Source organism: Streptomyces sp. NPDC087906 (genome assembly GCF_055584925.1).
In genome coordinates, this window is record NZ_JBVJLC010000003.1 from 802,054 (window position 1) to 859,343 (window position 57,290).

Here is a 57,290-nt window from a genome sequence, read left to right on the forward strand (position 1 = left end):
TCTGCCACGGCTGCCTCGACCTCAGTCGCAGTCGCGGCAGATCGGCTGACCGTTCTTTTCCCTCGACAACTGGGACCGGTGATGCACCAGGAAGCAGCTCATGCAGGTGAACTCGTCGGCCTGCCTGGGCAGCACCCGGACGGACAGCTCCTCGTTGGAGAGATCCGCGCCGGGCAGCTCAAGGCCTTCCGCCTGCTCGAACTCGTCGACGTCAACCGCTGACGTCGACTTGTCGTTCCGACGGGCCTTCAGTTCCTCAAGGCTGTCCTGATCGACGTCGTCATCGGTCTTGCGTGGGGTGTCGTAGTCCGTTGCCATGTCGCTCTCCCCCTCTGGGTTTCTGTGGTGTCTCCAGCGCACGTAACGCGTGAGAGGCCGGACTTGTGCCCGACCTGAGGCGGAGATTTTGCCTCACATCAAGGTCTGTTACTCAATCGACACCCAACCGCACCCCTCACGAGTGATCGGCTTCAGGTGGCGAAGGGGACCGTACACGGTCCGAATGTCGTACTTCACGGGCGCCACCCCGTGTACTTCCCGTAATCCTGACCTCTGGAAACCCGGACTTTACTGGCTTTCCGGCGGTGGCTTGATCACGGAGCGTAGATAGGCGTGAAATCGACCGTGCGATCGATCACACATGGACACAACAGGAAAGTGTCCAGAAAATTCCGCGCAAAGCGAACAAAGGTGGCCCAGGTCCGTCATCATCCCGCCCGGCTTCAGACGGGCAGCGTGACGCGCATCACGAGCCCGCCGCCCTCCCGGGGTTCCGCGATGATACGGCCGCCGTGCGCCCTGGCGACGGAGCGCGCGATCGACAGGCCGAGACCCACCCCCTTGTCACTGCCGGTGCGCTCGGTGCGCAGCCGCCGGAACGGCTCGAAAAGATTGTCGATCTCGTACGCGGGAACGACGGGACCCGTGTTCGAGACCAGCAGGATCGCCTGACCCTGCTGCAGCTCCGTGCCGACCTCCACCCAGCCGCCCTCCGCGATGTTGTAACGGACGGCGTTCTGTACGAGGTTCAGCGCGATCCGCTCCAGCAGCACGCCGTTGCCCTGCACCACGGCCGGCACACAGGCGGTGCGGATCTCCACCCCCTTCTGCTCGGCCTCGGCGAGCGCCTGGTCCACGGCCCGGGTGGCGACCTCGGCCAGATCCACCGGTTTCCGGTCGACGAGCTGGTTGTCGCTGCGGGCGAGCAGCAGCAGCCCCTCGACCAGTTGCTCGCTGCGCTCGTTGGTGGCCAGCAGGGTCTTGCCGAGCTGCTGGAGTTCGGCCGGCGCACCCGGGTCGGAGAGATGGACCTCCAGCAGCGTGCGGTTGATCGCCAGCGGCGTGCGCAGCTCGTGCGAGGCGTTGGCGACGAACCGCTGCTGCGCGGTGAAGGCGCGCTCCAGCCGCTCCAGCATCTCGTCGAAGGTGTCGGCCAGCTCCTTCAGCTCGTCGTCGGGGCCGTCCAGCTCGATCCGGCGCGCCAGGTCGGAGCCGACCACCCGGCGGGCGGTACGGGTGATCCGGCCGAGCGGCGAGAGCACCCGGCCCGCCATCGCGTAGCCGAAGGCGAAGGCGATGATGCTGAGCCCGACCAGGGCGAAGAGCGAGCGGGTCAGCAGGTCCTCCAGCGCCTGCTGGCGCTGGTGGTTGACGCAACTGTTCATCAGCGAGTTGAACGTGTCCGGATCGGCGTTGGCGGGGAAGTTGCAGACCTGGCTGCTGACCCTGCCCGAGACGATCTTGAACGGCAGCTCGCTGCCCACGTGCAGCGCCTGCGCCGCCAGCATGTAGATGATCGACAGCAGCAGGATGCCGGCGATCAGGAACATGCCGCCGTAGAGCAGCGTCAGCCGTATCCGGATGGTCGGGCGGACCCAGGGGAGCAACTGCTCCTGGCGTCTGGGGTCCCAGGTCGGTTTCGGTGGCGTCGCGGGCGGCGCCGGGGTGGCGGCCATCGGCATCAGATCCGGTAACCGGAGCCGGGCACGGTCACGATCACCGGGGGCTCACCGAGCTTGCGGCGCAGCGTCATCACCGTGACCCGCACGACATTGGTGAACGGGTCGGTGTTCTCGTCCCAGGCCTTCTCCAGGAGCTGCTCGGCCGAGACCACCGTGCCCTCGCTGCGCATCAGGACGTCCAGCACGGCGAACTCCTTCGGCGCGAGCTGGATCTCCTTGCCGTCCCTGAAGACCTCGCGGCGGTTGGGGTCGAGCTTGATCCCGGACCGTTCGAGCACGGGCGGCAGGGGCACGGTCGTACGGCGGCCGAGCGCGCGTACCCGGGCGGTCAGCTCGGTGAAGGCGAAGGGCTTGGGGAGGTAGTCGTCGGCGCCCAGCTCAAGGCCCTCGACCCGGTCGCTGACATCGCCGGAGGCGGTGAGCATCAGCACCCGGGTGGGCAGCCCCAGCTCGACGATCCTGCGGCACACGTCGTCACCGTGGACCAGCGGAAGGTCGCGGTCGAGCACCACCACGTCGTAGTCGTTGACGCCGATCCGCTCCAGGGCGGCCGAGCCGTCGTACACGACGTCGACGGCCATGGCCTCCCGGCGCAGTCCGGTGGCCACCGCATCGGCGAGCAGTTGCTCGTCCTCGACGACGAGTACGCGCACGTCGTTGTTTCCTTCCTCGAAGCCCTCTGTACCGGGCCGTACCAGGCCGCGTCCACGGCTTGTGCTGCTCCATCCTGCCCGGTACGGCCATAAACCGGCGGTAAGACGATGCCGGACGACCAGGCACAACCGGGAATAGACAGGATTATTCGAGAAGTTGAGGTTTCTGCCTGGCCAGGGCTGGGGATGACGAGTTCACACCTGAGATCGCGCCCTGTACGTGGCATGTCATAGCCCGATCTGTCCCCCAGAGACAGATGGGCGCGAAATCGAACCGCCGTCGGCACACCCCCGTGCCACTGAACCGATGACGTCGGCACACCCCCGTGCCACTGACCCACGACGAGGGGGCGCAATGGACGCATTCACCGCAGGGCTGCTGCAGCGTATAAGGGCCACGCAGACAGACCTCACACGAGCCCGTGAGACGGGCGACGACTTCCTCGCGGACGTCGAGCAGGAAGAGCTGGAGGATCTGCGGCGCCTCGCCGCGGAACACGGTGTCGAGGTCGGCGCGCCGAGCGTCTGACCCCGTACACGTCCTGATCCATACGTTCGGCCCGCGCCGGTACGCGCGGGTCCCCGAGGTTCACGCAGGCAGTTCAGACAGGTGAGGGCCGCGGCGCCGAGGGGATGGCGCCGGGGCCCTTCCGTGTGCGGGCGTCCGGGTCGGTGCGTACACGGTTCGGTGCGTGCGCGGGTCAGTCGTGCCAGGCGCCGTACTCCTCCAGCAGCGTCTGGAGGGGCCCGAAGACACCGGGGGAAGCGGCCACCGTCAGATCGCGGTCGGGCCGCGCGCCCGGCCGGCCGCCGGTCAGTGCCCCCGCCTCCCTGGCGATCAGCTCGCCCGCCGCCAGGTCCCAGGGGAAGAGCCCGCGCTCGAAGTAGCCGTCCAGCCGGCCCGCCGCCACGTCGCAGAGGTCGACGGCGGCCGAGCCGCCCCGCCTGATGTCCCGCACCTGCGGGATCAGCCGCTGGGCGACGGCGGCCTGGTGGGTGCGGACGGTGGTGACGTAGTTGAAGCCGGTGGACACCAGTGCCTGGTCGAGCGAGGGCGACGGGCGGCAGGTGGCGGTCCGGCCGTTGACGAGGGCGCCGCCGCCCCGTACCGCCTGGAAGGTCTCCCGGCGCAGCGGGATCTCCACCACCCCGACCAGCGTCTCGCCGCCGCGTTCGGCGGCGATGGACACGGACCAGGTCGGCAGGCCGTAGAGATAGTTGACGGTGCCGTCCAGCGGGTCGATCACCCAGCGGACGCCGCTGGTGCCGGCCGAGCTGGCGCCCTCCTCGCCGAGGAAGCCGTCGTCCGGGCGGTGCTCGGAGAGGTACGTCGTGATCAGCTTCTCCGCCGCGATGTCCATCTCGGTGACGACGTCGATGGGGCTCGACTTCGTGGCGGCGACGGTGAGGTCGTCGGGGCGGCCGTCCCGCAGCAGCGCGCCGGCCCGCCGCGCGGCTTCCAGCGCGAGGGCGAGCAGTTCGGCGCTCAGGGCGTCGTCGGGCAGGGCGTCGTCGGGCAGGGGATCGCGGGGCCGGGAGTCGTCGGTCACAGGGGCTCCTTCAGGCGTACGGGCTGTCGGCGCCCGCGGCGGCGGGCCTGGGGGTGCGGGCCGGGCAGCAGCCGGCCGGGCAGAGGTCGTGGCTCGCGCCGAGGGCGCCCAGCGCGCAGCGCTCGGGGTCGCGGCCCCGCTCGGTCGCCGCCCGCTCCAGGAGGAGATCGCGTACGGCGGCGGCGAAGCGCGGGTCGGCGCCGACCGTCGCCGAGCGGCGGACGGGCAGGCCGAGTTCGGCGGCCTTGGCCGTGGCCTCGGTGTCCAGGTCGTACAGGACCTCCATGTGGTCCGAGACGAAGCCGATGGGGGCCATCACGACGGCGGGGACGCCTTCGCCGTGCAGCTTCTCCAGGTGGTCGCAGATGTCGGGTTCCAGCCACGGGATGTGCGGGGCGCCGCTGCGGGACTGGTAGACGAGCTGCCAGGGGTGGTCGACGCCGGTCTCCTCGCGCACGGTGTCGGCGATCAGCCGGGCGACGTCGAGGTGTTCGGCGACGTAGGCGCCGCCGTCGCCGTGCGCGGCGGCGGGCCCCGACGTGTCGGCCGACGCCTCCGGGATGGAGTGGGTGGTGAAGGCGAGGTGCGCGCCGGCCCGTACGTCCTCCGGCAGGTCGGCGAGCGAGGCGAGCACGCCCTCGATCATGGGGCGCACGAAGCCGGGGTGGTTGAAGTAGTGCCGCAGCTTGTCGACGCGCGGCAGCTCAAGCCCCTCGTCGGCGAGGGTGGCCAGCGCGTCGGCGAGGTTCTCGCGGTACTGGCGGCAGCCCGAGTAGGAGGCGTAGGCGCTGGTGGCGAGGACGGCGATCCGGCGCCGGCCGTCGGCGACCATCTCCCGCAGGGTGTCGGTCAGGTACGGCGCCCAGTTGCGGTTGCCCCAGTAGACCGGCAGCTCGATGCCGTGCTCGGCGAGGTCGGCGCGCAGCGCGGCCAGCAGGGTGCGGTTCTGCTCGTTGATCGGGCTGACCCCGCCGAACAGGAAGTAGTGCTTCCCGACCTCTTTGAGCCGCTCCTCGGGGATGTCGCGGCCGTGGGTCACGTTCCGCAGGAACGGAACGACGTCGTCCGGTCCTTCGGGGCCGCCGAAGGACAGCAGGAGCAGGGCGTCGTAGGGGGAAGTCACAGGCTCTTCGGGCATGTTTCGATCCTGCCATCCGCCCTGGCGGCTCGGACAACCGCCGCACTCGTAACCTGTATGAACCTCGTTCATTCCTTACCGGAGCGTTCCCTTGCCCAGTCCGTACCAAGCGATCTTCACCACTCCCGGCACCAAGGGATTCAGCGCGGCCGGCCTGCTCGGCAGGATGCCGCTGTCCATGATGGGCATCGGCGTCGTCACGATGATCTCGCAGCTCACCGGCAGGTACGGCCTCGCCGGCGCGCTCTCGGCGACGCTGGCGATGTCGTCGGCGGCGCTCGGCCCGCAGATCTCCCGGCTGGTCGACCGGCACGGCCAGCGGCGGGTGCTGCGGCCCGCCGCCCTGGTCGCCGTGGCCGCCGTCGCCGGGCTGCTGGTCTGCGCCCAGCAGGAGGCGCCGGAGTGGACGCTGTTCGTCTTCGCGGCGGGCGCGGGCAGCGTGCCGAGCGTGGGCTCGATGGTGCGGGCGCGCTGGGCCGAGATCTACCGGGACTCACCGCGCGAGCTGCACACCGCGTACTCGTGGGAGTCGACCGTCGACGAGATGTGCTTCATCGTCGGCCCGATCGTCTCCATCGGCCTGTCGACGGCGTGGTTCCCCGAGGCGGGTCCGCTGCTCGCCGCCTGCTTCCTGGCGGCCGGCGTCCTGTGGCTGACGGCGCAGCGCGCCACCGAGCCGGTACCGCGCCCGCGCGACGAGCACACCGGACGTTCGGCGCTGCGCTCCCCCGGGCTGCGGGTGCTGGTGACGACCTTCCTGGCGACCGGGGCGATCTTCGGCGCGATCGACGTGGTGACGGTCGCCTTCGCCGAGGAGCAGGGCCACAAGTCGTGGGCGAGCCTCGTGCTGGCCGTGTACGCGCTCGGTTCCTGCCTCGCGGGGGCGGTGTTCGGGCTGCTGCACTTCACCGGATCCGCGTCGCGGAGATGGCTGGTGGGTGTCTGTGCGATGGCCGTGAGTATGATCCCTCTCCAACTGGCCGGGAGCCTGCCGTTCCTGGCCGTGACGCTCTTCGTCTCGGGGCTCCTGATCGCACCGACGATGGTCACCACGATGGCCCTCGTCGCGGCGCACGTACCGCGTACCGAACTGACCGAGGGAATGACCTGGACCAGTACCGGGCTCTCGGTCGGGGTGGCGCTCGGCTCGTCGGCCGGCGGCTGGGTGGTCGACGCGGCGGGGGCCGAGGCGGGGTACGCGGTACCCGCCGCCGCAGGGGCGCTCGCGGCTCTGGTGGCGGTCCTGGGGGCCCGTCGGCTGCGCGTGCCGGCGGCCGTACGGCCGGAAACTGTGCGACGAGGGAGCGGGGCCGATGAGCTGGAGCCGGTCGACGAGGACGGCGACCACGACGCGGGGCGGAGCGTGGCGTAACTGGGCGGGGAACGTCACGGCCAGGCCCGCCCGCACGGTCTCCCCCGGGTCCGTCGACGAGCTGGCGGCGGTCATCCGCGGGGCGGCCGAGGACGGGCTCAAGGTCAAGGCCGTCGGCACGGGCCACTCGTTCACCGCGGCGGCGGCGACCGACGGCGTGCTCGTACGGCCCGATCTGCTGACCGGCATCCGCTCGGTCGACCGCGAGGCGGGGACCGTCACCGTCGAGGCCGGCACGCCCATGAAGCGGATGAACGCCGGGCTGGCCCGCGCGGGCCTGTCGCTGACGAACATGGGCGACATCATGGAGCAGACCGTCGCGGGGGCGACCTCCACCGGGACGCACGGCACCGGCCGCGACTCGGCGTCGACAGCCGCCCAGATCCGCGCGCTGGAACTCGTCACCGCCGACGGCTCGCTGCTGCGCTGCTCCGCCGACGAGAACCCGGAGGTCTTCGCCGCCGCCCGGATCGGGCTCGGGGCGCTCGGGGTGGTGACCGCGATCACCTTCGCCGTGGAGCCGGTCTTCCTGCTGACGGCCCGTGAGGAGCCGATGAGCTTCGACCGGGTGACCGCCGAGTTCGACGAGCACGTGACCGAGAACGAGCACTTCGAGTTCTACTGGTTCCCGCACACCGGCAACTGCAACACCAAGCGCAACAACCGCAGCGCGGGCCCCGCGGCGCCGCCCGGCCGGGTCAGCGGCTGGATCGAGGACGAATTCCTCTCCAACGGCGTCTTCCAGGCCGCGTGTTCGCTGGGCCGGGCCGTGCCGGTGACCATCCCCGCCATCGCGAAGGTCTCCAGCCGGGCGCTGTCGGCCCGTACGTATACGGACATTCCTTACAAGGTCTTCACCTCACCGCGCCGGGTGCGGTTCGTGGAGATGGAGTACGCGCTGCCGCGCGCCGCTGCGGCCGACGCGCTGCGCGAAGTCAAGGCGATGATCGAGAGTTCACCGCTGCGGGTGAGTTTTCCGGTGGAGGTGCGGACCGCGCCCGCCGACGACATCGCGCTGTCGACGGCCTCGGGCCGGGAGAGCGTCTACATCGCCGTGCATCTCTACCGCGGCACCCCGCACCAGGCGTACTTCACCGCGGTGGAGCAGATCATGACGGCGCACGAGGGCCGGCCGCACTGGGGGAAGATCCACACCCGGGACGCGGAGTATCTGGCGGGGGTGTACCCGCGCTTCGCCGAGTTCACGGCGCTGCGCGACCGGCTCGACCCGGACCGGCTGTTCGCCAACGACTATCTGCGCCGGGTGCTCGGCGACTGATCCCGCCGGGCACTGGCTGATCTCGCCGAGCTACTGACCTCGCTGAGCTACTGACCTCACTGAGCTACTGACCTCACTGAGCCGAGGTGCCCGGACCGGTGTCCGAGGTGGCCGCGCCGCCCTCGCCCTGCGAAGGCGTCGGGGCGGGTGCCGTAGGGGTGGGCGCGCTGTCGGAGGGCGTGGGCTGCGGGGTGCCGGGGCTGTGCGAAGGACCGGTCTGCTGCCCGCCGTCCCCGCTGCTGGGGGTGTCTCCGGGGGACGGGGTGACCTGGGTGGTCCCGCCGTCGCCGGGCGTGCCGCTGCCGTCCTGGCCCGGGTCCTGTGATTGCTGGGTGTCGCCGGGCTGGTGGGACGGCTCGGACGGTTGCCCGCCGCCGTGTCCCCCGCCGCCGCCTCCGACGACCGAGCCGACGGTCGTGCCCTTGCCGCCGCTGAGGTCCTGCCCCGAGGCCAGCTCGAAGCCGGTGATACCGATCATCGCCACCAGGAAGACCACGGCCGCGGCGATGACCGGGCGCTTCCAGCCCCGCACCCGGGTGCCGTGCGTGGTGGTCTCGCCGAACTCCCCGTCCGGCGCCTCGGCGAGGGTGACGGGACCTGAGCCCGCGTCCCGCGCCGGGACCTGACGGCCCTTCGGCTTCGCCTGGACCGTCACCACGCGTATCTGCTCGCCGGTACGCCGGAACACATGCTGGAAGACGGAGGCCCCGCACGTCGCGATCACGCTGACCACGCCCGCGCCGATGATCGTGCCGTACACGCCGAGCTGCGAGGCGAGCACCGCCGCCGCGATGGCGGCCACCGCACTGCCCGCGACCTGCGGAAGGCTGAGGTCGAGCCGCCGCCCCCCGCGCTCCGACCCGTCACCCGCGCCCGGCGTCGCCGCGCCGTCCTGCCTCTGATTCATCTCCAGCCCCTGCTTGCCCATCTGCCCCACCCTGCATCAGGAAGGGACAATGGGGCGAAGTGAAACGTTCCGATTCTGCGGATTGTGTGAAGCGCAACACCGGGCCATGGCCAGAGGTACGGCTCAACTCCCGTGGTCACGGAGAACTTGGGCGGCGCGTCAGCCCACCCGGATGGCCCGAATGGAGTACTGTGGCGAGCCCTGGGGCCGGACTCCCTCGCGGGTGTCCGGGACCTCCGGAAGGGGGCCGAAGTGGCACTCGATCCGGCGGGGCCGTTGCGCCGCACGGACGCCTGCTGCACAGAGTGACCGGTCCGTCACTCTGCGTCGCAAACAGGTAACCGTGCCATAACGGCGATCCAGGACCCCTGCCCGACACGCCGGGCAACACGGCAAGGTTGTGGCAGGCTGCACCCGGGCAGGCCACACTCGACTAGCGGAAGCAGCGACGCACGTGACGTCGGCAGGCACCACCCGGGAGGTTCCCATGCCCGAACTGCGTGTCGTGGCCGTCTCGAACGACGGCACACGACTGGTGCTCAAGGCTGCCGACAGCACGGAATACACGCTGCCGATCGACGAGCGGCTGCGGGCAGCCGTACGGAACGACCGCGCCCGGCTCGGGCAGATCGAGATCGAGGTGGAGAGCCACCTCAGGCCCCGTGACATCCAGGCGCGGATACGGGCCGGAGCATCGGCCGAAGAGGTCGCCCAGTTCGCCGGCATCCCCGTCGACCGGGTCAGGCGCTTCGAAGGCCCCGTGCTGGCCGAGCGCGCCTTCATGGCCGAACGCGCCAGGAAGACGGCTGTCCGGCGCCCCGGCGAGAACGCGGGACCCCAGCTCGGTGAGGCGGTCCAGGAGCGGCTCACCCTGCGCGGCGCCGAGAAGGAGACCGTCCAGTGGGACTCCTGGCGGCGGGACGACGGCACCTGGGAGGTGCTGCTGGTCTACCGCGTCGCCGGTGAACCCCACTCGGCGAGCTGGACGTACGACCCGCCCAGGCGGCTCGTCCAGGCCGTCGACGACGAGGCGCGCGCGCTGATCGGCGATCCCGACGACACGCTGGCGGCCCCGAGCCAGGAGCCGAGCTTCCCGTTCGTGCCCCGGATCGCCCGGCTGCCGCGCGACCGGCCGCTCGACCGCGCTCTCGACCGGGCCATGGAGCGCCCCGGCCTACCGGCGGAGCCCGACGAGACCAGCGAGCGCGATTCGCTGACCAGCCTGCTGGAGGCGGTGCCGAGCTTCCGGGGCGACATGGTCGTACCGGAGCGGCCCGCGCCGCCCGAGCCGCCCGCCGCCGAGCCCGTGCAGGAGCCGGGGGCCGAGGAGCCGCCGGCGCCCGCGGCCTCGGCCGGTGCGGGGTCCGCGTACGCGGACGTGCTGATGCCGCGCTCGGTGTCCGGTCACCGCGACCGGCTCACCGGTACGACGGACCGGCAGGCCGAGGCGGACGGTGTCCGGCCCGGCAGGCGTGCGGCGGTGCCGAGCTGGGACGAGATCGTCTTCGGCACGCGCCGCAAGAAGCAGGAGTAGCGCGCTTCGTCCGACGAGACGGCGTGGTGGCCCGTACGCACTTCGGTGCGTACGGGCCGCTGTGCTGTCCGCCGCGCTTCGGTTTACGAGGGGTCAGGGCCGGTGGCGACCGGGCGGGCGGTGTCCGCCGACCACTCGGACCAGGAGCCCGCGTACAGCGCCGCCGGGATGCCGGCGATCTCCAGCGCCAGCACCTCCTGGGCGGCCGATACGCCCGAGCCGCAGTAGACCCCGACCTCGGTGCCGGGGGTGGCGCCCAGTGCCGCGAACCGGCTCACAAGATCAGCAGTCGGGAGGAAGGTGCCATTTTCGGCCAGATTCTCGCTCGTGGGAGCGGAGTGCGCGCCTGGCACATGGCCGGCCACCGGATCGATCGGCTCGATCTCGCCCCGGTAGCGCTCGGCGGCCCGCGCGTCGAACAGGAGCCCCCGCCGGGCGAGCGCGGCCGCGCCGTCCGCGTCGAGCACCGGCAGCCCGCCGGGCGCCGGGCGGAAATCGCCCTCCTCGGGCTTCGGGATCTCGGTGGACAGCGGCCCGGTCCAGCTCGCGAGACCGCCGTCCAGTACGCGGACGTCCTGGTGTCCCGCCCAGCGCAGCAGCCACCAGGCGCGCGCCGCCGACCAGCCCTGGGCTCCGTCGTAGACGACCACGGCCGAATCGGCGGACACACCGGCGCGGCGCATCACGGCCCCGAAGGCGGCCGCGTCGGGGAGCGGATGGCGGCCCGCCGCCCCCGGCTCACCTGCCAGTTCCGTGTCGAGATCGACGTATACGGCGCCGGGCAGATGCCCCGCCTCATACGCGGGGCGGCCGGGCGGCCCGCCCAGCGTGTAGCGGATGTCCAGGATGACGGGCGGCCGGGGGCCCGCCGACTCGCTCGCGAGTTCACTCGCGGTGATGATGGCTGTCATACCGCCATCCTCGCGCACCCCGTGACGGGGGTGTAACACCGCTAAAACGCGCGGTAAACACCGAATCCAGATCACGCCAAAAGCGGTGGAGTCGGGAAGCGCGGCGGGCCGGGTGGTGCGAGCATCTGCTGGGGAGTGCCCCCGCGATCCGGACGGGATTTCGCGGACACGCCCCGGGACGCACCCCGCGAGTCCCCGCCGGGTACACGAGGAGAGTCGATGACCGAGGCAGCGATCCGGCGCACTCCAGGCACGCCCTGCTGGGTCAGTCTGATGGTGCACGGCTTGGCCGCGACCAAGGAGTTCTACGGCGCGCTGTTCGGCTGGGAGTTCCAGGAGGGCCCGGGGCAGCTCGGCCCCTATGTGCGCGGGACGCTCGACGGTCAGGTGGTCGCCGGGATCGGCGAGCTGCCGCCCGACCGGCATCTGCCGATCGCCTGGACGACGTATCTGGCGACGGACGACGCCGACTCGACGGCCGAGACCATCAGGAGCTGCGGCGGCACGGTCGGCGTGGGCCCGCTGGACGCGGGCAAGGCGGGCCGGCTGGCCATCGCCTCGGACCCGGCGGGCGCGGTCTTCGGGATCTGGCAGGCGTGGGCGCACACCGGGACGGCGGTCGCGCAGGCCCATGGCACGCCCGCCTGGAACGAACTGCTGACCCGTGAGACGTCCTCGGTCGCCAAGTTCTACCAGGCGGTCTTCGGCTACGACGCCGAGGCGGTCGTCTCCGCCGACTTCGACTACCTGACGCTGCGGCTGGCAGGACGCCCGGTCGCCTCGCTGCACGGCCTGGGCAACTCCCTCCCGCGCGAGCTGGGTTCGCACTGGATGGCGTACTTCGAGGTCGAGGACACGGACGCGGCGGCGCGACTCGTGACGGACCTCGGCGGCCACGTGATCCAGCCGCCGCACGAGGAGGAAACGGGCCGAGCGGCCAAGGTCGCGGACCCGGAGGGCGCGGTCTTCACGATCGTCACATCGAACGCCCGCTGAGCGTTGGCCGCGCTGGGCGGCTCGTGCCCGGTGTGACCCTGGCTACCGGCTCGTCGCCCGTGGACCACGCGACCCGGCCGACCCGGGTACGGATCGGCCGCGCCGAAACCCGGCCACGGCGGACGGCCGTCGCGAGTCCGCCCGGCAGGCCGCGTTGCTCGGGCATCACGGCAGAACCGTGAGCCTTGACGCGAGACCGGCCGCCGGCTCGTCGCCCGTGGCTCGGCGGCGCAACCGGCCGGCGTGATGCTCTCCGCCGCGTGTTCGGCGTATGCCCGGGTAGGCGCGTGCCGCAGCCATGGCGCGGGCTCCGGCTCCGGACCTGCCGTCAAGGCCCGCTGGGCCGGGGCTGAACGGCAGCGGGAAGCCTGGGTGCTCCATTCGCGGACTCCCCCCGCCGGTCTCGGTCGTGACAGGGCGTCAGTTGTGCCGGGGCGCCGCCGCGCGGGCTGCCAGTGCCAGGGTGCGGCGGGCGCCTGCTACTACCGCTGCGTCTACGAAACGGCCGTCGGGGAGGGCCAGGGCTCCCCCGTCGGTCTCGGCCGCGGCGACCATTTCCCTGGCCGCCGCCACCTCGGCGGCTGTTGGCAGGTAGGCCCGCTCGATCACCGGCAACTGCCGTGGGTGGATGGCCGTTCGGCCGAGGAAACCGAGCGCGCGGCCCCGGGCGCAGGACTCGGCCAGTCCGGCCAGGTCCTTGACGTCGGGGTAGACGGATTGCGCCGGTGGGGCCAGGCCCGCCGCGCGGGCTGCCACGACGACCCGGGCGCGCGGCCAGGCGAGGGCGTTCTCGTCGCTCATGCCGAGGTCGGCCCGCAGGTCGGCCTCGCCGAGCGCGATCCCCCGTACCGCAGGATCGGCGGTGGCGACGGCGAAGGCGTTCTCGATGCCGAGCGCCGATTCCAGCAGCGGGTAGAGCGCGGGGACGGCGAACGCGTGGCCCGCGTCGCCGTCCGGCCGCGCGCGTAGCTGCCGTACGACATCGGCGATGTCGGCGGGGATCGCGACCTTCGGCAGCCGCAGCCCGCCGAGTCCCGGCAGCGACCCCAGCGCCGCCAGGTCGGCCGCCGCGTGCTGCCCGCCGATCGCGTTGATCCGCACGTGCACGGCGGCGGGCCCTGGCGCGGGCTGCGCCAGCAGCTCGGCGGTGGCGGCCCTGGCGTACTCCTTGCGGTCGGGGGCGACCGCGTCCTCCAGGTCGACCAGCACCACATCGGCGCCGGAGCGCAGCGCCTTGGCCACCACGTCGGGCCGGTCGCCCGGCGCGTACAGCCAGGTCAGTACGGTGTCCATGGCGCCCGGCGCGCGGGGCGCCGTGACGGATCCCGCGCTCACAGCGCGCCGCCCTTCCGCAGGTCAGCGATCTCGTCGCCGCTCAGGCCCAGTTCGGCCAGGATCTCGGTGGTGTCGGCGCCGTGCGGACGGCCCGCCCACTTGACGGCGCCGGGTGTCGCGGAGAGCCGGAAGAGGACGTTCTGCATCTGCACCGGGCCCAACTCCTCGTCCTCGACGCGGACGATGGAGCCGAGCGCGCGGTACTGCGGATCGGCCATCACGTCCCGCACGTCGTAGATCGGCGCGACCGCGGCCTGCGCCTTCTCGAAGACCGCGACCACCTCGTCGGCGTCGTGCCGGGCGATCCAGCCGCCGACCGCTTCGTCCAGGACGTCGGCGTGCTGGGCCCGGCCCGCGCCGGTCGCGAACCACGGCTCGTCGATGAACTCGGGGTGGCCGACGAGCCGTACGACCCGTTCGGCGATGGACTGGGCGGAGGTCGAGACGGCCAGCCACTTGCCGTCGGCGGTCCGATAGGTGTTGCGCGGGGCGTTGTTGGCGGACCGGTTGCCCGTCCTCGGCTGCACGTAGCCGAGTTGGTCGTGCCACAGGATCTGCGGGCCGAGCATGGCCAGCATCGGCTCGATGATCGCCATGTCCACGACCTGGCCCTCGCCGGTGCGGTCGCGGCCGGCGAGCGCGGTCATCACCGCGTACGAAGTCGCCAGCGCGGCGACGGAGTCGGCGAGGCCGAAGGGCGGCAGGGTGGGCGGGCCGTCCGGTTCGCCGGTGACGGCGGCGAAGCCGCTCATGGCCTCGGCGAGGGTGCCGAATCCCGGGCGGGTGGAGTACGGGCCGAACTGGCCGAAGCCGGTGACCCTGGCCAGCACCAACCGGGGGTTCACGGCGGACAGTTCCTCCCAGCCGAGCCCCCATTTCTCCAGGGTGCCGGGGCGGAAGTTCTCGATGATCACATCGGCGTCCGCCGCCAGTTTGAGCAGCACGTCCCGGCCGCCGGGGGTGGACAGGTTGAGCGTCAGATTGCGCTTGTTGCGGCCGAGGTGCTTCCACCACAGGCCGACGCCGTCCTTGCTGGGGCCGTGGCCGCGGGACGGGTCGGGCTTCAGCGGATGCTCGATCTTGGTCACCTGCGCGCCGAAGTCACCGAGCATGGTGGCGGCGAGCGGACCGGCGAACAGCGTCGCCATGTCCAGCACGCGCAGCCCGTCGAGCGGGCCGGGGTGCCGGGGCGCCGAGTGGTCGTCGTCCGGGGGCTGTTGCTGCATGGCGTGCCTGGGCCTTTCGGGTCGGCGGAAGTGGGTCAGGGTGCGGTGGCGGCCAGCGCCTCGATGCGTGCGCGCTCGGGCATGGAGGACGAGGCGCCCTGCTCGGCCACCGACAGCGCGGAGGCGGCCGAGGCCCAGGCCAGCGCCCGCGCCATGGGGACGCCTTCGCCGAGGGCGACGGACAGCGCGCCGACGAAGGTGTCACCGGCGGCCGTGGTGTCGACGGCGCGGGTCTTGCGCGCGGGGACGAGCAGCGGCTCGCCGCCGCGGCTCGCGTACAGGCTGCCCCGCGCGCCGAGCGTGATCACGGCCTCGGGGACCGATTCGAGGAGGACCGGCGCGGCTGCCCACGCGTCGTCCTGCCCGGTGAGGGTGGCGGCTTCGTGTTCGTTGGGGACCAGCAGATCGGTGACGGCGAGGAGTTCGGGGGGCAGCGGCTGCGCGGGGGCGGGCGTCAGGATCGTCCGTACGCCGTGCCGGCGCGCGGCGCGCGCACCGGCCAGCACGGCCTCCATGGGCAGTTCGAGCTGGAGCAGCAGCGCTCCGGCGTCGGCGATGACGTCCTCGTCGCCCTCGGCGAGCGCGGTGACGGTGCCGTTGGCGCCGGGAACGACGACGATCGCGTTCTCGCCGGCGTCGTCCACGACGATGTGCGCCGTGCCGCTCGGGCCCGGCACGGTGCGCAGCGCGCCGGTCGCCACACCGGCTTCCGCCAGGGTGGCGCGCAGCCGGCTGCCGAAGTCGTCGTCCCCGACGGCGCCGATCATGGACACGGAGCCGCCGGCGCGGGCCGCGGCGACGGCCTGGTTGGCGCCCTTGCCACCGGGGACGGTGGTGAAGGACCGGCCGGTGACGGTCTCGCCGCGTGCCGGGGCCGTGCTGGTGTAGGCGACCAGATCCATGTTCGTACTGCCGAGGACGGCGATCCTCGCTGCGGTGGCTGCGGTCATGGCGTGGTGTCCTCCTGGACGCCGGTGGCCAACGCGGCGGTGCGCCGGGCCAGTTCGTCGAAACCGATCCCGTCGAGGCCACCGACCGTGGTGGCGAGGCGGTTCTTGAGGGGGGCGGTCCAGCGCTCGGGGAGCGCTGCCGGGCTCCCCGCGAGCAGCCCGGCGATCGAGCCCGCCGTGGCGCCGTTGGAGTCGGTGTCCCAACCGCCGGAGACGACCCGGCAGATGGAGCCGGTGAAGTCGCCTTCGGCGTGGGCGAGGGCGGCGGCGAGCAGGGCCGCGTTGGGCAGCACATGGACCCAGTGGTGGTGGCCGTACTCGCCGTGCAGGTGGTCCACGACCGAGGCGAACGCCCCGATGGTGCCGGTCGGTTCGGCCCGCGCCGCCGCGATGCCGAACCGTACGGCCCGGGCCAGCCGGGAGCGCTCGGGTACGACGGCGAGCCCGGCCCGCAGGCAGCCGTGCACGTCGCCGCCACCTGCCGACGCCTCGGCGATTGCCGCCGCGGCGAACATCTCGCCGTACACACCGTTGGCGGTGTGCGTCAGGACGGCGTCGCGCCAGGCCGCTTCGGCGGCTGCGCGCGGGTCGCCGGGGTGGGTCCAGCCGAAGATGTCGGCGCGGATGAGGGCGCCGATCCACTCGCGGAAGGGGTTGCGCAGGTGTCCGGTGGCGGGCGGCTCGACGCCGTCGAGCAGATTGCGGTACGCGACGCGCTCGGCCGTGAAGGTGCGGCCCGCCGGGAGTTCGGCGAGCCACAGTTCCGCCACGTCCTCCGTACGGAAGCCGTGGCCGTGCGACTCCAGCAACAGCAGGCCGAGCAGCGGGTAGTTGAGGTCGTCGTCCTCGGGCATGCCGTCGATGTTCTCGGCCAGCGAGGTGGGCCTGCTGCGGCGGTTCCACGGCCATCGGGCCGCGACCTCGGGGCCGAGGCCGCGCTCGGTGAACCAGGTGTCCAGCGGCCAGTTGCCGGTGGAGCGCGCGATCTCCCGGATACCGGCGAGCGGCAGCTTCTCGACGGGCTTGCCGAGCAGGCAGCCGGCGGCGCGGCCCAGCCAGCCGGCCTCAAGTCGCTGCGTCAGTCCCGCTACGGCGGGCCGGGCGGCCGGGGCGTGCGGCGCGGCGGCCCGGATCTCCGCCAGGCCGGTGGGCTCGTCGGCGGCCGAAGGCGGCTGGATCAGGGCCAGTTCGTCGAGGAGTTGCCCGGCGAGCGCGCGCAGCGCGGGATCGGCGGGGCCCGGGGACGCCCCGGCCAGCTCGGGCGCCGGGTGGCCGCCGGCGGCAAGCCAACGCCGCTCGACGTCCGCCGCGTCCCTGCCGTCCTCGCGTGCCTGGCGCAGTTCGTGGCCCACCAGGTCCTCGGGCTGCACCCAGGTCAGCCGGATGCCGGTCATGACACGTCCGCGAGGGCGGCGAAGGCGGTCTCGTGCTCCCGCCTGCGGATGACGTCGCGGTCGAACACCTCGCGGGTGACGACGGCCAGTTCGTCGGCGGGGGTGGTCAGGTCGAGCTTGCTGGCCCGTGCCACCTCCTCGCTCCATTCGGCGGGGACGCCCGCGGCGCCGCCGAGGACTCCCGCTATGGCGCCGCCCATGGTGGCGATGGAGTCGCAGTCGCGGCCGTAGTTGACCGCGCCGAGCACGGTGCGGCGGAAGTCGCCGCCGCCGACCAGCAACATGCCGAGGGCGACGGGCAGTTCCTCGATGGAGTGCAGCCGGGAGGGCCTGCGGGCGCCGAGCGAGGGCTGCCGGTACTCGGGTCCTACGGTGTCGAACGGCGCGACGGCCTCCCGCAGCGGTGCCAGCGCTGACTCGAAGTCGTCGTGCTTCACGGCCACTTCGCACACCGCTTCGATCGCGGCGCGGGTGCCGTCCTTGGCGAGCGCCAGCGCGTCGTCCACGACCGAGCGCGGGGTGGCGCCGGGCCGGAAGGCGGCGGCCACGGCGGCGGCGAAGACGCCCGCCGCCTCGCGTCCGTACGACGACTGGTGCGGGGCCGCCACCTCCAGCGCCTCGGTGTAGGCGCCGGCCGGATTGGCCGCGTTGACGACGCCGACCGGCGCCATGTACATCGCCGCACCGCAGTTGACGATGTTGCCGGTGCCCGCCTCGCGCGGGTCGACATGGCCGTAGTGCAGCCGCGCCACGATCCACTTCTCGGCGAGGAAGATCCGCTGGAGCGGCAGCGCCTCGGCCTCCAGCTCCGGGATCCAGCGGGGGGTGCCGATCAGGTCGGGCACCAGATGGTCGGCGACGCTGTACGCGTCGAGGTGGTCGCGCACCGTGCCGTAGACCCGGACCAGCGCGTGCGTCATCAACGTGTCGTCGGTGACGTACCCGTCGCCCTTGTGGTAGGGCGCGATGGGCCTGGCGGTGCGCCAGTTCTCGTAGAAGGGGCCGACGATGCCGCGCACCCGGCCGCCGTGCCGTTCGGTGATCTGCTCGGGGCTCCAGCCCTCGACGGGGCCGCCGAGCGCGTCGCCGACGGCGGCGCCGACCAGGCAGCCGGTGACGCGGTCCTCCAGGGTCAGCTTCATGACAGACGGGATCCTTCCGGGACGGTGGGTTCGATACGGGCGAGCCGGCCGGCCAGGTCGACCAGATCGGTGCCTGCCTGGCGCGGCAGGGCGCAGCCGGCCAGGGTGCGGCACGCGTCGCGCCAGGCGGGCGGCAGGGCTTCGGCCCCTTGGACGGCGCCGGCGAGCGCCCCGGCGAGGGCGGGCGCCGAGTCGGCGACCCGGGACAGGCAGGCGGCGGCGGGTACGGCCTCGCCGAGCGAGCCGCCGGCCGCCAGCACGAGCGCGAGCGCGACGGGTACGGTCTCGGCCGCGGCGATGCCGTAGCTGTAGACGTGGTCGATGATCTGGTGTTCCAGCACGGGGACCAGCGCGAACGCGTGTCCCGGGCCGCCCGGCGCGCCTTCGGAAGCGGCCTGGACGAGTGCGACGGCCTGCCGTGCGTTGCGGCCGATCTCGGACTCGGCCGGCAGTTCGGCCAGGGCGGCGCCGACGCAGTCGGTGACCGGGGCGCCGGTCAGGGCCAGCGAGACGGCCGCCGCCATGGCGCGCGCGCCGAGGACGCCGTCGCCGTCCTGGGTGTAGCGGGCGTCGTACTCGGCGAGGTCGGCGGCGGCTGCCGGGTCGCCGGGGTGGACGACGGCGAGGACACAGGCCCGGCCGCAGGCCGCGTCGTCGAAGAAGTGCGGGTTGTCGTGGCCGGTGGCGGGCGGGCGCAGCCCTGCGGCGAGATTGCCGAGCCCGGCCCGTACGGAGATCCGGGCCCGGAGCGGTATCACGGCGGACTCCACCTCGGGGGCCATCGCCGCTGCCGCCGAGATCTCGGCGGCCAGCGAGATCCAGGCGAGGTCGACGGCGGCGCGCACCCTGCGGTCGTTGGTCAGGTCGCTGAGCAGCCCGCCGTGCGAGGAGATGATCGCCTCGGCGGTGAAGGCCGCCCATTCGGCGTCGTCGGACGGGCCGAGCCGCAGCGGCTCCGGCGGCTGGTTGAGCGCGATCGGCACGGGCAGGGTGGTGGTGGCGTTCTGCTCGGCGAACGTGTCGAGTTCGCGGGTGAGCCGGCGGGTCCACTCGGGCATCCGGGCCGCGCGGTGGCGGGCGGCGGGCCAGCCGGCCGCGTCGCCCGCCGCGAGGCCGAGCAGCAGCCCCTCGACCCGGCGCGGCGCGCCCGCCCCGCCGGTGCCCGCGTCCCCCTCGGCCTCCTCCGGTGCGGATTCCTGGTGCTTCAGTTCGGTGCGCGCTGTCACTGTGCGGCCCGTCCTTCCTGGTCAGGTGCGAGGAGATCCGCGATGTCGAGTACGTGGTAGCCGGCCATGGCGGGCAGGCAGCTACCGCGTACCGGCTTGATCACCGACGACCAGTGCTCGGGGATCGCCCCGTATCCGCCGAGCGCGCCGGCCAGGGCCCCGGCGAGGGCTGCTGTGGTGTCGGCGTCGCGGCCCATGTTGACCGCGGTCAGTACGGAGCGGGTGAAGTCGCCGTCGGCCAGGGCGAAGGCGCCGAAGGCGAGCCCGACCGCCTCGGGGGCGAGGTCGGTCCAGGGGTAGCCGCCGATGACGACGGCGGCCCGCAGGGCTCGCTCGCTCTCCAGGACGCTCAGCGAGCGGTCGAGCCGCACCCGGCGCGCGGTGGTCACGGCGCGCCGCAGCGATCTGGCGGTCCAGGAGTCCTCGGGAATGACGGAGAGCGCCGCGGTGATCACCTCGCCGCAGCCGCAGCCCGTCATGGCGGCAGCGACACCGGCCGCCGCCGCCTGGCCGCCGTAGATGCCCTCCCCGTCGTGGCTGATCGTGCCGTCGATGGCGACCAGCCGGGCGGCCTCGCCGGGGCGGCCGGCGGCGAACACCCCGAACGGCGCGGCGCGCATGGCCAGTCCGTCGCTCCAGGCGTGCCGGTGCTGGGCGCTGATCGGCGCCGCGAGTCCGCGCCTGAGGTTCTCCAGGGTGCCGCGCTCGCTGAACCCGGCGCCCCTGAAGGGGCCTTCGTCGCGGTCGGCGATCCACAGGTGCCAGGCGGTCTCGACGTCGGCGGTGGTCAGCGCCGCGCCGTGCTCGGCGAGCAGCAGCCCGGAGAGGATCGCGTACTCCGTGTCGTCCGTGCCCGCCGGGTCGTCGGTGACGAAGTCCTCGATCCGGCCCCAGCGCTGTCTGATCTGGGACGGCTTCATGTTCTCCGCCGGGGCTCCGAGCGCGTCCCCGACGGCGAGGCCGGTCAGTGCCCCCCGCGCGCGGTCACGTGGGGTGTCCGCCGCCGGCCGGGGCCTGGCGGCTCCGGGGGGCGGGGGCACCGGCGGAGCGCCGGACTCGGACGGTGGGGCGGGTAGTGCGTTCATGCCAGGTGCCGTTTCTTGGTGCTCGGTGTGGCTGGGTGGTGCGTGGTCGGCCGGAGTCCCCCTGTGATCAGCTCCGGTAGCGGTCGAAGATGCGATTGCCGTCGCGGACGAGCTTGTCGCGCAGCGTGCCGAGGCCGATGGCGCCGCTGTAGTACTGCTGGAGCGCGGGCGTGGCGATCTTGTCCTTCCATTCGGGGAAGCCGCGCACGCCGAGGACGGGCGAGGCGGTGAGGTGGGCGCCCATGTCGACGCCGACGCTCCAGCCGGTCTTGGCCGTGGCGATCCGCGGGTCGCGCAGCGCGGCGCTGCCGGTGGGCAGCAGCCAGTCGCCGCGGGCGAGTTGGACGAGGTGGCTGTTCTGGGTCATGAAGGCGATGAAGTCGACGGCGGCCTGCTTGTGCGAGCAGTCCTGGGAGACGGACAGGGTCTGGGGGCTGACGCCCTGGGCGCGTCCGCCGTCGGGGGCTTTCTCGCCCACCGGGAGTGGCAGTGTCACCCAGTCGAAGCCCTTCGGCGCCTGCTGCTGGACCTGCTGGCGGTACGAGAAGCCGAGCGGCAGCAGGGCGTAGCGGCCGGCGAAGAAGCCGGGCAGGGTGTCGCCGCCGCCCATGCCGAGCCCGCTCTCGGGGGCCGAGTGGTCGATGTTGACCTGCCGGTTGATGAGTTCGGCGACGGCCGAGTCGGCGGGTCCGAAGCGGATCTCGGAGCGGTCGTCGCCCCGGTAGAGGATTCGCCCTCCCGTGGTCATCGCCAGGTTGACGGTCACGTTGACCGGCTCCTTCATCGCCCAGGCGACCCCGTACCGGGAGTCGGCCCGGCCGCCGGGGCCGGTCAGCTCCTTGCAGATGTCCTCGAACTCGCTCCAGGTCCACGGCTTTTCGGCGGTGGGCAGCCGGATGCCGGCCTTGGCAAGCAGCGGGCGGTTGCCGATCAGGACACGGGGCTCCTGGAGGAAGGGCACTCCGTACACACCGCCGTTGAAGCCGGCCATGTCCCAACTGGACTGCGGGATGCGCTGCTTGAGGTCGGCCGGCAGATAGCGCGTCAGGTCGGCGAGATCGCCGCCCGAGGCGAAGTCCGTGAGGTCGTTGCCCTCGTCGTGGATGATGTCCGGCGCGGCGCCGCCCTCGAAGGAGGTCAGGAGCTGGTCGTGGACGTTGTCCCAGCTTCCCTGGATGTAGCGGACCTTGACCGTGGGGTGGGTGCGGTTCCACTGCGCCACGAGCGCCTTGTTGGCGGCGACGGACTCGGTCTGCCAGGCCAGCGACAGGTAGTCGAGGGTGGTGACTCCCCCGGCGCTGTCCGAGCCGTCGTCGGAGCAGGCGGCGAGCAGGGTGGCGGCCGCGGCTGTGCCGGCCGCGGCGCCCAGGAACGTACGGCGGCGCATCAGCCCTTCACCGCCCCGGTCATCGCGCTGCCGGTCAGCCGCCTCTGCAGGAAGGCGAAGAAGACCAGGCTGGGGATGGTGGCGAGGACGGAAGCGGCGGCGAGCGGGCCGAGGTCGGCGGCGCCCTCGGCGCCGATGAAATGGGTGAGAATGACTGACATCGTCTGCTTCTCCGGTGACTTGAGCAGGACCAGGGCGAAGAAGAACTCGTTCCAGGCCGTGACGAAGGAGAACATCAGGGTCGCCACGAGACCGGGCGCCAGCAGTGGCAGTACGACGCTGCGCAGCGTGCGCAGCCTGCCGGCGCCGTCGATCGACGCGGCCTCTTCGAGGGAGCGCGGGACGGCCTTCACATAGCCCTGGAGCATCCAGAGCGAGAAGGGCAGGTTCCACACGACGTACACGATGATCAGGCCGGGCAGCGAGTCGATCAGATGCACGTTCTTGAGCAGCAGGAACAGCGGGATGATGATGAGGACCAGCGGGAACATCTGGCTGAGCAGCACCCAGCCGGTGCCGAGCCTGCTGACCACGGACCGGAACCTGACCATCACGTACGCGGCGGGCACGGCGATGGTCACCGAGATCACGGCCGCGATCCCGGCGACGATCAGGCTGTTGAGCGCGGAGCGCAGCAGCGGCTGCTCGTCCAGCGCCGAGCGGAAGTTGCCGAGCGTCGGATGTTCCGGCAGCCAGGTCGGGTTGACGGAGCCGAGTTCCTGCGGGGACTTGAACGCCGTGGACAGCAGCCACAGCAGCGGGAAGGCGAGGAAGACCAGGTAGCAGACGAGGGCGACGTACTGTCCCGTACGGCCGGCGGCGCGCTTGGCGCGGCGCTTCCTCCTGATGGGCAGGGTGGTGCTCACTGCTCGTCCTCCTTCAGGCGGTTGCGCAGGAATACGGCGAGCAGCACGGCGATCACCGCGATCATCACGAAGCCCATGGCGGCGGCGTAGCCGAACTGGCCGTACTGGAACGCCTCCTGGTAGGCGAAGAGCATCGGCAGCCGGGTGGCGCCGCCGGGTCCGCCGTTGGTCAGCACGTAGACCAGGCCGAACGAGTTGAAGTTCCAGATGAAGTTCAGCGCGGTGATCGACAGCACCACGGGCTTGAGCGTCGGCCAGGTGACGGTGGCGAAGCGGCGCCAGACACCGGCGCCGTCCAGGGAGGCGGCCTCGTGGAGTTCGAGCGGCACGTTCTGCAGGCCGGCCAGCAGGACGACGGTGGTCTGCGGCATCCCGGCCCAGACGCCGACGACGATGACGGCGGGCAGCGCGAGTGACAGGTCGGAGAGCCAGTCGACGTTGGTGGAGATCAGATGCAGATGGCGCAGGGTGGTGTTGAGGATCCCGGAGTCCGGGTTGTAGACCAGCCGCCACATGATGCCGATGACGACCTCGGGCATCGCCCACGGCACGAGTGCCAGGGTGCGGGCCAGCCAGCGCAGCCGCAGGTTCTGGTTGAGCAGCAGCGCGAGGCCCAGCGACAGCAGGAACTGCAGCGCCGTGACGCAGACGGCCCAGATGAGGCCGATCCGGAAGGAGTCCCAGAACAGCGAGTCGAGCCGGAGGTTGGCGAAGTTGGTGAGCCCGGTGAAGGAGGTGGAGCTGGTCCTGCCGGACTGGGCGTCGGTGAAGGCCAGCGAGAGGCCGTAGAGCAGCGGGCCCACGCTGAGCACGAGGATCGGGATGAGGGCCGGCAGCAGCAGGAACCAGGCGTCCTTGTCGAGTCCGAGGACGCGGCGCCTGGCGGCGGTGGTGCGGGGCGGCGGGGTGCCCGCCTCGTGCGGGGGCCGCAGTTCGGTGCCGACGCTCATGCGGGCACCGCCGACGACGCCCGTACGACGAGCCGGGGGGCGACCGTCTCGGTGCGTACCGGACTGCCGGGGGGCGCGTCACCGCCGGCGAGCCGGGACACCAGCATGTCGGCGGCGATCCGGCCGCGTTCGGCCGAGCCGAGGTCGACGCTGGTCAGCAACGGCCAGCCGGCCCTGGCCAGTTCGCTGTCGTCCATGCCGACGACCGCCAGGTCGCCCGGTATGTCGAGGCCGCGGTCCTGCGCCGCGTGCGCCGCGCCGAGCGCGAGCTGGTCGTTGGCGCAGAAGACGCTGTCGATCCCGGGCTCGGCTGCCAGCAGCCGGTGGGCCGCCGCCGCTCCCGCCTCGATGGAGAACTCGGTGGTGACGGTCAGCGCGAGGTCGGGGATGATCCCGGCCTCGGTCAGCGCCTTGTGGTAGCCGACCCGGCGGTTGTGTCCCGGCACGGTGTCGGCGGGCCCGTTGATGAAGGCGATCCTGCGCCGCCCGGTCTCCAGCAGATGCCGGACGGCGAGCACGACACCGGAGACCGAGTCGGCCCGCACACTGTCGACCGGCGCCCCTTCGGGCAGCGAGCCGATGACCACGACCGGGCCCGCCGCCGCCCGCATGGCGGCGAGATGCGCGTCGGTGACCCGGATCGGGCAGAGGATCAGCCCGTCGCTGGTCCGTTCGGCGAGGCTGCGCACCACGCCCAGTTCGTCCTCGGCGACGGCGTCCGTGGAGTGCAGCAGCAGCCGGTAGCCGAGCGGTTTCGTGACGGCCTGTATCTGACGGACCATCGACACATAGGTGGGGTTGCCTATGTCGGGCATGGCGAAGGTGAGCTGGCGGGTCCTGCCGCCCTTGAGGGAGCGGGCCACGGCGTTGGGCACGTAGCCCAGTTCGGCGACGGCCCGCTCGACCCGCCGGACGGTGTCCGGGCGGGCGCCGTGTCCGTTGATGACCCTGGACACCGAGGCGATCGAGACGCCTGCCACTTTCGCGATCGTCTCCACCGTCGGTGGTCCGCTCGACGTCATCATCCTTGCCCCTTTGCTGACACGACGCACATTTACTGACAGAACCATCAACTGGAAACGTTTACAGTTCGGGCCTGAACCACCCCTGCGGAGAGATGGGTTTCCTCAATGTTGCGTATGTATTTCGCTGTCAGTCAATGAGTTGTGGCTTGGATCACCGTTACGGTGCCGTCCTGTTATCCGCCGTTGACCGGAAGGACATCGGGCGAGAGCGCGCCCGCCTTGGCGCTCGCTGCCGTCATCCGGCGCCGGTGATGGCGCCTGCACAGCACCTCGTAGCCGATCTCGTCGCCCGCCTGGTGGACATCGCCGACGACGACCTGCGCGCCCTCGACGACCATCGCGCCACCGACCGTACGGGCGTTGTGGGTGGCCCGCGCGCCGCACCAGCACAGCGCCTCGACCTGCAACACCTCGACGCGGTCGGCCAGTTCCACCAGCCGCTGCGAGCCGGGGAACAGCTTGGAGCGGAAGTCGGTGGTGATCCCGAAGGCGAAGACGTCCAGTTCCAGGTCGTCCACGACCCGGGCGAGCTGGTCGACCTGCTCGGGGCCGAGGAACTGCGCCTCGTCGGCGATCACGTAGTCGCACCGGCCGCCCTGCGAGAGGCGGTCCACCAGATACCCGTAGAAGTCGAAGCCGTCGGCGGCCTCGACGGCGTCGGTGACCAGGCCGAGCCGGGACGACAGCTTGCCCTCGCCCGCCCGGTCGTCCCGGGTGAAGATCATGCCCTGGAGCCCGCGTGCCGACCGGTTGTGCTCGATCTGAAGGGCGAGGGTGCTTTTCCCGCAGTCCATCGTTCCGGAGAAGAACACCAGCTCTGGCATGAGGGGGTGACGGCCTTTCGGTGGGGCGGGTGCGAGGGGCGGGCGGGCCCGGGGGCGGCTACGAGCGTACTTCGAGCAGCGGAACGAGCTGTTCGACGGGGGTCATCGAGCCGTGCATTCCGACCATCGCCGACTCGTGCGGCTCCTTGACCGAAGCCGTGATCACCACGTCGTCGTGCGCCGCCGCCACGACGTCGCCGATCCTGCCGTGCACCCGCTCGTCCATCTGTCCCGGCGGGCCGAACCAGCCCGCCTCGATCGCCTCGTCCCTGCTCGCCACCCAGAACCGGTCGCCCAGCACCTCGCGCCAGACGGTGAGCACGTCCCCGTGGGCGCCCGGCACCGCGTAGACATGGCGGGCCCTGCCCTCGCCGCCCAGCAGGGCGACCCCGGCGCGCAGCTCCCAGTCCTCGTCGAAGTCGATGCGCGACTCCTCGTCGAACGGTACGTCGATCATGCCGTGGTCGGCGGTCACGTACAGCACGGAGCGCGGCGGCAGTTGCTCGGCGAGCCGCTGCACCAGCCGGTCCGCGTACATCAGTTGGCCGCGCCAGGCGTCGGAGTCGATGCCGAAGCGGTGGCCCTTGCTGTCCACCTCGCTGTAGTACGTGTAGACCAGCGAGCGGTCGCCGGCCGCGAGTTGGGCGGCGGCCAGATCCATCCGCTCCTCGCCGGAGAGCCGGCCGTGGAAGGTGCCGCCGCTGAGGGCGACCTTGGTGAGCGGGGTGTGGGTGAAGGTCGGCGACGACACCTGCGCGGTGTGCACCCCGGCGGCGTCGGCGCGCTGGAAGACGGTGGGGTACGGCTGCCAGACGTGCGGGTCGGTCCAGGGCTTCCAGCGGAGCTGGTTCATCAGCGCGCCGGTGTCCGGGTCGCGCACGGTGTAGCCGGGCAGGCCGTGCGCGGAGGGCGGCAGGCCGGTGCCGACGGAGGCGAGCGAGGTCGCCGTGGTGGCGGGGAATCCCGCGGTGATCGGGCGGCCCGTCGCGCCGCGCGAGGTGGGCAGCAGCGAGGTCAGGAAGGGGGCCTCGACGGGGTGCGCGAGGATCTGCTCCCAGCCGAGGCCGTCGATCAGGAAGACGCAGTTCCGGTCGGCGGGGGTCAGTTCGGCGATGGCGGCGGTCATGTCCGGCACGCCCTGCCCGGCCGCGATGGTGGGCAGCAGGTCGACGAGGGAGCCGCTGCCGTACTCGGGCAGCGGCGCGGTGTCGAGACCGAGCGGCACGGGATCCTGCCAGAGCGGCTGGGCGGCCATCAGCGGTTGGTCGCGGTCGCGGCGGCGGCCGTCGTGGCCTCCGAGAGCGACTGGGCGAAGACGAGCGACTGCCGGACGGCGTCGGGCCCGTCGCCCGCCTCGCTGACCCGCAGGCTCAGGTCGTCGGCGGTGGAGCTGCCGGTGTAGCCGTGGTCGGCCTCGCAGTTGGGGTCGCCGCAGGCGGCGGGCTCCAGGTCGATCCGGGAGACGGCGCCCCACCCTATGGTCAGCACGACCTCGCGGGGCAGCGACCCCGGGGTGTACGACTCGGGGTTGGCGACGACCCTGCTGACCACGACGGACGAGATCCGGTCGAGCCTGACCGATTCGGTCGACGTCGTGGCGTACGGCGTGGGCGAGCTGCTGTCGGCGGCCTGCTCGTCGGTGTGGCTCACCACGAACCGGTGGGCGGTCAGGACGAGCACGGTCACATGGCGGCGCACCTCGTTGGAGTCGAAGGTGGTCTCCTGATGCACCAGATACGACTCGACGGGCTCCCCGCCGACAGCGGCCTCCACCGCTTCGGCCACCAGAGCCGGGTAGTAGCCGCTGCGCTCGATCGCCGTGCGCAGCCCCTGGGTCGTCGTACCGGTCTTCGCCATAGGTCACATCCTACGGTGGCCCCATGGCTGCGGGAGACGCCGCGTCGGCTGTCGAAGAAGCCGCGTCCTGGCCTCTCGCACGCGGGGTGTCAGTAGCTGGGGAGGCTGCGGGGGCCGAGATCGTCCCGGGCCGGCGGGGGTGCGAGACGTACGTGCGCGTCGAGCACGGACAGCCCGTGGGTGGCGACGACGACGGGTTCGAGCGCGACGGAGACGATCTCGGGATGGTCGTCGACCAGCAGCGAGAGCCGCAGCAGCAGTTCCTCCAGGGCCGCCGTGTCGACGGGGGCAGCGCCGCGCCAGCCGAAGAGGAGCGGCGCCGCCCTGATGGACCTGATGAGTTCGGCGACGTCGCGGTCGGTGGCGGGCACCAGCCGGTGCGCGACATCCCCGAGCAGTTCGGAGGCGGCCCCGGCGAGACCGAAGGAGAGCACGGCACCCGCCGCCGGGTCGAACGTCGCGCGTACGACGGTGTCGAGGCCGCGCGGCGCCATGGCCTGGACGACGGGCCGCAGCTCGGCGGGGCTGCCGAGGGCCTCGGTCAGCTCCTGGTAGGCGAGCCGCAGCCGCTTCGCGTCGCCGAGTTCCAGCCGTACGCCGCCGAGGTCGGCGCGGTGCCGCAGCCCCGGCGCCGTGGTCTTGAGGGCGACGGGATAGCCGAGGGCGTCGGCCGCTTCGACGGCGGTGTCGGGGTCGGGCGCCGCCAGCGTCGGCCGGACGGCGATGCCGTAGTGGCCGAGCAGCGCACGCGAGTCGGCCGCCGACAGGGCGATCCCCCGGGTGTCGGGGGCGGCGCCGAGCAGCCGGGTGATGAGGGCCGCGGCCTCGCCCTCGGCGATGTTCTCGTACTCCGGGACCCGCCCGACGGCTGCGGCCTCCCGCCGCCACTGCGCGTACTTGACGGCTTCGCCGAGCGCCCGTACGGCCCGCTCGGCGGCGGGGTAGGCGGGGATCCGCCGGCCGGCGGCGGTGGAGTCCGCCGCTCCCAGGGCCTCGGCCAGGCCCTCGATCTCCACATGGACCACGGCCACCGGTTTGGCGGGGGCGTCGGGGGCCGCTTCCCTCAGGGCGGCCGCCAGGGCGGGGCCGTCGGCGGGATGGGCGGTGCCGTCGTCGGCGACGACGCCGGGGATCGCCGTCACCACGACCGCGTCGCAGGCCGGGTCGACGACGGCCGTGGCCAGCGCGGCGCTGAAGACCTCGGGGGTCGCCGCCGTCGTCAGGTCCAGCGGCGGCAGCGGGCGCAGCCCGGCGGCGAGGCAGGCGTCGTAGGTGAGCAGGCCGAGCGATTCGGAGTTGCCGAGGATGGCGACGCGCGGCCCGGCGGGCAGCGGCTGGCCCGCGAGGAGCAGTCCCGCGTCGACCATCTCGGTGACGGTGTCGACGCGGATGACGCCGGCCTGCCGCATCAGGGCCGAGACCGTGCCCTCCGGGATGCGGCTGACCGGGACGGCGTGGCCGGGCGGCTCGCTGCCGCTGTGCCGGGCGCCCTTGACGACGACGACCGGTTTCGTGGCGGCCATCCGCCGGGCGAGCCGGGTGAACTTGCGCGGGTTGCCGAGCGATTCGAGGTACATGAGGACGACGTCGGTCTCCGGGTCCTCGTACCAGTACTGCAGGAACTCGTTGCCCGAGACGTCGGCGCGGTTGCCCGCCGAGACGAACGACGACAGACCGGCGCCGCGCCGGTGCAGACCGGAGAGCAGGGCGATGCCGATGGCGCCCGACTGGGTGAAGAGTCCGATACGGCCGCGGTGCGGCGACTGCGGTGTGAGGGAGGCGTTCAGCCGTACGTCGTCGGCGGTGTTGATGATCCCGAAGGCGTTGGGGCCGATGAGCCGCATCCCGTACGAGCGGGCCTGCCGCAGCAGGGCGCGCTGGCGCTCCCTGCCCCGGTCGCCGCTCTCGGCGTATCCGGCGGAGAGCACGACCACGCCCCGTACGCCGTGGGCGCCGCAGTCGGCGACGGCTTCCGGCACCCGGTCGGCGGGTACGGCGATGACGGCCAGGTCGACGGGGCCCTCGACGGCGGCGACCGAGCGCAGGGCGGGTACGCCGTCCAGCTCGCCCGCGTCGTCGGCGAAGGCGCTGTTGACCGCGTACGTACGACCCGTGTAGCCCGAGCCGAGGAGGTTGCGCAGGACGGTGCGGCCGACGCCGCCCGGTGTGCGGCTGGTGCCGACGACGGCCACGGATCCGGGGGCGAGCAGCCGCTGCACCGAGCGGGCCTCGGCCCGCTGCTCGCGACCGCGCTGGACGGCCAGCGACTCCGCGGTGGGTTCGAGGTCGAGGGTGAGGCGTACGGCGCCGTCCTCGAAGCTGCGCTTCTGGGTGAATCCGGCGTCCCGGAACACCTTGATCATCTTGTTGTTGGCGGGCAGCACCTCGGCGGCGAAGCGCCGGATACCGCGCTCGCGCGCGACGGCCGCGATGTGTTCGAGCAGCGCGGAGGCGACGCCGCGCCCCTGGTGGGCGTCCTGCACGAGGAAGGCGACCTCCGCCTCGTCGGCGGGCGCGGAGGCCGAGCGGCCCAGCTCGTCGATCCGGTCGTAGCGGACGGTCGCGATGAAGTCGCCGCCCACGGTGACGGCGAGTCCGACCCGGTCGACGTAGTCGTGGTGGGTGAACCGGTGCACGTCCTTGTCGGAGAGCCGGGGGTACGGCGCGAAGAAGCGGTAGTACTTGGACTCGTCGGAGACCTGCTCGTAGAAGCTCACCAGCCGTTCGGCGTCGTCGGCGGTGATGGGTCTGATCCGTGCGGTGCCTCCGTCGCGCAGCACCACGTCTGCTTCCCAGTGATCGGGGTACGCGTGATCCGACGGCGTCATAAGCCCAGCCTATGGCCTGGACCGCGGCGTACGCAGCGGTCGCGGCCGGTGGCGGGGCGGGGCACCCTGGGGCGGCAGAACCGTTTCGGCTGCACATGAGAGACTGGTCTAGACAACCTCTTGAGACTTGAAGGGCAACACCATGGCTGAGCGCCGCGTCAACGTCGGCTGGGCCGAGGGCCTGCACGCCCGCCCCGCATCCATCTTCGTCCGCGCCGCCACGGCCTCCGGCGTCCCCGTCACGATCGCGAAGGAAGGCGGCAGCCCGGTCAACGCCGCGTCCATGCTCGCCGTGCTGGGACTCGGTGCGCAGGGCGGCGAGGAGGTCGTGCTCGCATCCGACGCCGACGGCGCCGAGGCGGCGCTCGACCGGCTGTCGAAGCTGGTGGCCGAGGGGCTGGACGAGCTTCCCGAGACGGTCTGACCCGCTCGGCACGTCCGAAGCGTCCGTAGGAGAGCGGCGGGGGGGCCCCCGCCGGGGGGGGGGCCCCCCCCGCCCGGGGGGCGGCGGGCCGGCGGGGCGGCGCCCCCGCGCCCCGCGGCGCCCCCGGCGCGGCGGCGGCGGCACGCGGGGGGGGGGCGGGGGGGGGGGCCCCCCCCCCCCCCCCGCCCCCCCCCCCCCCCCCCCCCCCCCGGGGCGGGGGGGGGGGGGGGGCCCCCCCGGGGGGGGGCCCCCCCCCCCGCTTCCGTGTCCGCGTGCGCCCGCGTGTCGCCGCCGCCGCCGTCAGACGTGCACGCCGTGCTCGCGCAGATACGCCAGCGGGTCGACGTCCGTGCCGTACTCCTGGCTCGTCCTGGCCTCGAAGTGCAGATGCGGCCCGGTGGTGTTGCCGGTCGCTCCTGAGCGGGCGATCCGCTCCCCCGGCATGACGGACTGGCCGACCGAGACCTGGATCGAGGAGAGATGGCCGTACTGCGTGTACATGCCGTCGCGCATCCTGATCACCACGTTGTTGCCGTACGCGCCGCCCCAGCCCGCCTCCACGACGGTGCCGGCGCCGACGGCGACCACCTCGGTGCCGGTGGCGGCGTGGAAGTCGATGCCGGTGTGGCTGCCGGACGACCACAGCGCCCCGCCGCTCTCGTAGCCGGTGCTCACGTACGCGTGCGCGACCGGCGTCCGGAAGGCGTTCAGCCGCTTGCGCGCGGCGGCGCGTGCGGCGCGCTGCCTGGCCTCGCGCACCTCTTGGGCGCGCGCCTCCGCCTTCCGCTTCGCCTCGGCCTTGGCCGCGGCGACCCGCTTCGCCTGCTCGGCCGCCGCCCGCTGGGCCGTCGCCTGGGCGGCGATCGTGTCGCTGATGGAGTCGCCGATGACGATGGCCTGGGTGGTGGTGCTGCCCTGTCCTGCGGCCGGGCCCTCGGGCTCGGCGGCGAGCGCCTGGGAGGACAGTGCTCCGACGACTCCGCCGACGGTGAGCGTCGCGACGCCCGCCACGCTCAGGCTCCTGCGGGTGGGACGTCTGCGGGCACGGTGCTTCCCGGTGGGACGGGTGAACGCCATGGAGTGGCTGGTCCTTTCCTTCCTTCTCGCCTACCGGGTTAGCTGACGGGTTCGGAGCAGGAAGGTCTCCTACGGGCACCTCCGCGCGGTCGGCGAAGGCATCCGATTCACCCCAGGGACGTGGGTCCCCGGCTCCCCAGGCTCGCGCCTGACGGGGACTCGGCGATGGCTGCCCGATGCCGCGGTCGCGGCTGGTGACTGGCGGACAGCCCGACCGACGCTAAGCGGGCGGACTTCGCATCGCCAAAACCGCGCGGGCATTTGTAGCGCACACCACAGGGCAGAGCGGGCAAAAGGGAGAACCCCGGCCACCCGCACCGGGGTTCTCCCTTTCCATCGCTCGGCGTGCGGAGCGATCAGCCCGCGACGACCGTCACATCGCCGATACCGAGAGCCGTGACCGGCTCCTTGATCTGCGCGGCGTCACCGACGAGCACCGTGACGAGCCGGTCGACCGGGAACGCGTTCACGGCCGCCGCCGTCGCCTCGACCGTGCCCGTCTCGGCCAGCCGCGCGTACAACTGCGCCTGGAAGTCGTCCGGGAGGTGCTGCTCGACCTGGTCGGCCAGCGTCCCGGCGACGGACGCGGCCGTCTCGTACTTCAGCGGGGCGACCCCGACCAGGTTCTGCACGGCGACATCCCGCTCGGCCTCGGTGAGGCCGTCGGCGGCGAGGGTGCGCAGCACCGTCCAGAGGTCGTCCAGCGCCGGGCCCGTGGACTCCGTGTCCACCGAACCGCTGATGGCGAGCATCGCGGCGCCCGTACCGTCGGCGGCCGAGCGCAGCACCTGGCCGAACGCCCGTACGCCGTACGTGTAGCCCTTCTCCTCGCGCAGCACCCGGTCGAGCCGGGAGGTCAGCGTGCCGCCCAGGCAGTACGTGCCGAGCACCTGGGCCGGCCAGACGCGGTCGTGCCGGTCGGCGCCGATGCGGCCGATCAGCAACTGCGTCTGCACGGCGCCCGGACGGTCCACGATCACGACGCGGCCCGTGTCGTCGGCGCTGATCGGCGGAACCGGGCGCGGCTCGGCCGTGTTGCCGGTCCAGTCGCCGAGGCTGTCGGCGAGCACCTGGTCCAGATCGACGCCGGTGAGGTCCCCCACGACCACGGCGGTGGCCGTGGCCGGGCGGACGTACGCGTCGTAGAAGGCGCGCACGGCCGCCGCGTCGATCCGTTCGACCGTCTCCTCGGTGCCCTGGCGCGGCCGGGACATCCGCAGGGAGGCGGGGAACAGCTCCCTGGAGAGCTGCTTGGCGGCGCGGCGGCCCGGGTTGGCCGTCTCGTGCGGGATCTCGTCGAGGCGGTTGCGGACCAGCCGCTCGATCTCGCTGTCCGCGAAGGCGGGGGCGCGCAGCGCCTCGGCGACCAGGCCGAGCGCCTTGGGCAGCCGGGAGACCGGCACTTCGAGGGAGACCCGGACGCCGGGGTGGTCGGCGTGCGCGTCGAGCGTGGCGCCGCAGCGCTCCAGCTCGGCGGCGAACTCCTCGGCCGAGTGCTTGTCGGTGCCCTCGGACAGGGCGCGCGCCATGATCGTGGCGATGCCGTCGAGCCCTTCAGGCTCGGCGTCGAGCGGCGCGTCGAGGCAGATCTCGACGGCCACCACCTGCTGTCCCGGGCGGTGGCAGCGCAGCACCGTCAGACCGTTGGCCAGGGCGCCGCGTTCGGGCGCGGGGAAGGCCCAGGGCCTGGCTTCGCCGGCCGTCGGCCGCGGGTGGAACTCCATGGTCGCGGCAGCCTCGGTCACTTGTCCGCCCCTTCGTGCTCGGTCTCTTCGGTGGCCGCTTCGCCGGCGGACTCTTCGGCGGACTCTTCGGCGGCGAGGGGTTCGTACACCAGCACCGCCCTGTTGTCGGGGCGCAGTCGCGCCGCCGCGACGGCCTTCACCTCGGCCGCCGTGATGTCCAGGACCCGGGTCACCGCGGTCAGGGCGAGCTGCGGGTCGCCGAACAGCACGGCGTACCTGCACAGTTCGTCGGCGCGCCCGGCGACCGTACCGAGCCGGTCCAGCCATTCGCGCTCCAACTGCGCCTGCGCGCGCTCCATCTCCTCGTCGGTCGGGCCCTCTTCGGCGAGGCGGGCCAGCTCCTCGTCGACGGCGGACTCGATCTGCGGGATCTCCACACCGCCGGACGTCTTGACGTCCAGCCAGCCGAGCGACGGCGCGCCGGCCAGGCGCAGCAGGCCGAAGCCGGCGGCGACGGCCGTACGGTCCCTGCGGACCAGGCGGTTGTGCAGCCGGGACGACTCGCCGCCGCCGAGGACGGTGAGCGCCAGGTCGGCGGCGTCGCACTCGCGCGTGCCGTCCTGCGGCAGCCGGTACGCGGCCATCAGCGCACGGGCCGGCACCTCTTCCTGGATCTCCTCGCGCAACTGCTCGCCGATGATGTCGGGGAGCGTGCCGTCGCGGGGCGGCTTCTTGCCGTCGTGCGAGGGGATCGAGCCGAAGTACTTCTCGACCCAGGCGAGCGTCTGCTCCGGGTCGATGTCGCCGACGACCGACAGCACCGCGTTGTTGGGCGCGTAGTTCGTACGGAAGAACGCACGCGCGTCGTCGAGCGTCGCCGCGTCCAGGTCGGCCATCGAGCCGATGGGGGTGTGGTGGTACGGGTGGCCCTCGGGGTAGGAGAGCGCGGTCAGCCGTTCGAAGGCCGTACCGTACGGGACGTTGTCGTACCGCTGGCGGCGTTCGTTCTTGACGACGTCGCGCTGGTTCTCCATCGACTCCTCGTCGAGCGCGGTGAGCAGCGAGCCCATCCGGTCGGCCTCCAGCCAGAGCGCGAGTTCGAGCTGGTGCGTGGGCATGGTCTCGAAATAGTTGGTGCGCTCGAAGCTGGTGGTGCCGTTCAGCGAGCCGCCGGCGCCCTGGACCAGTTCGAAGTGGCCGTTGCCCTTCACCTGTGCGGAGCCCTGGAACATCAGGTGCTCGAAGAGGTGGGCGAGTCCGGTACGGCCCTTGACCTCGTGACGGGAGCCGACGTCGTACCAGAGGCAGACCGCGGCGACCGGGGTGAGGTGGTCCTCGGAGAGCACCACGCGCAGGCCGTTGGCCAGCCGGTGCTCCGTCGCTGTCAGGCCGCCGGAGCCGGCCTGCGCTGTGGCCGTGTGACCCATGGGCATGTACGTCCCTTCGATGGCGAGGTGGAGAACTGCTGCCACTGTATGCAAGCGTGCTGACCGCTGGCGAAGTTCCCGCGTAACGGGCCCGCGCGACGGGTCGGGGTCCGTGATGTCAGTGGCACGGTCCACAATGGTCCGCGTCAGTGCAAGAACAAGCCGTACAGGACCTGTGAAGGAGCCGCAGCAGCGATGGCCCGCCGCAGCACGAAGACCCCGCCGCCGGAGGACTTCGAGGAGAAGATCCTCGACATCGACGTGGTCGATGAAATGCAGGGCTCCTTCCTTGAGTACGCGTACTCGGTGATCTACTCCCGGGCCCTGCCCGACGCGCGTGACGGCATGAAGCCCGTGCACCGCCGCATCGTCTACCAGATGAACGAGATGGGGCTGCGCCCCGACCGCGGCTATGTGAAGTGCGCCCGAGTCGTCGGTGAGGTCATGGGCAAGCTGCATCCGCACGGGGACGCGTCGATCTACGACGCGCTCGTCCGGATGGCGCAGCCGTTCTCGATGCGGCTGCCCCTGGTCGACGGACACGGCAACTTCGGCTCCCTCGGCAACGACGACCCGCCGGCCGCCATGCGGTACACGGAGTGCCGGATGGCCGACGCGACGTCGCTGATGACGGAGTCGATCGACGAGGACACCGTCGATTTCGAGCCGAATTACGACGGCCAGGAGCGGGAGCCGATCACGCTCCCCGCCGCGTATCCGAACCTCCTGGTGAACGGGGCGACGGGGATCGCGGTCGGGATGGCGACGAACATGCCGCCGCACAATCTGGGTGAAGTGGTGGCCGCCGCCCGCCATCTGATCCGGCATCCGGGCGCCGACCTGGAGACGCTGATGCGTTTCATCCCGGGCCCCGACCTGCCCACCGGCGGCCGGATCGTCGGCCTCGGCGGGATCAAGGACGCGTACGCGAACGGCCGGGGCACGTTCAAGATCCGCGCGACGGTCGCGATCGAGGACGTGACGGCGCGCCGCAAGGGCCTGGTCGTGACGGAACTGCCGTTCACGGTCGGCCCGGAGAAGGTGATCGCCAAGATCAAGGATCTGGTCTCGGCCAAGAAGCTCCAGGGCATCGCCGACGTCAAGGACCTCACCGACCGCTCGCACGGGCTGCGTCTGGTCATCGAGGTCAAGAACGGCTTCGTCCCGGAGGCGGTGCTGGAGCAGCTCTACAAGCTGACGCCGATGGAGGAGTCCTTCGGCATCAACAACGTGGCCCTGGTGGACGGTCAGCCGCTGACGCTGGGTCTGAAAGAGCTGCTCGAGGTCTATCTGGACCACCGGTTCACCGTGGTGCGCCGGCGCAGCGAGTTCCGCAGGACGAAGCGGCGCGACCGGCTGCATCTGGTCGAGGGGCTGCTGGTCGCGCTCATCGACATCGACGAGGTCATCCGGCTGATCCGGTCGAGCGACAACTCGGCGCAGGCCAAGGAGCGGCTGATCGAGCGCTTCTCCCTGACCGACGTCCAGACGCAGTACATTTTGGACACGCCGCTGCGCCGGCTCACCCGGTTCGACCGGATCGAGCTGGAGAGCGAGCGCGACCGGCTCAACGGCGAGATCGACGAGCTGACCGGGATCCTGGAGTCGGACAGCGAGCTGCGCAAGCTGGTCTCGGCCGAACTGGCCGTGGTGGCGAAGAAGTTCGGCACCCCGCGCCGTACGGTCCTGCTGGAGTCCGGCGCTTCGGTCGCCGCCGCTGTGCCGCTCGAAGTCGCCGACGACCCGTGCCGGGTGCTCCTGTCGTCGACGGGCCTGCTGGCCCGTACGGTCAACGGCGAGCCGCTGGAAGGCGGTGACGGCAGGCGCGTCAAGCACGACGTGATCATCTCGGCCGTGCCGGCGACGGCGCGCGGCGATGTCGGGGCCGTGACATCGGCCGGCCGGCTGCTGCGGATCTCGGTGATCGACCTGCCGCAACTGCCCGACACCGCGTCGGCGCCGAATCTCTCGGGCGGGGCACCGATCGCGGAGTTCCTCGCGCTGGACGCCGACGAGGACCTGATCTGCCTGACCACGCTGGACGAGTCGTCCCCGGGGCTCGCGCTGGGCACCCGGCAGGGTGTCGTCAAGCGGGTGGTCCCCGACTATCCGGCGAACAAGGACGAGTTGGAGGTCATCTCCCTCAAGGAGGGCGACCGCGTGGTGGGCGGCGCCGAGCTGCGTACCGGCGAGGAGGACCTGGTCTTCATCACCTCGGACGCCCAACTGCTGCGCTACCCGTCGGCGCAGGTGCGTCCGCAGGGCCGGGCCGCCGGCGGTATGGCGGGGGTCAAGCTGGCGGAGGGCGCGTCGGTGATCTCCTTCACGGCGGTGGATCCGGCGGCCGACGCGGTGGTGTTCACGGTCACGGGCTCCGAGGGCACGCTCGACGACTCGGTGCGTACGGCCAAGCTCACCCCGTTCGACCAGTACCCCCGCAAGGGCAGGGCGACCGGCGGGGTGCGCTGCCACCGGTTCCTCAAGGGCGAGGAGCTGCTGGTCCTCGCCTGGGCGGGCGCGAGTCCGGCCCGTGCGGCGAAGAAGAACGGCACCCCGGTGGAGCTGCCGGAGCTGGACCCGCGCAGGGACGGCTCGGGCCAGCCGCTGGAGACGACGGTCGAGGTGCTGGCGGGCCCGGCGCACTGACGGGCGGCACTAGGCCGGTTCCGCCGCGTCCCGTACGTAGCGCAGGACGCCCCACATGCCGTGTTCGTCGGCGGGGGCGTCCTGCGGCGCCGGGTCGCGGCACGCCTCCAACTCCTTGAGCAGGGCGTCCCGGTCGGTGCCCGCGCCGATCAGTACGAGCTGGCTGAGCCGCTGCTCGGCGGCTTGCCAGGGTTCCGGCGTGAAGCGCAGGAAGCGGCCGACGGCGTGCAGCGCGTAGCGGTGGTCCGGGTCGGCGGCGCCGAAGTCGACGAATCCCTTGATGCGGTAGAGCCCTTCGGGCCGCTCGTCGAGGAACGCCATCAGCCGGCGCGGGTCCAGCGGCTCGGCCGACACGAACTCCACGCTGTCGTAGGCGGCGTGGAGATGATCGTCGTGACCCGCTCCGCCGTCCTCCTCGGCCCGCAGGTCGTCGAAGGAGAGCTGCCCCACGGTCCGCGCGCCGGGCCTGCGGTCGAAGAGGACCTCCGGGTCGACGCGTCCGTGCGAGGCCGCGACGACCGGGGTGCCGGGGCTCAGTTCGGCGAGGACGCCGAGGATCCGCTCCCGCTCGGCCGGTTCCGTACGGTCGGTCTTGTTGAGCACGACGAGATCGGCGACGGCGAGATGCCGGTCCGTCTCGGGGTGCCGCGCCCTGGTCGCGTCGAACTCGGCGGCGTCGACGACCTCGACCAGTCCCCCGTAGCCGACGCGCGGGTTGTCGCCGGCGAGGACCATCCGGACGAGTTCCTGCGGCTCGGCGAGCCCGCTGGCCTCCACGACGATGACGTCGATGGCGAGTTCGGGGCGGGCGAGCCGGTCGAGATAGCCGTCCAGCTCACTGGCGTCCACGGCGCAGCACAGGCACCCGTCGCCGAGGGACACCATCGAGTCGACCTGCCCGGCGACGGTCAGGGCATCGATCTCGATGGCCCCGAAGTCGTTGACGACGACACCGATCCGGGTGCCCCGGCTCTGCGTCAGCAGATGGTTGAGGAGGGTCGTCTTCCCCGAGCCGAGGAATCCCGCGAGGATGACGACGGGGATGGCTTTGCTGGTCACGCCGCCTGATCGTAATGCCTGCCCGCTCAGCCGGCGGCGGGCACCGGCTGCGGCGGGGGCGGGCCCGTGTAGCGGGCCGCCGGACGGATGATCTTGGTGTCGGCCGCCTGTTCGAGGACGTTGGCGCTCCAGCCGACCACCCGGGCGGCGGCGAAGGTCGGGGTGAACATCTCGCGCGGCAGTCCGCACAGCTCCATGACGACCCCGGCGTAGAACTCCACGTTGGTGTGCAGCTCGCGGCCCGGCTTGAGTTCGGCGAGTACGGCCTCGACGCCCGCCTCGACCTGCACGGCGAAGTCCACCCGCGGCCCGCCGAACTTCTGGGCGATCCCGCGCAGCATGCGGGAGCGCGGATCCTCGGTGCGGTAGACGGCGTGGCCGAAGCCCATGATCCGGTCGCCCGCCAGGACCCGCTCCCTGATCCAGGGATCGATGCGGTCGGGCGTCCCGATGGCGTCGAGCGTGTCGAGCGCGCGGCTCGGCGCCCCGCCGTGCAGCGGTCCGGAGAACGCCCCGATGCCACCGACCAGGGCTGCGGCCAGGTCGGCGCCGGTGGAGGCGATGACCCGGGCGGCGAAGGTGGACGCGTTGAAGCCGTGGTCGATCGTGGAGATCAGATAATGCTCGATCGCGCGGGCCCGCTCGGGCTCCGGTTCCTCGCCGGTCAGCATGTACAGGTAGTTCGCCGCGTACGGCAGGTCCTCACGCGGCTCCACCGGCTCAAGCCCCTGGCCCAGCCGGTGCAGCGCGGTGAGCAGCGTCGGTACGACGGCGCACACGGCGAGCGCGTCCTCACGCCTGCGGTCCGCGGCGATGTCGTACAGCGGGCTCAGTCCCGCCGAAGCGCCGAAGAGCGAGAGTGCGGTGCGCAGCCCGGCGAGCGGTCCCGAGCGGGCGCAGAGCCGGGCGACGGCGGGCAGCACGTCCCACACGTCGTCGGGCAGCTTGCGCAGCGCGGCCGTCCGGGCGGTGAAGGCCGCGCGGGCGGCGCGGTCCGGCAGCTCCCCCTCGAACATCAGGTGCCAGACGTCCTCGAACTCGCGGGTCTGCGCCAGCTCGACCGCCGAGTACTGGCGGTAGTGGTAGAAGCCCTCGCGGCCCCTGACGTCACCGAGTGCGGTCTCGGTGACGACGACGCCCGCGAGTCCGCGCGGTACGTCGGGCACCGGGGTGTCGGTCCCGTTTGCCGGCATGGTCTGCCTCCCTGCTGTGGTTCTAGCTGCTGTGTTTTCGAACTTGATTCAACTGTCCATGCTTGATGAGATCACTGTCAACATTGATTGAATCAATATGTGTACGGTGGGGACCATGAGCGACGCCATGGACGACGGCACAGGTGAGGGCACCGGCGACGGCACGGGTGGGGAGCGGCGGCTGACCACCCGCGAAGCGGCCGAGCTGCTCGGTGTGAAGCCGGAGACGGTCTACGCGTACGTCAGCCGCGGCCAGCTCACCAGCCGCCGCGACCCCGGCGGCCGAGGCAGCACCTTCGACGCCGCCGAAGTGGACGCGCTCGCACGCAGGGGCCGCAGGGAGCCCGCCACGGGCGGCGGCGACCCCGTCCCGCGCATCCGTACGGGCATCACGCTGATCGAGGGCGACCGCTACTACTTCCGCGGTGTGGACGCGACGGAACTCGCCCGTACGTTCCGCTACGAGGAGATCGCCGACTGGCTCTGGACGGGCTCGCTCGACCCCGGCGTACGGTTCAGCGCGCCCGCCGAGGCGCTGGCCGCCGCCCGCCGCTCCGTCGCCGCGCTGCCCGCGCACAGCGGCTCGACGGACCGGCTGCGGGTGGCGGCCGTCGCCGCCGCTGTCGCCGACCCGCTGCGTTTCGACCTCTCCCCCGCCGCCGTGCTCGGCACGGCCCGCAGTCTCATCCCGACCCTCGTCGACGCGCTGCCCGCGGTCGGCGGGCCCGCGCGCGGCGACGCCGGAATCGCGGGGCGGCTGTGGCCCAAGCTGACCGAACGGGTCCCCGGCGAGGCCGGGTTGCGCACGCTGGACATGGCGCTGTCGCTGCTGATCGACCACGATCTGGCGGCCTCGACACTGGCCGTACGGGTCGCGGCCTCGGCGCGCGCCCATCCGTACGCGGTGGTCTCGGCGGGGCTCGGCGCCCTGGACGGTCCGCTGCACGGGGCGGCGAGCGGGCTCGCCCACCGGATGCTCACCGAAGTGCTGGAGCGGGGCAGCGCGGCGGCCGTCGTCGCCGACCATCTGCGGGCGGGCCGACGGGTGCCGGGGCTCGGCCACCGGCTCTACCCGGGCCCCGATCCGCGCGCGGTGGCGCTCTTCACCGTCCTGCGCGAACTGCCGGGCGCCGAGCCCGTACTGGCGGCGGCGCGCGAGGTGGAGGCGACCACGGCCCGGCATGTGCGGCTGTACGCCAACGTCGATCTGGCGCTGGCCGTGTTTTCCGTGGTCACGGGCATGGCGGCCGACGCGGGCGAGACCGTGTTCGCGGTGGCCCGTACGGCGGGGTGGATCGCGCACGCGCTGGAGGAGTACGGCGAGCGGCCGCTGCGGATGCGCCCGGTCGGGCAGTACAGCGGCCCCCGCCCGCCCGGTCAACTGCCCCGAGCGGACGGGGGCCCAGGACTGCCGTAAGCCGTCCCGGCTACTTCGCCTGCGGCCAACTGCCGCAGTCGTCCCACACGGTGTCGAGCCCGGAGTTGCCTCCGCCGTCCGTCACCGTGAAGGTGCCGCTGCCCGTGGGGAACGGGCAGTTGTAGACGCCGGCGGCGCCGAGGCCCGACGCCTTGACGTTGCTGATCTTCGCCGAGCCCGGGGTCTCCGCCTGGACGGCGACCGTGCCGGCCCCGTCGACCGTCGCGCCGTCGATGGTCACGTTCTGCACGGCCTTGCCCGTACCCCCGCCGGAGACGAACTCGAAGGCGCTGTACGGGCTGTCGGTGAAGGTCGTGTCGTTGATGTTGACGTTCGCCTCGATGGCGCTGTCGTACGCGTCGACCCGCAACGCCCCCATCGCATGGCCCCAGTTGGGGTTGATCGCGCCGGTGCGCACCAGCGTGTTGCCGGTGACCGTGATGGTGCCGGCCAGCGGGAAGAACGGGTCGGCGAACTTCTGGTTGGAGATCGCTATCCCGCTGCCGAGCGCGTTGGTGTCCTGGACGAGGTTGCCCTGGACGGTGATGTCCGTGCCGCCGTAGATCGCGATCCCGTTGGCCAGGTTCGGCTGCGAGATCGTGTTGTCGGTGAACGAGCTGCCCTCGTCGGCCGAGTTGAGCGACCACATGGCGAGCGAGTCGTCACCCTGGTTGCGCAGGAAGTTGTCGCGCACCTGGACGTTGCGGGCGCCGCCGTTGAGGTTGAGGCCGTCGGCCGTGGTGTCGAGGATGCGGTTGTTCTCCACGACGAGGTTGTCGTTGTTCCCCGTCAGCCACAGACCGACCTTGAGGTGCTGGATCCACATGCCGGAGACCGACGAGTCGGGCCCGAGCGAGCCGTTGACGAAGTTGTCGGGGCTGCTGTCGTTGCGCTCGGTGACCTCGCCCATGACGGCGAAGTCATGGAGCCCCACCTTGCCCGCGCTGCCGCTCTGGTTGATGAAGCTGGAGCTGTGCACGACGGAGTACCAGCCGCCGGCGCCCCTGAGGTCGACGTTCTCCACGCCGCTGAGCGCGGAGGTCAGCTTGTAGTCGCCCGGCGGGATCCAGACGGTGCCGCCCCTGGCCGCGCTGATGGCGTCCCGGAACGCCTGCGTGGAGTCGCCTGCGCCACTGGGGTCGGCGCCCTTGTCGACGACGGACACCGCGCCGGCCGGGGCGGTGGCCGCGGCGGCGACCTGCTCGAAGTCCGCGACGTCGACGGTGGTCGGGACGCTCGCCTCGAACTTCACCTTGGCACCGGCCGGCAGGTCGGCGCCGAGCAGCGCGCGGGTGTTGTCGAACAGGTGGTGGGTCTTGGCGCCGACGATCCAGGGGGTGTCGACGTAGGAGTACTTGGAGGTGACGGGCAGCGTCGTACCGGTCTTCTGCCCGTCGACGTAGACCGCGAGCGTGCCCGACTGGCCGTCGGGGACGCTGTACGAGAGGTTCACGGCGTTGGCGGCCTTCGGCAGCGTGAACTCCACGCTCTGCCCGGCGTCGAGCCGCACCGCCTGCCGGCCCGACGCCTCGGAGGCGAGGGTGCCCTGGGTGTGGTCCGGGCCGATCTTGGCGCCGTCCGTGGTGGCGCTCTCCGCCTCGACGGAGCTGAAGGGGAGGCTCGCGCCCGCCGTCGCCGCTGCCGTCGCCGTGGGGGCGACGAGTGCGAGCCCGGTCGCCGCCACCGCCACCGCGGTGGCGGCGGCAAGTGTCATGTGCCTGACATGTGCATTCATGTGGGGATCCTGCACCTTCCTGTGGGGGGAGGGATGTCGGGAGGCAGTGTCCTCCCACTCGCCGGTCCGCGGCGCCCGCCCGCCCGTGGGGGGCGGGACGGGGCGCCGCGGCCAGCGAGAAACCGTGTGGCGGCGGGTCAGACCCGCAGCCAGGCCGCGGTGTCCTGCGGCAGCCGCCCGTCGGCCAGCGGACCGCTGGTGATCAGGACGGCGCTGTGCGGCGGGAGTTCGGCGGGTTCTGCGGCGAAGTTCACGACGCAGACCAGCCCTTCGGACCGGCTGAACGCCATGACGCCGGGTGCGCTGTCCAGCCAGCTCAGCGGCCCGTCGCCGAAGCCCGGTTCGGTGCGGCGCAGCCGCAGGGACTCCCGGTAGAGCGTGAGCATCGACGCCGGATCGTCGGCCTGGAGATCGGCCGCGTACCCGGGCCAGGACGGCGGCTGCGGCAGCCACGGCTCGGCGTCCGAACCGAACCCCGCGTACGGCGCGTCGGCCGTCCACGGCAGCGGCACCCGGCAGCCGTCGCGGCCCGGGTCGACACCGCCGGAGCGCAGGTGCATCGGGTCCTGGATGCGGTCGATCGGGATCTCCACCTCGGGCAGGCCCAGTTCCTCGCCCTGGTAGAGGTAGACGGCGCCGGGGAGCGCCAGCGAGAGCAGCGCCGCCGCCCTGGCGCGGCGGGTGCCGAGCGCCAGGTCGGTCGGGGTGCCGAAGGTCTTGGCCGCGAAGTCGAACCCGCTCTCCGCCCGGCCGTACCGGGTGACCGTACGGGTCACGTCGTGGTTGGCGAGCACCCAGGTCGCAGGGGCGCCGACCGGCGCGTGCTCGGCGAGTGTCTCGTCGATGGCCGTTCTGAGCAGGTCCGCGTCCCACGGACAGGTCAGGAAGTTGAAGTTGAACGCGGTGTGCAGCTCGTCCTGGCGCAGATAGCGTACGAAGCGCTCGGTGTCCGGCAGCCACACCTCGCCGACGAAGATGGCGTCGTACTCGTCGGCGATCGCCCGCCAGGCGCGGTAGATGTCGTGCAGCTCGTCCAGGTCGACGTACGGGTGCGGGTCCTGTCCTGCGACGAAGTCCGGCAGCAGCGGGTCCTTGGTCAGCAGCGCGGCGGAGTCGATGCGTACCCCCGCCACCCCCCGGTCGAACCAGAAGCGCAGCACGTCCTCGTGTTCCTGGCGCACCGCGGGGTGGTCCCAGTTGAGGTCGGGCTGCTCGGGTGCGAAGAGGTGCAGGTACCACTCGCCGTCGGGGAGGCGGGTCCAGGGGGTGCCGCCGAACTCGCCTACCCAGTCGTTCGGGGGGAGTTCGCCGTCGTCGCCGCGCCCCGTCCTGAAGTGGAACAGCGCGCGCTCGGGGCTGCCGGGGGCGGCGGCGAGCGCCGCCTTGAACCAGGCGTGCTGGTCGGAGACATGGTTGGGCACGACGTCGATGATCGTGCGGATACCGAGCTGGCGCGCCTCGGCGATCAGCTTCTCCGCCTCGGCGAGGGTGCCGAACGCCGGGTCGATCGTGCGGTAGTCCGCGACGTCGTAGCCGCCGTCGGCGAGCGGGGAGAGGTACCACGGGGTGAACCAGAGGGCGTCCACGCCCAGTTCCACGAGATACGGCAGCCTGGCCCGCACGCCGGCGAGATCGCCGGTTCCGTCTCCGTCACCGTCGGCGAAGCTGCGAACGTAGACCTGGTAGATGGCGGCATCACGCCACCAGTTCGTATCGGCGGGCGCCAGGGGGCTGCCTTCCATGGGACGTTCCTTTCGGGGCTTGTGCGGTGGCCCTCACGGCGGTGACGTCCGTGACGAGGCGAGGGTGGTTCGTGGGCTGCGCACCGCCGCCCCACAGCGGGGACAGGATCGGTGACGGCGGTGCGCAGGATGTGCGGCCGGGCCGGCGGACCGGCTCAGCCCGTGCTGGTGTGGCGCTCGTACACCAAAACCTCCATCAACGGCGAACCGAGGCAGGGGAGAGCTGACTCACGGTGCGGGCCTTCGGTGCGGAAGGTGACTGAGGGGGGTGGCGGGGTGCGGGCCGTGGTCAGCCCTTGGTGCTGCCGGCACTGATGCCGGCGATGATGTGGCGCTGGAAGACGAGGAACATCAGGACCATCGGCAGGCTGGCGATGACCATCGCGCCGATCAGCACCGGCGTGGAGATGTTCTGGGACAACTGGACCAGGGCGACGCTGATGGGCTGCTTGTCGGTGTCGGAGAAGACCATCAACGGCCACAGGAAGTCCTGCCAGACGGCGACCAGGGCGAAGATCGAGACAACCCCGAGCACGGGTCTGGACATCGGCAGCAGAATCGACCAGAGCGTACGGAGCTGTCCTGCGCCGTCGATCTCGGCGGCCTCCAGGACGTCGCGCGGGATCTGGTCGAAGAACCGCTTGAGCAGATAGAGGTTGAACGCGTTGGCGACGGCCGGCAGCCAGATGCCCAGCGGGTCGTTGAGCAGGCTGGTGTGGATCAGCGGCAGGTCGGCGATCGTCAGGTACTTGGGCACGACCAGCGCCTGCGCCGGGACCATCAGGGTGGCCAGGATGCCGCCCAGGATGACCTTGCCGAAGGCCGGCTTCAGCTTGGACAGCGAGTAGGCCGCCGCCGTGCAGAAGACGATCTGCAGGATCCAGGCGCCCGCCGCCTGCACCACCGTGTTCCACAGGTGCGTGGGCAGGTCCATCAGGTCCCACGCGTCGGTGTATCCCTTGAAGTTGAGGGACTTGGGCAGCAGGGTCGGCGGTGTCTGCTGCAGTTCGCCCGCCGACTTCATGGCCCCCGAGACCATCCAGTACACGGGGAACAGGAAGGCCGCCGCGAAGACCAGGACCACGGCGGTGAAGATGATCCAGTAGATCGTCTTCCCGCGCGGGCTGGCGAGCGTGAGCGGGGAGACGAGGGTGCGGATGGCCGTACCGTCCGGCTTCTTGCCGGTGGCCTCGACGGGCGCGGGGGGTGCCTGCCGGGGAGGCGGCGCGATCTGGGTCATGGCGCTGCGCTCCTCTCAGTCGTCGGTGCGGGTGAACCGCAGGTAGAGGGCGGAGAAGATGCTGAGCAGGACGAGCAGCATCACGCTCAGGGCGCAGGCCCCGCCGAAGTTGTTGTAGAGGAAGGCGTACTTGTAGATCAGGTAGAGGATGGTGACCGTCGAACTCTCGGGACCGCCTCCGGTGATCACGAAGGGTTCGGTGAACACCTGCATCGTGGCGATGATCTGCAGGAGCATCAGCATCAGGATGATGAAGCGGGTCTGCGGGACCGTCACGTGCCGTACGCGCTGGAAGATGCTGGCGCCGTCGAGTTCGGCCGCCTCGTACAGCTCCCCCGGGATCCCCTGGAGCGCCGCGAGGTAGATCAGGACCGTACCGCCCATGTTCGCCCAGGTGGCGACGATGACCAGGGAGATCAGGGCGGTGTCGGTGCCGTTCGACCAGTTCGACGTCGGCAGGTGCAGCGAGCTGAGCACCTCGTTGGCGAGGCCGGCTCCCGGATCGTAGAACCACTTCCAGAGCAGCGCGCTGACCACCGGCGGGATCATCACCGGGAGGTAGACGACCACCCGGAAGAAGGCCCTGGCGTGCCGGAGTTCGTTGAGCACCAGTGCCATCAGGAACGGTACGGCGAACCCGATCAGCAGGGCGATCAGGGTGAAGGTGAGGGTGTTGCGCCAGGCCGTACCGAACTCCGGGTCCTGGAAGACCGCGGTGAAGTTGTCGGTTCCCACCCACTCCGGAGCCGATCCGGGGGTGTACTTCTGGAACGCGATGATCACTGCGCGGATCGCCGGGTACCAGGAGAACAGCAGGAAGCAGAGCAGGCCGCCGATCAGGAAGCCGTAGGCGCGCACCTGATGGGAGAGCTTGCGGCGCAGGGGGCTGGTGGAGCCCCGACGGCCCGCCGGGCGATCCCCCTGCTGAGGGGGGATCGCGACGGCGGACCGCTGAGGAGCCTGGGCTGTTTTCATCGGTGCGTCAGCTCCGAGCCAGAATTCCGTCGATCTTGGTTCCCGCGTCCTTCAGCAGACTGTCGATGTTGGCGTCCTTCTTGGTGAGGACGGCCGAGACAGCGGCGTCGAGGACCGAGTAGATCTGCTGGGCGTTGGCCGGCTCCAGCTTCGGCGTCAGCGCCTGGCTGCCGTCGAGGAAGGCCTGGTAGTTCTCGACCGGGACGTTGGCGTACTGCTTCTTCAGCGCCAGGTCCTTGGCGTCCGTGGCACCGGTCCACAGCCGCGGCTCGGGCAGTCCGACCGGGGCCTTGTTGGCCGCCGCGCGCTTCCAGTTGTTCAGCCCGGAGCCGGGGGTGTTGGTCTGGAACTCCAGCCACTTCAGACCGGCCTTGATCTGCTCCGGGGTGTCCTTCTTGTTGAACATGTAGCCGTCACCGCCGGCCAGGGTGCCCTTGCCGCCGGGCATCGGAGCGAGGGCGAGGTCGTCGTAGTTGCCGCCCTTCTCCTTGACCAGGATCGGGATGTTGTCCGGCGCCGAGATGTACATGCCGAGCTTGCCCGAGCCCATCATCTGCTGGACGTCGTTGAGGATGAGGAGCTGCTTCGAGCCCATCGAGTTGTCGGCCCAGCGCATGTCCTTGAGGTTCTGCAGGACGGCCTTGCCCTCGGGGCTGTCGACGTTGGACTTCTTGCCGTCCGGGCTGACCACGTCACCGCCCTGCGAGTACACCTCGGCGGTGAAGTGCCAGCCGCCCTGGTTCTGCGCGCTGTAGTCGGCGTATCCCACGGTCCCGTTGCCGAGCGCGGCGATCTTCTTGGCGGCGGCGCGGACCTCTTCCCAGGTGGCCGGGGGCTTGTTGGGGTCGAGTCCCGCCTGCGTGAAGAGCTTCTTGTTGTAGAGGAGGCCCATCGAGTAGTTGGTGCGCGGAACGCCGTAGACCTTGCCGTCGACGGTGTAGACGTCGCGCAGCGACTGCTGGATGTCGCTGTAGCCCTTCATGTTCTTCACGTACGACGTGATGTCGGCTGCCTGGTTGATGTCGACGACGTGCTTGGCGTCGGTGAAGTACGTGTAGAACACGTTCTCCATCTGGCCGCCGGCGAGCTTCGCGTCGAAGGTCTTGGGGTCCTGGCAGGGGAAGGCGTCCGCGCCGACGATGTCGATCGTCGGGTTGGCCTTCTCGAAGGTCTTGATGTCGTCTTCGAAGCTCTTGCGGTCGATCTTGGCGCTCTTGGGCGGCTCGCAGTTCACGCTGATCTTGGTCTTGCCACCCGCGGAGTTCTCGCTGTCCGAGCCGCATGCGGCCAGTCCAGTGAGGGCCAGCGCGGTGGCTATGGCGGCGGTACACGTACGGCGGAACCCGGGACTTCTCATCGGTGGGACCCCTCTTGGGCAGGAGCGTGGGAAACCCACAGCTTCTCGCTGTGTGGCGGCGCTCACTCAACCACTAACTACGGATGTCCGCAATATGTCGCTCCGATTTCGCAAATACTTGACAGTCACCTGCATGACCTGACCTGCCGACGAGCCGCACCCCCACCACCGCCCCTCCCGGGCCGGACGGGGCACACGGCGGCCACGGGCCGCGATGTCCGGCGTACTTTCCGTACGACAAGTTCACCCCCGGGGTCGCACCTCCGGAGTGACACACGATGATCGCGTCGCCGAATCGTCTGGCTTTTGCGTTCCATTCGTGAAAAATTGCCAGAGCACTCTCGGCGACGACCTCGGCGGGCAGAACCGGCCAGGCGTGGCGGCAGCCGGCTGCCGGCGGGCAGCAGGCTCGGCAGCGGGCGGCGGCAGCGGGCTCGGCGGGCGGTCACTGAACCGAACGTTCCGCTCAGGCCGTGGGTCCGTAATATTTCGTGCGTGTTTCGAAAAAGTTCGACAGTCAGCCGCGCGCTGCTGCTTCGGCCCGTGCCGCCTGGCGCGGCGCCTGCGCCGTCGAGCTGCGTACGACCAGCTCCGGCTCGAACAGCAGCTCGCCGGGGGGCACGGCGCCACCCTGGATCTGGGCCGTCAGCATCTCGACGGCGGCCCGGCCCATCGCCTCGATCGGCTGGCGCACCGTGGTCAGCGGGGGCTCCATGCAGTTCATGAAGGCGGAGTCGTCGAAGCCCACCACCGACACGTCGCCGGGCACGTCGAGACCGCGCCTGCGGGCCGCCCGTACGGCGCCGAGGGCCACCGGGTCGCTGGCGCAGATGATGCCCGTCACACCCCGGTCCAGCAGCCGTGAGGCGGCCGCCTGACCGCCTTCGAGGGAGAACATGGACCGCTCGATGTACTCGTCGGGCAGCTTGGCCTTGGTCGCCTTGGCGGTCGCGATGGCGGCCGCCAGCTTGCGCCGGGACGGCACGTGGTCGCCGGGGCCGAGCACCAGGCCGATGCGCTCGTGGCCGAGCGAGGCGAGATGGCGCCAGGCCTGCTCGACGGCGACCGCGTCGTCGCAGGAGATGCAGGGGAAGTCGAGGTTCTCGATGGGGGCGTTGATCAGCACCACCGGGATCTTCCGCTCGGCGAGCTGGCGGTAGTGGTCGTGCGGGGCGTCGGCCTGGGCGAACAGACCGCCGGCGAAGACGACCCCGGAGACCTGCTGCTGGAGCAGCAGCTCCACGTAGTCGGCCTCGGAGACGCCGCCCTTGGTCTGCGTACAGAGCACGGGAGTGAGCCCCTGCTGGGCGAGTGCGCCGCCGATCACCTCGGCGAACGCGGGGAAGATGGGGTTCTGCAGCTCCGGCAGGACCAGCCCGACGAGCCGGGCGCGCTCACCGCGGAGCTGGGTGGGCCGCTCGTAGCCCAGCACGTCGAGCGCGGTCAGCACGGACTGCCGTGTCGCCTGCGAGACCCCTGGTTTGCCGTTGAGCACCCGGCTGACCGTGGCCTCGCTGACTCCAACCTTCTTAGCCACCTGAGCAAGTCGTCGCGTCATACCTGCAAGACTATCGCAAAGAACGCAAGTCACTTGCTCTTCTGTGTAAAGACCCCAACATGCGTTCAACGGGCACGGTGCCGACCGGGATGAACCCGGCCGGCACCGTCCGGTACGGACCCTTACGGGTTGATGTTGATCTTCATCGTGGAGGTGGTGTTCTTGATGTCCTGGGCGTTGCCGCTCAGCTTGAGACCGTTGAACGTCACCTCACCGACGGCCGGACCCTGTCCCGCCTCCGGCATCTCGTTCGCCCAGATACCGAAGCCCGACTTCGCGTCGAAGGCGTCGCCGCTCTTCTTGGCCCCGGAGATCGAGATGTCCGTCAGGATCGTGTCCTTGATCGGGAACTGCGGCTGTCCTCCTACGTAGTTGGTCTGGAACATGATGCCGCTGTAGGTCGGATCGACGATGTCGACGTTGTTGATCCGGATCCCCTGGAAGATCTTCGAGGCCGAGAACAACCAGATGGCCGGGAAGGTCTGGGTGCCCCAGAAGTGGCCGCCGGTTCTCACCAGCGACATGTTCTCCAGGGTGGTGGGCTGGGTGCCGAAGCCGTTCATCGCGTAACCGAAGTCCAGCGAGCTGACCGTGACACCCGAGTAGACGAGCGTGTCCGCGACGTAGATGTTGCGGAAGGTGTTGTTGTAGCCGCCGTAGACGGCGATGCCCGCCGCACGCCAGGTCGTGAGAGCCGTCAGGTTCTCGTAGACGTTGTTGTACATGTCGGCGCCGCCGGCGTCGATCGCCGAGAACAGCGCGAAGCTGTCGTCACCGGTGGACCGCGCCTCGTTGTTGACGACGTGGTTGTCGGTCGAGCCGTTGGTCATGTTGATGCCGTCGGCGAACGTGTCACGGATCCGGGAGTTGCTGATCGTGATGCGGTCGGCGTTGGCGCCCCAGTAGAGGCAGACCGTGTGCTCGTTCCAGATGTTGTCGATCGTGATGTCGGTGATGTTCGAGAAATCGAACACCTTGCCAGGGCCGTCGATACGCGAGGTGTAGTTGCCGAAGTACGCGAAGTTCTTGAAGGACGAGCCCTTCGCCGCCGCCTCGGCCCGGAAGCCGACGTCGGTGTTCTCCTGCGTGTCCGGCGCGTGGAACCTGGTGAACCAGGGGCCCGCCCCGACGACCTGGACCGGCTTGCCGTAGACCTGGAACTTGCTGGAGGTCTGGTAGTCACCGGCCGGCAGGTAGACACCCACCAGCTTTCCCGTGGTGTCCATCCGGACCTTGTCCAGCGCGTTCTGCACGTCCTGCTGGGCGAATCCGGTCGGGGTCACATAGGTGGCCGGGTCCGGGTTGGCGATCTGCGCGACCTGCTCCGTGTTGATGAAGTCGATCGCGTACTTGGACGTGTTGGCCGCGTCCTTCTGCAGCCGGATCTTGCTGCCCGCCGGGACGGTCGTCCCGAGCATGACGTTCGCCTCGTCGTAGATGTGCCGCGGCCCGCCGGAGCCCGGGGAGTTGCCGGGGCCCGTCTCCGCGCCGTACAGCCACGCGTACTTCGACGTCAGGTCGATCGCCTTGAGGAAGGTGCCGTTGACGTAGATGTTCAGGTTGGCCTGGGTGCCGCCGCCACCCGCGGAGTCCGGGATGGAGAACCGCGTCACCAGCGTGTTGGTGCTGGCCCTGGTGGTGAACTCGACGTAGTTGCCGGTGTTGTTGAGGGTGACGGCCTTGCGGCCCGACGCCTCGCCCGCGAGGTCGCCGACGGTCCTGTTCGGACCGACGACCTGTGCGCCGCCGCCGGCGACGCCGTCCTCGGCCTCGTACATGTCGTACGGCATGTCGGCGCCGCGGCCCACGAAGAACGACTGGGTCGAGGTGTTGTTGGCGCGCTTGACCGGCAGCTCGTTGGCGTCGTCGGCTATGACGACCTTGATCGTGTACGAGCCGTTGGCCGCCGTCCAGGTGCCGAGACCGACGGTCCCCGAGGTGGCGCCCGCCGCGATGGCCCCGTTGTAGGCGCCGGTCAGGGTCTTGACCGTGGCGCCCGACTCGTTGAGCAGGGTCAGCGTGATGGCGTGGGCGCCCGCGGCGGAGGCCACGGTGCCCTGGTTCTTGATGGCGGCCGAGAAGGTGACGGTGTCACCCGCGGCCGGGGAGGACGGGGTCGTGGCGACGCTCGCCGCGACCAGGTCCGAGCTGGAGACCGGCTTGACCACCAGCGAACTGGCTGCGGTGAAGCTGTTGTTGGTCTCGTTGGACTCGATGACCGCGTTCGCCGGGTCGGCGACCGCGCTCAGTTCGTACGTACCGGCGTCACGGGCGCCGATGTTGGCGGTGACGGTGGCCGAGGCGCCGGCGGCGAGCGCGCCCACGTTGGCCGTGGCGACCTTGGTGCCGGCGAGCCGCAGTTCGACCGTGCTGGCGGGGGCCGCGACGGCTCCGCCGTTGCGTACCGTCGCCGACAGGGTGACCGGGTCGGACTCGACCGGCGCGGCCGGCGACGCGGAGAGCGCGGTGACCTGGAGGTCCGGGTTCGGGGCAGGGGTGCCCAGCACCTGGAACTCGGCCACCTGGCCCGCACCGGAACCGGTGTTGGAGTTGATCTTCAACTGCACGTCGGCGACCCGGCCGTTGACCGGGATCGTCACCGAGTTCCCGGTGGCCGGGTTGAAGGTGTAGTTCTGCGCGGCCGACAGGCTGGTGAAGGTGGTGGAGTCCTGCTCACGGCCGAGCACCTGGATGTTCTGGGTGCGGGTGGACCAGGAGTTGTCGGGGTTGAGCTTGACGACCACGCTCTGCGTGTCGGCGTTCGAACCGAGCTTGACCGTAAGGGTGTTGGGGTAGCTGCCGCCCGCGCCCTCCCAGTAGGTGTCGAGCTTGTTGTCGACGGCGTTCTCGGCGACGAAGGTGAAGACCGACGAGGACGCGGTGACCGGCTTGCCGACGGCGAGGTTGGACGCTGTGCCCGTACTGCCGTTCCTGGTCACGGTGTTGCTGTTGCCGGACCGGTTGCCCGCGGCGTCCTTGGCCCGTACGTAGTACGAGACGGTGGTGCCGGCCGGCTGGGTGTCCGTGTACGTCGTGACGTTGCCGGCGACCGTGCCGCGCAGCGCGTTGTTGGCGTAGACCTCGTAGCCGGTCACGCCCGTGTTGTCCGAGGACGCGCCCCAGTTGAGCTTGATCTGGCCCGAGGCGGGCTCGGTGAAGCTGAGGTTCGACGGCACCGTGGGGGCCTGCGTGTCACCGGTGTCGCCGGTACGCGTGACGGTGTTGCTGTTGCCCGACACGTTGCCGGCCGCGTCCTTGGCCCGCACGTAGTACTGGATCGTCGAGCTGGTGGGCTGGGTGTCGGTGAAGGTCGTGACATTGCCGGCGACGCTGCTGCGCAGCTCGTTGTTGGCGTAGATGTCGTAACCCGTCACGGCGGTGTTGTCCGTCGACGCGTTCCAGGTCAGCTTGATCTGACCGGTGACCGGCTGGGTGAAGGCGAGGCCGGTCGGCGCCGAGGGGGCCACGGTGTCGCCGGTCGCGGGCCCGTAGACCTCGAACTCGGAGAGCTGGGCCGCGGGCCAGGCGGAGTTGGCCGTGAAGGTGGCGCGCACGTAGCGCGTGGTGGTCGAGTTGAAGGTGATGGTGACCGTGTTGCCGGAGGCCGGGTCGAACGTGTACGCCTTCGAGGCCGCCACATCGCTGAAGGTGGACCCGTTGGTCGAACCCTGGACCTTCAGCGTCTCGCTGCGGGTCTCCCAGCCGTCGGGCAGCTTCAGTACGACGCTGTTGACGGCGACGGACGAGCCCAGGTCGGCCTGGATCCACTGCGGGAAGGCGTTGTTCTGGCTCTCCCAGTAGCTGGCCTTGTTGTTGTCGTTGGCCTTCGCCGCCGGGTACACGTCGGTGAAGCTGCTCGCGGTGAGCGTCTTGCCGAGGGCGAGGTTGTCCGAGGCCGCGGCGGCGGCCGCCGTGTGCACTTCGAGTTCGGACAACTGGGCCTTGGCGCCCGCGGTGTTGTCGGTGATGTCCGCCCGCACGTAGCGCGCCTTGGTGGCGGGGAAGGACACGGTCACCTGGTTGCCCGCGCCGGGGCTGAAGGTGTATTTCGCGGACGACTTCAGTGTCTCGAAGCTGCTGCCGTCGGCGCTGCCCTGGATCGACAGGGTCTGCTTGCGGGTCGCCCAGTCGGCGGGGACCTTCAGCACCACCTGGTCGACGCGCTTGCTGGACCCGAGGTCGGTCTGCACCCACTGGGAGGCGCCCTTGCCGGTGCCTTCCCAGAACGTGGACTGGTTCCCGTCAGTCACGTTCTTCGCTGCGGCCTTGCTCGCCGCCGCGCTTGCCGCTGCGGCCCGGCCCGCTGCGGCGTTGGGCCCGTCGGCCGCCATGGCTGCGGCGGCCGGCCAGCCGATCATCAAAAGACTGGTGGTGGTGACGGCGGAGACTACCCGCCATCTCCAGCGTAGCGATCTCAATGGATCCCCGATCTTCGGCCTCGGCGCGGGGGGCGGCGAGGGCGCGGCTCTGGCTGCTGGCATGCCGGGGGTGGCATGCGTTTCTGCACTAATGAACGGAGTCTTTTGCGTATTGCGGTCAGAGAGTTGCAGAGAAATGCGAGTGCGTCTACTGCTCGGACAGAACGAAATCGTCCGGAGCACGTCAGACGCTCGTCCGCATACCCGCACACCAGCCGGTTTCTGGCCGATCGTCAGGGAACGTAAGCGGTCCGCAAATGATGCAAACTATTTGCGTGACGATGAAAATTTCCGAAAGCCATCTCGCGCGCGACCCGGTCCGGACGCACCGAAGCCGGCCGAGTCGCCGCAGGGCAGGGCGGCGACTCGGCCGGCTGGTGGGTGTCCGGCAGGGGTTCGGCAGCTACGCAGGCGGCTTACACGGCCCCGGCACCTGTCAGCGAACGGACCTCGGTCTCGGCGTGCTTGGCCTGGTCCGGCGGCTCGGTCGAGGTGACCGTACCGATCCAGCCGACCAGGAAGCCGAGCGGGATGGAGATCAGCCCCGGGTTCTGGAGCGGGAAGACATGGAAGTCCACCCCCGGGATCAGCGACTCGGGCGTGCCCGACATGACGGGCGAGAGCACCACGAGCAGCAGGGCGGGGACCAGTCCCCCGTACACGGACCAGACCGCGCCCCGGGTGGTGAAGTTGCGCCAGAACAGCGAGTACAGCAGCACCGGCAGATTGGCGGAGGCGGCCACGGCGAAGGCGAGCCCGACCAGGAAGGCCACGTTCAGATCCTGGGCCAGCAGGCTGAGCGCGATGGCCACCGCGCCGATCCCGGCGGCGGCGACCCTGGCCACGGCGACCTCGCTGCGCGCCTTCGCGCCGCGGCGGCGCAGCGACGCGTACAGGTCGTGCGCGACCGAGGCGGACGAGGCGAGCGTGATCCCGGCGACGACGGCGAGGATCGTGGCGAAGGCGACAGCGGCGACGACGGCGAACAGCACCGTGCCGCCCGTCGATCCCGCGCCGCCGCCCAGATCGAGCGCGAGCAGCGGAACGGCCGTGTTCCCCGCCGGGTTCGACGCCCGTACCTGGGCGGAGCCGACGATCGCGGCGGCGCCGAAGCCGAGCACGATCGTCATCAGGTAGAAGCTGCCGATGAGTCCGATGGACCAGACGACCGAGCGGCGGGCGGCGCGGGCGGTCGGCACGGTGTAGAAGCGGGACAGGATGTGCGGCAGCCCCGCCGTGCCGAGCACGAGCGCGAGCCCCAGGCTGATGAAGTCCGTCCGCGCCGTCCAGTCGCCGCCGTACTTGAGGCCGGGCGAGAGGAACTCCCTGCCGTGACCGCTGTGCGCGACAGCGGTGTTGAGCAGGGAGTTCACATCGCCGTGGAACCGGACGAGGACGAGCACGGTCAGCCCGATCGCACCCGCCATCAGCAGCACGGCCTTGACGATCTGGATCCAGGTGGTCGCGCGCATCCCGCCCAGCGTCACGTAGATGACCATCAGCGCACCCACCCCGATCACGGTCCAGGTGCGCGCCGCCGCGCCCGTACCGCCGAGGAGCAGGGCGACCAGCGATCCCGCGCCGACCATCTGCGCGACCAGGTAGAGCACCGAGACGGTGACCGACGACGCGCCGGCGGCGATCCGCACCGGGCGCTCGCTCATCCGCGAGGCGACGACGTCGGCCAGGGTGAACCGGCCGACGTTGCGGACCAGTTCGGCGACGAGGAAGAGCACCACGAGCCAGGCGACCAGGAAGCCGACCGAGTAGAGCATGCCGTCGTAGCCGAAGAGGGCGATCAGCCCGGAGATGCCGAGGAAGGAGGCCGCCGACATGTAGTCACCCGCGATGGCGAACCCGTTCTCCATCGGCGAGAACAGCCGGCCGCCCGCGTAGAACTCCTCTGCGGAGCCGTGCCTGTTGCGGCTCACCCAGGTGGTGATCCCCAACGTGACGGCGATGAAGGCGCTGAACAGCACCAGGGCCAGATACTGGTGTTCACCGTTCACCGTTCGGTCCCCCGCGTCATCTCCTGTGTCTCCCAGCGCAGATCGAGCGCCGCACGGTCCCGGCGCAGCCGGGCGTGCCGGGCGTACGCCCAGGTGAGCAGGAAGGTCGAGAGGAACTGGCCGAGTCCGGCCACCATCGCCACGTTGACCGCTCCCGCCACCGGCCGCGCCATCAGGTCCGGCGCGACGGTGGCCGCCACGACGTACGCGAGGTACCAGACGAAGAAGGCCAGCGAAGCGGGGACGACGAACCGCCGGTAGCGCCCGCGCACTTCCTGGAAGGCGGCGCTGCGCTGCACTTCGAGATAGATGTCGGCGGCGCTGTGGCCGCGCGTGGGCGGCCCGCCCTGCGCGGGCACGGTGGGGGCCGCGGGCTGCTCCGCCCTGTCCAGCTCACCCCAGCCGTCTGCCAGCGCGTCGTACCACGGGTCGTCGAGCCGCACTGCGGCCTCGCGCCCTTCCTGCTTCTCCACCGGTGAACTCTCCTTGTCAGCAGACCGTTTCGGCCGCCTCCCAAGGATGGACAGAGTAGGAAGATCCCGGACTCTTTACCGCCCTACTTCACCCCATCAGGTGATGGTTTTCCCTGGTGGTTCGATGAGTCCCTGTTGATAGGCATATCGGACCGCCTGCGCGCGGTCGCGTACGCCGGTCTTGGCGAAGAGGTTGTTGATGTGCGTCTTCACCGTGGCGCCCCCGATGTGCAGCCGTCCGGCGATCTCCTTGTTGGACAGACCGTCGGCGACCAGCGCCAGCACCTCGGCCTCGCGCGTGGTCAGTCCGTCGGGCAGTTCCTTCGGCGCCGCGGCGGCGGGCGGCGGCGCGGTGACCCGGTCCAGGAGCCTGCGCTGGACGGCGGGCGCGAGCCCGGCCTGTCCCGCCATGACGTCGTCGACGGCCCTGACGATCTCGTCGCCGTCCGCGTCCTTGGT

46 protein-coding genes and 1 riboswitch (2 of these 47 only partly in view) are annotated in these 57,290 nt (G+C 71.3%); of the genes, 8 read left to right on the plus strand and 38 right to left on the minus strand.

The features are described from left to right. The 4 genes from ACZ63I_RS12965 to ACZ63I_RS12980 form a co-directional block, all read right to left on the minus strand. Window positions 1–8 carry the start of a hypothetical protein gene (locus tag ACZ63I_RS12965; RefSeq protein ID WP_469338126.1) on the minus strand. The gene continues 910 nt to the left of window position 1, outside the view, so the window shows 8 of its 918 coding nt (coding positions 1–8); its start codon is at window positions 6–8; its stop codon lies beyond the left edge, outside the window. 13 nt (window positions 9–21) lie between these two features. Then, window positions 22–318 (minus strand): DUF4193 domain-containing protein, encoded by a 297-nt coding sequence (locus ACZ63I_RS12970; protein WP_030902691.1) that lies wholly within the window; start codon window positions 316–318, stop codon window positions 22–24. Window positions 319–722: 404 nt separating this feature from the next. Next, on the minus strand, window positions 723–1,955 hold the full coding sequence (locus tag ACZ63I_RS12975; RefSeq protein ID WP_469338128.1) for a sensor histidine kinase: 1,233 nt from the start codon (window positions 1,953–1,955) through the stop codon (window positions 723–725). A gap of 5 nt (window positions 1,956–1,960) precedes the next feature. Further along, complete coding sequence (locus ACZ63I_RS12980) at window positions 1,961–2,614, minus strand: response regulator transcription factor (RefSeq protein WP_041983338.1); 654 nt, start codon at window positions 2,612–2,614, stop codon at window positions 1,961–1,963. A gap of 355 nt (window positions 2,615–2,969) precedes the next feature. Here ACZ63I_RS12980 and ACZ63I_RS12985 point away from each other — a divergent pair, with 355 nt between their 5' ends. Beyond that, entirely contained in the window at window positions 2,970–3,143 is a 174-nt protein-coding gene (locus ACZ63I_RS12985; RefSeq protein WP_198533181.1) for a hypothetical protein, read from the plus strand. A 172-nt stretch (window positions 3,144–3,315) separates the two neighbouring features. Here the strand turns inward: ACZ63I_RS12985 and ACZ63I_RS12990 are convergent, their stop codons facing one another. Beyond that, window positions 3,316–4,119, minus strand: coding sequence for an inositol monophosphatase family protein (locus ACZ63I_RS12990; RefSeq protein WP_469338374.1), 804 nt, complete (start codon window positions 4,117–4,119; stop codon window positions 3,316–3,318). A gap of 55 nt (window positions 4,120–4,174) precedes the next feature. Then, entirely contained in the window at window positions 4,175–5,302 is a 1,128-nt protein-coding gene (locus ACZ63I_RS12995; RefSeq protein WP_469338130.1) for a ferrochelatase, read from the minus strand. Window positions 5,303–5,393: 91 nt separating this feature from the next. Between ACZ63I_RS12995 and ACZ63I_RS13000 the strand changes: the two genes are divergently transcribed. Both ACZ63I_RS13000 and ACZ63I_RS13005 read left to right on the plus strand, forming a co-directional pair. Continuing rightward, entirely contained in the window at window positions 5,394–6,674 is a 1,281-nt protein-coding gene (locus ACZ63I_RS13000) for an MFS transporter (protein WP_469338132.1), read from the plus strand. Beyond that, the gene (locus ACZ63I_RS13005; RefSeq protein ID WP_469338134.1) at window positions 6,616–7,953 is read left to right on the plus strand and encodes a D-arabinono-1,4-lactone oxidase; all 1,338 of its coding nucleotides are present in this window, start codon (window positions 6,616–6,618) and stop codon (window positions 7,951–7,953) included. The genes ACZ63I_RS13000 and ACZ63I_RS13005 overlap by 59 nt, the downstream gene beginning before the upstream one ends. Before the next feature lie 73 nt (window positions 7,954–8,026). Here ACZ63I_RS13005 and ACZ63I_RS13010 read toward each other — a convergent pair whose 3' ends face one another. Continuing rightward, complete coding sequence (locus ACZ63I_RS13010; protein WP_469338136.1) at window positions 8,027–8,860, minus strand: hypothetical protein; 834 nt, start codon at window positions 8,858–8,860, stop codon at window positions 8,027–8,029. Between the two features lie 487 nt (window positions 8,861–9,347). Here ACZ63I_RS13010 and sepH point away from each other — a divergent pair, with 487 nt between their 5' ends. Next, a complete protein-coding gene (sepH, locus tag ACZ63I_RS13015) occupies window positions 9,348–10,394 on the plus strand; it encodes a septation protein SepH (RefSeq protein WP_469338137.1) in 1,047 nt (348 codons plus the stop codon). Window positions 10,395–10,477: 83 nt separating this feature from the next. Here the strand turns inward: sepH and ACZ63I_RS13020 are convergent, their stop codons facing one another. Further along, window positions 10,478–11,305 (minus strand): sulfurtransferase, encoded by an 828-nt coding sequence (locus ACZ63I_RS13020; RefSeq protein ID WP_469338139.1) that lies wholly within the window; start codon window positions 11,303–11,305, stop codon window positions 10,478–10,480. A 219-nt stretch (window positions 11,306–11,524) separates the two neighbouring features. Between ACZ63I_RS13020 and ACZ63I_RS13025 the strand changes: the two genes are divergently transcribed. Next, window positions 11,525–12,301, plus strand: a complete 777-nt coding sequence (locus ACZ63I_RS13025; protein ID WP_469338141.1) for a VOC family protein — start codon at window positions 11,525–11,527, stop codon at window positions 12,299–12,301. Between the two features lie 420 nt (window positions 12,302–12,721). On the opposite strand, the gene ACZ63I_RS13030 is transcribed toward ACZ63I_RS13025, so the two are convergent. The 15 genes from ACZ63I_RS13030 to ACZ63I_RS13100 all read right to left on the minus strand — a co-directional run bounded on the left by ACZ63I_RS13030 (window position 12,722) and on the right by ACZ63I_RS13100 (window position 30,396). Further along, window positions 12,722–13,594, minus strand: a complete 873-nt coding sequence (locus ACZ63I_RS13030; RefSeq protein ID WP_469338376.1) for an HpcH/HpaI aldolase/citrate lyase family protein — start codon at window positions 13,592–13,594, stop codon at window positions 12,722–12,724. Window positions 13,595–13,632: 38 nt separating this feature from the next. Further along, the gene (locus ACZ63I_RS13035) at window positions 13,633–14,862 is read right to left on the minus strand and encodes a CaiB/BaiF CoA transferase family protein (protein WP_469338143.1); all 1,230 of its coding nucleotides are present in this window, start codon (window positions 14,860–14,862) and stop codon (window positions 13,633–13,635) included. A 35-nt stretch (window positions 14,863–14,897) separates the two neighbouring features. After that, window positions 14,898–15,812, minus strand: a complete 915-nt coding sequence (gene rbsK, locus ACZ63I_RS13040; RefSeq protein WP_469338145.1) for a ribokinase — start codon at window positions 15,810–15,812, stop codon at window positions 14,898–14,900. Beyond that, window positions 15,809–17,206: an ADP-ribosylglycohydrolase family protein gene (locus ACZ63I_RS13045; protein WP_469338146.1), complete on the minus strand. Its 1,398-nt coding sequence runs from the start codon at window positions 17,204–17,206 to the stop codon at window positions 15,809–15,811. Before ACZ63I_RS13045 ends, rbsK begins: the two co-directional genes overlap by 4 nt. Next, entirely contained in the window at window positions 17,203–18,348 is a 1,146-nt protein-coding gene (locus tag ACZ63I_RS13050) for an ADP-ribosylglycohydrolase family protein (protein ID WP_469338148.1), read from the minus strand. Before ACZ63I_RS13050 ends, ACZ63I_RS13045 begins: the two co-directional genes overlap by 4 nt. Further along, complete coding sequence (locus tag ACZ63I_RS13055) at window positions 18,345–19,556, minus strand: ADP-ribosylglycohydrolase family protein (RefSeq protein WP_469338378.1); 1,212 nt, start codon at window positions 19,554–19,556, stop codon at window positions 18,345–18,347. Before ACZ63I_RS13055 ends, ACZ63I_RS13050 begins: the two co-directional genes overlap by 4 nt. Window positions 19,557–19,570: 14 nt before the next feature. Beyond that, window positions 19,571–20,659, minus strand: coding sequence for an ADP-ribosylglycohydrolase family protein (locus ACZ63I_RS13060; RefSeq protein ID WP_469338149.1), 1,089 nt, complete (start codon window positions 20,657–20,659; stop codon window positions 19,571–19,573). 67 nt (window positions 20,660–20,726) lie between these two features. Next, on the minus strand, window positions 20,727–22,046 hold the full coding sequence (locus tag ACZ63I_RS13065) for an ABC transporter substrate-binding protein (protein ID WP_469338151.1): 1,320 nt from the start codon (window positions 22,044–22,046) through the stop codon (window positions 20,727–20,729). Further along, window positions 22,046–22,912, minus strand: coding sequence for a carbohydrate ABC transporter permease (locus tag ACZ63I_RS13070; RefSeq protein ID WP_469338152.1), 867 nt, complete (start codon window positions 22,910–22,912; stop codon window positions 22,046–22,048). The genes ACZ63I_RS13065 and ACZ63I_RS13070 overlap by 1 nt, the downstream gene beginning before the upstream one ends. Beyond that, window positions 22,909–23,862, minus strand: coding sequence for a carbohydrate ABC transporter permease (locus ACZ63I_RS13075; RefSeq protein ID WP_469338154.1), 954 nt, complete (start codon window positions 23,860–23,862; stop codon window positions 22,909–22,911). The genes ACZ63I_RS13070 and ACZ63I_RS13075 overlap by 4 nt, the downstream gene beginning before the upstream one ends. Further along, a complete protein-coding gene (locus ACZ63I_RS13080) occupies window positions 23,859–24,884 on the minus strand; it encodes a LacI family DNA-binding transcriptional regulator (RefSeq protein WP_469338156.1) in 1,026 nt (341 codons plus the stop codon). Before ACZ63I_RS13080 ends, ACZ63I_RS13075 begins: the two co-directional genes overlap by 4 nt. A gap of 176 nt (window positions 24,885–25,060) precedes the next feature. After that, window positions 25,061–25,711 carry a thymidine kinase gene (locus tag ACZ63I_RS13085; RefSeq protein WP_469338157.1) on the minus strand — a complete coding sequence of 217 codons (651 nt, stop codon included), beginning with the start codon at window positions 25,709–25,711 and terminating at the stop codon, window positions 25,061–25,063. Window positions 25,712–25,769: 58 nt separating this feature from the next. Beyond that, on the minus strand, window positions 25,770–26,966 hold the full coding sequence (locus ACZ63I_RS13090) for an alkaline phosphatase family protein (protein WP_469338159.1): 1,197 nt from the start codon (window positions 26,964–26,966) through the stop codon (window positions 25,770–25,772). Next, complete coding sequence (locus ACZ63I_RS13095; RefSeq protein WP_469338161.1) at window positions 26,966–27,568, minus strand: DUF5998 family protein; 603 nt, start codon at window positions 27,566–27,568, stop codon at window positions 26,966–26,968. The genes ACZ63I_RS13090 and ACZ63I_RS13095 overlap by 1 nt, the downstream gene beginning before the upstream one ends. Before the next feature lie 89 nt (window positions 27,569–27,657). Continuing rightward, on the minus strand, window positions 27,658–30,396 hold the full coding sequence (locus ACZ63I_RS13100) for a bifunctional acetate--CoA ligase family protein/GNAT family N-acetyltransferase (protein WP_469338162.1): 2,739 nt from the start codon (window positions 30,394–30,396) through the stop codon (window positions 27,658–27,660). 142 nt (window positions 30,397–30,538) lie between these two features. Between ACZ63I_RS13100 and ACZ63I_RS13105 the strand changes: the two genes are divergently transcribed. Then, window positions 30,539–30,820 (plus strand): HPr family phosphocarrier protein, encoded by a 282-nt coding sequence (locus ACZ63I_RS13105; protein ID WP_469338164.1) that lies wholly within the window; start codon window positions 30,539–30,541, stop codon window positions 30,818–30,820. Window positions 30,821–31,120: 300 nt separating this feature from the next. Here ACZ63I_RS13105 and ACZ63I_RS13110 read toward each other — a convergent pair whose 3' ends face one another. The 3 genes from ACZ63I_RS13110 to ACZ63I_RS13120 all read right to left on the minus strand — a co-directional run bounded on the left by ACZ63I_RS13110 (window position 31,121) and on the right by ACZ63I_RS13120 (window position 35,015). Next, complete coding sequence (locus tag ACZ63I_RS13110; RefSeq protein WP_469338166.1) at window positions 31,121–31,897, minus strand: M23 family metallopeptidase; 777 nt, start codon at window positions 31,895–31,897, stop codon at window positions 31,121–31,123. A gap of 13 nt (window positions 31,898–31,910) precedes the next feature. Continuing rightward, window positions 31,911–32,072, minus strand: a riboswitch (cyclic di-AMP (ydaO/yuaA leader). A gap of 181 nt (window positions 32,073–32,253) precedes the next feature. Beyond that, on the minus strand, window positions 32,254–33,621 hold the full coding sequence (locus tag ACZ63I_RS13115) for a M16 family metallopeptidase (RefSeq protein ID WP_469338379.1): 1,368 nt from the start codon (window positions 33,619–33,621) through the stop codon (window positions 32,254–32,256). Window positions 33,622–33,638: 17 nt separating this feature from the next. After that, a complete protein-coding gene (locus ACZ63I_RS13120; RefSeq protein WP_469338381.1) occupies window positions 33,639–35,015 on the minus strand; it encodes a M16 family metallopeptidase in 1,377 nt (458 codons plus the stop codon). Window positions 35,016–35,204: 189 nt separating this feature from the next. Between ACZ63I_RS13120 and ACZ63I_RS13125 the strand changes: the two genes are divergently transcribed. Beyond that, complete coding sequence (locus ACZ63I_RS13125; RefSeq protein WP_469338168.1) at window positions 35,205–37,655, plus strand: DNA gyrase/topoisomerase IV subunit A; 2,451 nt, start codon at window positions 35,205–35,207, stop codon at window positions 37,653–37,655. A gap of 9 nt (window positions 37,656–37,664) precedes the next feature. On the opposite strand, the gene ACZ63I_RS13130 is transcribed toward ACZ63I_RS13125, so the two are convergent. Together ACZ63I_RS13130 and ACZ63I_RS13135 are read right to left on the minus strand one after the other, a co-directional pair. After that, window positions 37,665–38,714, minus strand: a complete 1,050-nt coding sequence (locus ACZ63I_RS13130) for a CobW family GTP-binding protein (protein ID WP_469338170.1) — start codon at window positions 38,712–38,714, stop codon at window positions 37,665–37,667. A 26-nt stretch (window positions 38,715–38,740) separates the two neighbouring features. Next, window positions 38,741–39,907, minus strand: coding sequence for a citrate synthase/methylcitrate synthase (locus tag ACZ63I_RS13135; RefSeq protein ID WP_469338171.1), 1,167 nt, complete (start codon window positions 39,905–39,907; stop codon window positions 38,741–38,743). Between the two features lie 115 nt (window positions 39,908–40,022). Between ACZ63I_RS13135 and ACZ63I_RS13140 the strand changes: the two genes are divergently transcribed. Continuing rightward, on the plus strand, window positions 40,023–41,324 hold the full coding sequence (locus ACZ63I_RS13140; RefSeq protein WP_469338173.1) for a citrate synthase: 1,302 nt from the start codon (window positions 40,023–40,025) through the stop codon (window positions 41,322–41,324). Between the two features lie 10 nt (window positions 41,325–41,334). On the opposite strand, the gene ACZ63I_RS13145 is transcribed toward ACZ63I_RS13140, so the two are convergent. The 10 genes from ACZ63I_RS13145 to ACZ63I_RS13190 form a co-directional block, all read right to left on the minus strand. Next, complete coding sequence (locus ACZ63I_RS13145; RefSeq protein ID WP_469338174.1) at window positions 41,335–43,059, minus strand: glycosyl hydrolase family 28-related protein; 1,725 nt, start codon at window positions 43,057–43,059, stop codon at window positions 41,335–41,337. Window positions 43,060–43,196: 137 nt separating this feature from the next. Then, window positions 43,197–44,801, minus strand: a complete 1,605-nt coding sequence (locus ACZ63I_RS13150) for a glycoside hydrolase family 13 protein (protein WP_469338176.1) — start codon at window positions 44,799–44,801, stop codon at window positions 43,197–43,199. A 289-nt stretch (window positions 44,802–45,090) separates the two neighbouring features. After that, entirely contained in the window at window positions 45,091–46,041 is a 951-nt protein-coding gene (locus ACZ63I_RS13155) for a carbohydrate ABC transporter permease (protein WP_469338177.1), read from the minus strand. A 15-nt stretch (window positions 46,042–46,056) separates the two neighbouring features. Further along, entirely contained in the window at window positions 46,057–47,016 is a 960-nt protein-coding gene (locus tag ACZ63I_RS13160) for a carbohydrate ABC transporter permease (protein WP_469338178.1), read from the minus strand. Window positions 47,017–47,023: 7 nt separating this feature from the next. After that, entirely contained in the window at window positions 47,024–48,373 is a 1,350-nt protein-coding gene (locus ACZ63I_RS13165) for an ABC transporter substrate-binding protein (RefSeq protein ID WP_469338180.1), read from the minus strand. Between the two features lie 517 nt (window positions 48,374–48,890). Continuing rightward, window positions 48,891–49,931 (minus strand): LacI family DNA-binding transcriptional regulator, encoded by a 1,041-nt coding sequence (locus tag ACZ63I_RS13170; protein ID WP_469338182.1) that lies wholly within the window; start codon window positions 49,929–49,931, stop codon window positions 48,891–48,893. A 122-nt stretch (window positions 49,932–50,053) separates the two neighbouring features. After that, the gene (locus tag ACZ63I_RS13175; protein ID WP_469338184.1) at window positions 50,054–54,349 is read right to left on the minus strand and encodes a discoidin domain-containing protein; all 4,296 of its coding nucleotides are present in this window, start codon (window positions 54,347–54,349) and stop codon (window positions 50,054–50,056) included. Between the two features lie 416 nt (window positions 54,350–54,765). Then, window positions 54,766–56,358 carry a solute symporter family protein gene (locus ACZ63I_RS13180; RefSeq protein ID WP_469338186.1) on the minus strand — a complete coding sequence of 531 codons (1,593 nt, stop codon included), beginning with the start codon at window positions 56,356–56,358 and terminating at the stop codon, window positions 54,766–54,768. Next, window positions 56,355–56,831, minus strand: a complete 477-nt coding sequence (locus ACZ63I_RS13185; RefSeq protein ID WP_469338187.1) for a DUF485 domain-containing protein — start codon at window positions 56,829–56,831, stop codon at window positions 56,355–56,357. Before ACZ63I_RS13185 ends, ACZ63I_RS13180 begins: the two co-directional genes overlap by 4 nt. Window positions 56,832–56,927: 96 nt before the next feature. Beyond that, window positions 56,928–57,290: the 3' portion of a response regulator transcription factor gene (locus tag ACZ63I_RS13190; RefSeq protein ID WP_469338188.1), read on the minus strand. The gene runs 321 nt beyond the window's last position; the window shows 363 of its 684 coding nt (coding positions 322–684); its start codon lies beyond the right edge, outside the window — the gene reads right to left on this strand; it ends in the stop codon at window positions 56,928–56,930.

Bases quoted from the DNA above. Each gene is read 5' to 3' on its own strand.
- ACZ63I_RS13100 (WP_469338162.1), bottom strand. From the start codon at position 30,396: ATGACGCCGTCGGATCACGCGTACCCCGATCACTGGGAAGCAGACGTG.
- ACZ63I_RS12985 (WP_198533181.1), top strand. From the start codon at position 2,970: ATGGACGCATTCACCGCAGGGCTGCTGCAGCGTATAAGGGCCACGCAG.
- ACZ63I_RS13140 (WP_469338173.1), top strand. From the start codon at position 40,023: ATGAGCGACGCCATGGACGACGGCACAGGTGAGGGCACCGGCGACGGC.
- ACZ63I_RS13115 (WP_469338379.1), bottom strand. From the start codon at position 33,621: ATGGAGTTCCACCCGCGGCCGACGGCCGGCGAAGCCAGGCCCTGGGCC.
- ACZ63I_RS13160 (WP_469338178.1), bottom strand. From the start codon at position 47,016: ATGAAAACAGCCCAGGCTCCTCAGCGGTCCGCCGTCGCGATCCCCCCT.
- ACZ63I_RS13020 (WP_469338139.1), bottom strand. From the start codon at position 11,305: ATGACAGCCATCATCACCGCGAGTGAACTCGCGAGCGAGTCGGCGGGC.
- ACZ63I_RS13010 (WP_469338136.1), bottom strand. From the start codon at position 8,860: ATGAATCAGAGGCAGGACGGCGCGGCGACGCCGGGCGCGGGTGACGGG.
- ACZ63I_RS13125 (WP_469338168.1), top strand. From the start codon at position 35,205: ATGGCCCGCCGCAGCACGAAGACCCCGCCGCCGGAGGACTTCGAGGAG.
- rbsK (WP_469338145.1), bottom strand. From the start codon at position 15,812: ATGACCGCAGCCACCGCAGCGAGGATCGCCGTCCTCGGCAGTACGAAC.
- ACZ63I_RS13095 (WP_469338161.1), bottom strand. From the start codon at position 27,568: ATGGCGAAGACCGGTACGACGACCCAGGGGCTGCGCACGGCGATCGAG.
- ACZ63I_RS13045 (WP_469338146.1), bottom strand. From the start codon at position 17,206: ATGACCGGCATCCGGCTGACCTGGGTGCAGCCCGAGGACCTGGTGGGC.
- ACZ63I_RS13030 (WP_469338376.1), bottom strand. From the start codon at position 13,594: ATGGACACCGTACTGACCTGGCTGTACGCGCCGGGCGACCGGCCCGAC.
- ACZ63I_RS12995 (WP_469338130.1), bottom strand. From the start codon at position 5,302: ATGCCCGAAGAGCCTGTGACTTCCCCCTACGACGCCCTGCTCCTGCTG.
- ACZ63I_RS13165 (WP_469338180.1), bottom strand. From the start codon at position 48,373: ATGAGAAGTCCCGGGTTCCGCCGTACGTGTACCGCCGCCATAGCCACC.
- ACZ63I_RS13150 (WP_469338176.1), bottom strand. From the start codon at position 44,801: ATGGAAGGCAGCCCCCTGGCGCCCGCCGATACGAACTGGTGGCGTGAT.
- ACZ63I_RS13170 (WP_469338182.1), bottom strand. From the start codon at position 49,931: ATGACGCGACGACTTGCTCAGGTGGCTAAGAAGGTTGGAGTCAGCGAG.
- ACZ63I_RS13155 (WP_469338177.1), bottom strand. From the start codon at position 46,041: ATGACCCAGATCGCGCCGCCTCCCCGGCAGGCACCCCCCGCGCCCGTC.
- ACZ63I_RS13075 (WP_469338154.1), bottom strand. From the start codon at position 23,862: ATGAGCGTCGGCACCGAACTGCGGCCCCCGCACGAGGCGGGCACCCCG.
- ACZ63I_RS13135 (WP_469338171.1), bottom strand. From the start codon at position 39,907: ATGCCGGCAAACGGGACCGACACCCCGGTGCCCGACGTACCGCGCGGA.
- ACZ63I_RS13035 (WP_469338143.1), bottom strand. From the start codon at position 14,862: ATGCAGCAACAGCCCCCGGACGACGACCACTCGGCGCCCCGGCACCCC.
- ACZ63I_RS13145 (WP_469338174.1), bottom strand. From the start codon at position 43,059: ATGAATGCACATGTCAGGCACATGACACTTGCCGCCGCCACCGCGGTG.
- ACZ63I_RS13065 (WP_469338151.1), bottom strand. From the start codon at position 22,046: ATGCGCCGCCGTACGTTCCTGGGCGCCGCGGCCGGCACAGCCGCGGCC.
- ACZ63I_RS13085 (WP_469338157.1), bottom strand. From the start codon at position 25,711: ATGCCAGAGCTGGTGTTCTTCTCCGGAACGATGGACTGCGGGAAAAGC.
- ACZ63I_RS13120 (WP_469338381.1), bottom strand. From the start codon at position 35,015: ATGCCCATGGGTCACACGGCCACAGCGCAGGCCGGCTCCGGCGGCCTG.
- ACZ63I_RS13080 (WP_469338156.1), bottom strand. From the start codon at position 24,884: ATGACGTCGAGCGGACCACCGACGGTGGAGACGATCGCGAAAGTGGCA.
- ACZ63I_RS13050 (WP_469338148.1), bottom strand. From the start codon at position 18,348: ATGAAGCTGACCCTGGAGGACCGCGTCACCGGCTGCCTGGTCGGCGCC.
- ACZ63I_RS12975 (WP_469338128.1), bottom strand. From the start codon at position 1,955: ATGGCCGCCACCCCGGCGCCGCCCGCGACGCCACCGAAACCGACCTGG.
- ACZ63I_RS13060 (WP_469338149.1), bottom strand. From the start codon at position 20,659: ATGAACGCACTACCCGCCCCACCGTCCGAGTCCGGCGCTCCGCCGGTG.
- ACZ63I_RS13110 (WP_469338166.1), bottom strand. From the start codon at position 31,897: ATGGCGTTCACCCGTCCCACCGGGAAGCACCGTGCCCGCAGACGTCCC.
- ACZ63I_RS13025 (WP_469338141.1), top strand. From the start codon at position 11,525: ATGACCGAGGCAGCGATCCGGCGCACTCCAGGCACGCCCTGCTGGGTC.
- ACZ63I_RS13105 (WP_469338164.1), top strand. From the start codon at position 30,539: ATGGCTGAGCGCCGCGTCAACGTCGGCTGGGCCGAGGGCCTGCACGCC.
- ACZ63I_RS12970 (WP_030902691.1), bottom strand. From the start codon at position 318: ATGGCAACGGACTACGACACCCCACGCAAGACCGATGACGACGTCGAT.
- ACZ63I_RS13005 (WP_469338134.1), top strand. From the start codon at position 6,616: ATGAGCTGGAGCCGGTCGACGAGGACGGCGACCACGACGCGGGGCGGA.
- sepH (WP_469338137.1), top strand. From the start codon at position 9,348: ATGCCCGAACTGCGTGTCGTGGCCGTCTCGAACGACGGCACACGACTG.
- ACZ63I_RS13090 (WP_469338159.1), bottom strand. From the start codon at position 26,966: ATGGCCGCCCAGCCGCTCTGGCAGGATCCCGTGCCGCTCGGTCTCGAC.